The following is a 56,926-nucleotide window of genomic DNA, read 5'->3' as shown; positions in this document are numbered from 1 at the left end:
ACACCACGAAAGGTTCGGCCAGCAGGTCGCGCGCCGCCACCCCGGCCGGCACCGGGTTGGCGTGGATGAAGCCCAGGTCCTGCTCGCCGCGCCGCACCGCCTCGATCTGGTCGTGCGAATTCAATTCGGTCAGCACGTGTTCCACGTCCGGCAGTTCGGCCCGCATCGACGCCAGCAGCGCCGGCAGGCCGCGGTACAGCATCGAGCCCACGAAGCCGATGCGCAGCCGGCCGCGCAGGCCGGCGTCGACTCGCTGCACCAGCATGCGCACGTCCTCGGCCTGGCGCAGCAGCGTCAGGGCCTCGCGGTACAGCACCTGGCCGGCGGCGGTCAGTTCGACGTGGCGGCTGGTGCGCGCCAGCAGGCGCGCGCCGACGTTGTCCTCGAGCTGGCGGATGGCGTAGCTCAAGGGCGGTTGGGAGATGTGCAGGCGCGCGGCGGCGCGGCTGAAATGGCGTTCTTCGGCCACGGCGATGAAATAGCGCAACAAGCGCGGATCCAGGTCCATCGGTCTCCTCCCGGGGCGCGCCTGCCGACGGCGCCCGAGATCCATATTTTTATTGGATAGGTCTACACCAAAACGGTATTTGTATAGATTAATCCATCATCGCACCATGCCGGAAACTCCCCTTTTGCGCAGGATGCCGCCATGGATACCCCCGCCCAGCCCCCCGTCGCCCCCGCCCACGCCGCCACGCCCGTCCCGGACGCGCGCGGCCTGAACCTGTTCCGCGCCGATCCGTACGCCGCGCCGCTGGCCCGGCGCTACCTGCCGGCCGCGCTGCACGCGCACCTGCTGCCGCACCTGGACCGCCTGGGCGGACTGGCCGGCGGCCTGATGGACGAGCTGGCGGCCACCGCCGACAAGCATCCCCCCACCCTGTCGGTGCGCAGCCGCGCCGGCGCCGACGAGTCGCGCATCGACAAGCATCCGGCCTATATCGAGCTGGAACGCCTGGCCTACAGCGAATTCGGCCTGGCGGCGCTGTCGCATCGCGGCGGCGTGCTGGGTTGGCCCGAACCGATGCCGGCCGCCGCCAAGTACGCGCTCAGCCATCTGTTCGTGCAGGCCGAGTTCGGCCTGTGCTGCCCGGTCAGCATGACCGACTCGCTGGCGCGCACGCTGCGCAAGTTCGGCGACCCGGCGCTGGTCGAGCGGGTGCTGCCGCAGGTCACCAGCCAGGACTTCGACGCCCTGCGCCAGGGCGCCATGTTCATGACCGAACAGGGCGCCGGCTCGGACGTCAGCGCCACCGAGGTCACGGCCACGCGCCAGGATGACGGAAGTTGGCGCATCCACGGCGACAAGTGGTTCTGCTCCAATCCCGACGCCGGCTTCGCCATGGTGCTGGCGCGCAGCGAAAGCGAGCCCGGCCTGAAGGGCGTGTCGCTGTTCCTGCTGCCGCGCGACCTGGCCGACGGCACGCACAACCACTACCGCATCCTGCGGCTCAAGGACAAGCTGGGCACCCGCTCCATGGCCAGCGGCGAAATCCGGCTGGAAGGCGCGGTGGCGTGGCTGGTGGGCGAGCGCGGCAAGGGCTTCAAGCACATGGCCGACATGATCAACAACTCGCGCCTGTCCAACGGCATGCGCGCGGCCGGCCTGATGCGCCGCGCCGTCACCGAGGCCACCTACGTCTCGCAGCACCGCCGCGCGTTCGGCAAGCGCCTGATCGACATGCCGCTGATGCAACGCCAGCTCGTGAAAATGACGGTATGGGCCGAACAGGCCCGCAGCGTCATGTTCCAGACCGCCCGCGCGCTGGCCGACGCCGACCAGGGCCGGGGCGATGCGGCGCTGGCGCGCATCCTGACTCCCCTGATCAAGTTCCGCGCCTGCCGCGATGCGCGCAAGGTCACCGGCGACGCCATGGAAGTGCGCGGCGGCTGCGGCTATATCGAGGAATGGACCGAGCCGCGCCTGGTGCGCGACGCGCACCTGGGCTCGATCTGGGAAGGCACCAGCAACATCGTGGCGCTGGACGTGCTGCGCGCCATCAAGAAGGAAGGCTCGCTGCCCGCGCTGCGCCGCCATCTCGACCAGTTGCTGGCCGACGGCCTGCCCTGCCCGTCCGCGCTCGCCGCCACCCAGGCCGATGCGCTGGAGCGGACCTATGCGCTGGCCGAACACGCCGCGCAGGGCGACCACGCCGAACTGGCGCGCCAGGCCGCCTCGCTGCTGTACCACGCGGTGTCGATGGCGGCGCTGCGCTGGGAAGCCGCCGGCGAGGGCCTGGCCAGCCGCGCGCTGCTGGCCGACCAGGTGCTGCAGCACCGCCTGGCGCCGCGCGATCCCTACGCCATTCCCCCCGACGAAAGCGCCGCCTGCCGCGGCATCCTGCAACACGCGCTGTAGCCTGGCGCCCCCGACGCCGGCGGCACAGCCGGCGCGCCCACCACTGGAGACAACCATGAAACGCCTGTTCACCCCCTTGCTGCTGGCGGCCGCCGCCATCGCCGCCGTCCCTCCCGCGCTGGCGGCCGACGCCTATCCGTCGCGCCCCGTCACGCTGGTGGTGCCGTTCCCGCCCGGCGGCCCGACCGACGCGCTGGCGCGCCGCCTGGCCGAAAAGCTCAAGCAGCCGCTGGGCCAGACCGTCATCGTCGAGAACCGCGCCGGCGCCGGCGGCAACATCGGTTCCGAATACGTAGCCGCCGCCAAGCCGGACGGCTACACCATCCTGTTCGGCACCTCGGGACCGCTGGCCATCAACGTCAGCCTGTACAAGAACCAGGGCTACAACCCCGAGACCAGCTTCGCGCCCATCATCCGCATCGGCCACCTGCCCAACATCCTGGTGGTGAACCCGTCGGTGCCCGCCAACAACGCGCAGGAACTGATCGCCTACGCCAGAAAGAACCCGGACAAGCTCAGCTATGCCTCGTCCGGCAACGGCGCGTCCTCGCACCTGGCCGGCATCCTGTTCAACCAGATGGCCGGCACGCGCATCATGCACATCCCGTACAAGGGCACCGGGCCGGCGCTCAACGACCTGCTGGGCGGCCAGGTGTCGATGTCGTTCACCGACATCCTGACGGCGCTGCCGTACATCAAGGCCGGCAAGCTGCGCGCCATCGGCCTGGCCAGCGCGCAACGCTCGGACGCGCTGCCGGACCTGCCGACGCTGTCCGAACAGGGCCTGTCGGGCTATGACGTCAGCGTGTTCTTCGGCATCGTCGCGCCCAAGGCCACCCCGCCCGAGACCGTGGCCAAACTGAACCAGGCATTCCAGGCCGCGCTGTCGGACCCCGCGATCGAACAGACGCTGCGCAGCCAGGGCATCGTGCGCGCCCAGGACCAGACGCCGCAGGGACTGTCCCGCTTCATCACGGCCGAAGTGCCCAAGTGGCGCACGCTCATCAAGAGCGCCAACGTTTCCATCGACTGACCGCAGAGGCTCCATGGCTCCCAAGCTTCCCGATGCCGGCGCCCTCGCCGGCTGCAAAGTGATCGACCTGTCGCGCGTGCTGGGCGGTCCTTATTGCACCCAGATCCTGGCCGACCACGGCGCCGACGTGCTCAAAATCGAGCCGCCCGGCGGCGACGAGACGCGCGGCTGGGGCCCGCCGTTCCTGGGCGATACCGCGTCGTACTTCGTCGGCGTCAACCGCAACAAGCGCGGCATGACGCTGGACCTGTCGCAGGCGGCCGGACAGGAACTGCTGCGCCACCTGCTGGCCGACGCCGACGTGCTGGTCGAGAACTTCAAGCCAGGCACGCTGGAGAAATGGGGGCTGGGCTACGACACCTTGAAAGAACGCTTCCCGAAACTGATCCACTGCCGCGTCAGCGGCTTCGGCGCCGATGGCCCGCTGGGCGGCCTGCCGGGCTACGACGCCTGCGCGCAGGCCATGTGCGGACTGATGAGCGTGAACGGCGAGGCCGATGGCGACGCCACCCGCGTCGGCCTGCCGGTGGTGGACATGGTGACGGGCCTGAACGCGGCAGTGGCGATCCTGCTGGCGCTGAACGAACGCGTGCGCAGCGGCCTGGGCCAGTTCCTCGACATCACGCTGTACGACTGCGCGCTGTCGCTGCTGCATCCGCACGCGCCCAATTACTTCTACAGCGGCAAGACGCCGGGCCGCAGCGGCAACGCGCATCCGAACATCGCGCCCTACGAAACCCTGCCCACGGCCAGCGGCCCGATCTTCCTGGCGGTCGGCAACAACCGCCAGTTCGCGCAGTTGGCGCAGGTGCTGGAGGCGCCGGCGCTGGCGACGGACCCGCGCTATGCCGCCAACGCCGACCGGCTGGCGCACCGCCAGGCCCTGCGCGACGACCTGTCCGCGCTGCTCGCGCAGCACGACGCCGCGGCGCTGGCGGACCGCCTGCTGCGCGCCGGCGTGCCGGCCGCGGCGGTGCAGACCGTGGACCAGGCGCTGGCCCATCCGCACACGAAGCATCGCGGCATGGTGCTGGAACAGGGCGACTACCGCGGCGTCGGTTCGCCGATCAAGCTGTCGCGCACGCCCGCCACGCTGCGCCGCCTGCCGCCCGACCTGGCGCCGTCCCAGCCATAGCGGCCAGGGCTGCGCCCCCCGCTCCGAGCGCCTTCCCGCCCGCCTCGCGCGGGCATTTTCATGCCCGACCAAGCGGCAATCGCACCCGGGATTGCCGCCTTTCCCTACACGCGCTTGCATGTCTTGCATGCACAGACAATTCGTTGCATGACTGTTGCACTGCCGCGCGCGCGGCCGATTTAGACTTTTCCCCATCACACCGGCCCGCCCCTCCCGGCGGGCTCCGGGGGAGCGACGCGCGGCGACATCCGCGCAGCAGGCCCGCTCCCTCGACGTTGCCCTGGCGCGACTCCCCCATCGAACGAGAACAAGGAGAAAGACTATGGCCACGAACGCCTCCAGCGGCGAGCCGCAACAGAACGCCCCGCTCAAGCGGGTGATGGGCCCCAAGCTGCTGCTGCTTTTCATCGTCGGCGACATCCTGGGCACCGGCGTCTACGCCCTGACCGGACAGGTCGCCAAGGAAGTCGGCGGCGCGGCCTGGCTGCCGTTCCTGGTGGCCTTCGGCGTGGCGCTGCTGACCGCGCTGTCGTACCTGGAACTGGTCACCAAGTACCCGAAAGCGGCGGGCGCCGCGCTTTACGTGCACAAGGCGTTCGGCGTGCATTTCCTGACCTTCATCGTCTGCTTCACCGTGATGTGCTCGGGCCTGACCTCGGCCGCGACGGCGTCGCAGGCTTTCGCGGCCAACCTGTTCGCGGCCTTCGGCGTCGAGGCCAGCAAGACCTGGATCACCGTGGGCGCGCTGGGATTCATGGCGCTGGTGATGCTGGTGAACCTGCGCGGCGCGTCCGAAAGCGTGCGGGCCAATGTGGTCCTGACCCTGATCGAGCTGTCGGGCCTGCTGATGGTCATTCTGCTTGGCTTCTATGCCATGTCGGAAGGCCAGGCCGATTTCTCGCGCGTCATCGCTTTCGACACACCGGAAGACAAGAGCGTATTCCTGGCCGTCACCTCGGCCACGGCGCTGGCATTCTTCGCCATGGTCGGCTTCGAGGACTCCGTCAACATGGCCGAGGAAACGCACAATCCCAGCCGCATCTTCCCCAAGGTGATGCTGACCGGATTGGGCCTGACGGCAGTGATCTACGTACTGGTGTCGATCTGCGCGGTGGCGCTGGTGCCGGTGGGCGAACTGGCCAGCAGCAGCACGCCGCTGGTGCTGGTGGTCAAGCGCGCCGCGCCCGGCCTGCCGGTGGAATACATCATGCCGGTGATCTCGATGTTCGCCGTGGCCAACTCGGCCCTGATCAACATGATGATGGCCAGCCGCCTGCTGTACGGCATGTCACGCCAGGGCGTGCTGCCGGCCTTCCTGGCGCACGTGCATCGCCGCAACCAGACCCCGTGGACGGCCATCCTGTTCACCACCGCGCTGGCCTTCGGCCTGATCATCCTGGTGGCGCTGGCCGATTCCGAGGCCATCCGCGCCCTGGGCGGCACCACGGCGCTGCTGCTATTGGGCGTGTTCGCCTTCGTCAACGTGGCGGTGCTGGTGCTGCGCCGCGACCAGGTCAAGCACGAGCATTTCCGCATCAACCGCATCGTGCCGTGGCTGGGCGCGGCCGCCTGCCTGTTCCTGGTCACGCCGCTGACCGGGCGCGACCTGATCCAGTACCAGGTGGCGGGCTGGCTGCTGTTGCTGGGCGTGGCGATGTGGGGCGTGACCTACCTGGCGCGCAGCCGCGAGGACAAGATGCGGCTGGATCCTTCGGCGCTGGAATGAGCCGTTGCGCCCGGCCCCGCCCTTGCGGGGCCGGGCGCCTCGAACGCCGAGCGGCCTGTCACGACTGAAAACCCTCAACCGCCCTTGGCCAACCCCTCACGGCGCGGATCGACCCCGCCCTGCAAGCCATCGGCATCGATCACGATGCCGTGGATGCCGCTGGGGAACTCGGTGATCTTCACCGGATGCCCCATGCGCTCGAGGGCCGGCGCCAGCGCTTCCAGCGCGGTGCCCTTCTCCAGCTCGGTCTCCTTGTTGCGGCTGCCCAGGTTCGGCAGGGCCGCCGCGGCCTGGATGTCGAGCTTCCAGTCGAGCACCGCCAAGATGGTCTTGGCGACGTAGTTGATGATAGCGCTGCCGCCTGGCGATCCCACCAGCAGGTAAGGCTTGCCGTCGCGCAGCACGATCATCGGCGCCATGGCGCTGCGCGGGCGCTTGCCGGGTTCGACGCGGTTGGCCACCAGCCGCCCTTCGGGATCCTTGAACGACGACGAAAAATCCGTCATCTCGTTGTTCAGCAGGAAGCCGCGCACGAAGATCTTGCTGCCGAATTCGTTCTCGATGGTGGTGGTCATCGACAACGCATTGCCGTCCGCGTCCACCGCCACCAGATGACTGGTGGAGGGTTGCTCCAGGGCGTTGTCCCGGCCCAGCGACAGCAGCTTGCCTTCGGGGTCGCCGGGCAGCGCAACCTTCATGCTGCGGTCGGGCCGGATCAGCGCGCCGCGCGCGCGCAGGTACGCCGGCTCCAGCATCGCGCGCACCGGCACACGGACGAAATCCGGGTCGGCCACGTAGAAGTCGCGGTCGGCAAACGCCAGCCGGCCGGCCTCGGCGAAATAATGCACCGCCTCGACGCTGCCAGGCGCGAAATCGCCGATCGGATATTGCTCCAGTTCGCCCAGCATCTGCAGCACCGCGATCGGGCCGCTGCTGGGCGGCCCCATGCCGCACAGCTCGTAGCCGCGATAGGCGCCGCAGACCGGCTCGCGCTGCCGCGCCTGATAGCCCGCCAGGTCGGCCAGCGCCAGGTCGCCCGGCTTGGGATGCGCATGCACCGCGGCCACGATGTCGCGGGCGATATCGCCCTGGTAGAAGGCGTCCGCGCCGCCCTGCGCCACGGCCCGCAGCGTGGCGGCGAAGGCGGGATTCTTCAGCACGTGGCCAACCGGCCAGGCGCTGCCGTCCGGCGCATAGAAATAGGCCGCGGCGGCCGGTTGACGCGGCAATTCCTTGTTGCCCGCCAGCAGTTTGTGCAGGCGCGGAGACACCGCGAAGCCCTGCTCGGCCAGCCGGATGGCGGGCTGGAACAGGTCGGCCCACGGCAGCTTGCCCTGGCGCTTGTGCGCCATCTCCAGGCCGCGCAGCAGGCCCGGCACGCCCACGGCCATGCCGTTGTTGACCGCCTGCGCGAACGGCAGCGGCTTGCCCTCGGCATCCAGGAAGCGATCGGGCCGCGCCGCCGCCGGCGCGGTCTCGCGGCTGTCGTAAGTGACGATGGCGCGGTCCTTGGCCGAATACACCACCATGAAGGCGCCGCCGCCGATGCCGGAGGATTGCGGCTCGACCAGGTTCAGCACCAACTGCGTGGCGATGGCGGCATCCACCACGCTGCCGCCGCGCTTGAGCATTTCATCGCCGGCCGCGGTCGCCAGCGGATTGGCCGACACCATCATGAAGTGCGCTGCGCGCACCAGCGTGCGCGCCTGGCTGCCGCTGGCGGCTTCCGGATTCAGGTCCTCGGCCGCGGTCGGCGTACGCGCCCAGGCCGAGGGCGCCACGGCCAGGACGGCGGCGATCAGGAAAGCGGCGGGGGAACGGCACACACGCATGGGACGGGCTCCAGGATGACGCCGGACGCCCGGCTTGGATGTCCATGATAGACAAGACCCGCGCCGCTGTCGCACGCGCGCCGCCGCGCCGTAGAATGCGGGATTGCGCCGATATCCCCCGTTGCTCCATGCGCCTGCGCCACATCGAGATCTTCGAAGCCATCCGCCGCACCGGCTCCCTGACCCAGGCCGCCGCGGCGCTGCACATCACCCAGCCCGCCGCCAGCAAGCTGCTGGCGAGCGCCGAGTCGCAGTTGGGCTTCAAGCTGTTCGAACGCGTCAAGGGCCGCCTGGTGGCCACGCGCGAGGCCGACATCCTGACGCCCGAAGTGGCGCGCCTGAACCAGGACCTGGACAGCGTGCGCCGGCTGGCCGCCAGCCTGCGCGACCGGCCCCATGCGCACCTGCGGCTGGGCTGCGCCCCGGCGCTGGGCCTGGGCCTGCTGCCCGGCGTGGTGCGCGACAGCCGCGATGCGCAACCCGGCCTGACCTTCGATATCCACACCTATCACAGCAGCGAGCTGGTGCGCGGCATGCTGACACGCGAGCTGGACCTGGCGGTGACCTTCGACACCGGCGAGACGCCGGGCCTGACGCGCACCGAACTGGGCCAGACCGAACTGGTCCACCTGGGCCGCGGCCCCGGCGGCGGCCCGCTGGCGCTGGCCGACATCGCCGGCGACAGCCTGATCCTGCTGGACGCCAGCGACGCCGCCGGCGCGTTGCTGCGGATGGCCCTGGACGCGCAGGGCGTGGACCCGCCCGCCGCGATCCGCGTGCAGACTCACTACGTCGCCTGCGCGCTGGCGCAGGCCGGCGCCGGTGATGCCATCGTCGACGCCATCACCGCCCAGGCGATGCTGCGGCCCGACATGCGCCTGCGGCGCCTGTCACCCACGCTGGGCGTGCCGATCAGTGTACTGACGCGCAGCCAGGACCCGCTGACGGCGGTGCATCGCGACCTGATCGATCGATTGCGCGCGGCCTGCGAAGCAAGCCAGGCGGCGCTGGAACGCTGACCGCGCCGGCGCGGGTCCCTCGCGCCACAAAGCAAGAGGCGCCCCGCGGGGCGCCTCTTGCTCAGGCCGGTGGCGGACGGCGGGCAAAAAAGCCGCGCCGTTGCCCCATCAATCCAGCTTGATGTTCTGCTTCTTCACGACGTCCTTCGCCCAGTCGTACTGTTCCTTGATTTCCTTGGCGAACTCTTCCGGCGTGTTGCCCGACGGGGCCGAGCCCTGGTCGTCCAGCGCCTTGATGACCTTGGGGTCCTTCAGGGCCACGACGGCGGCGTCACGCAGCTTGTTGACGACGTCCATCGGGGTGCCCTTGGGCGCCAGCAGGCCGTACCAGACCGGCTGATTCAGCACCGGGAAGCCGGCTTCCTTGAAGTTGGGCACGCCCTTGAGCGAGGCGATGTTGTCGGGCCAGGCGATGGCCATGGCGTTCAGCTTGCCCGCCTGGATCTGCGGCATCGAGGACGGCAGGTTGTCGAAGATGATTTCGATCTGGCCGCCGACGGCGTCAGCCACAGCCGGGCCCGACCCCTTGTAGGGCACGTGCACGATGTCGGTGCCGGTGGCCATCTTGAACGATTCGCCCATCAGGTGCAGCACGCCGCAGGTGCCCGAGCTGCCGTACGAGTACTTGCCGGGGTTCTTCTTCAGTTCTTCGACGAAGCCCTTGAAGTCCTTGGCCGGGAACTTCGGGTTCACGGCGACCACGTTGGCGGTGTTGGCGAAGTTGGTGACGGCCTGGAAGTCCTTGATCGGATCGTAGGGCAGGTCATTGGGGCGGCACGCCGGGTTGACGGCCATCGTCGAGACGGTGGCGATCGACAGCGTGTAGCCGTCCGGCGCGGCGCGCGCGGCTTCGGCCGCGCCGATGGCGCCGCCGGCGCCGCCCTTGTTCTCGACGACCATCGGCTGGCCCAGTTCCTGGCTCATGCGCTGCGTCACGAGGCGCGCGATGATGTCGGTGGAGCCGCCGGGCGCGAACGGGACGATGACGCGAATCGGCTTGTTGGGGTAGTTGTCGGCGGCATGCGCGGCCGAAGCGCCGATCGTGCCGGCGGCCAACGCGACAGCGATAGCCAGGGAGCGAACTTTATTCATGTGTGTGTTTCCTCCTAATGTGCGAGCCCGCATGTGAACGGACCGTTTTGTGGCGCGCCCGTCTGTAGACGAGTCAGCAGTTAACGGTGGGGGCGCATCGCTTGGTATGCAGGGCAGAAAGCCGTGCTGTTTTGAGTTGCTTGTGGCACACGCGCCCGCCAGAATGACGGAGAATAGCAGCAAATGCTTACGATCGCATAGCGAGCCGATCCCCGGCCGACGCGCTCGAAAAACACATTATCGACATGTCGGTCGCACTGCTGGTTTTCCCTGATTTCATGCTGGTCGCGCTGGGTTGGGCGTTGCGGCACAAACTCAATTTCTCGCGCGAATTCTTCGGTGGCGCCGAGCGCCTCGTGTACTTCGTGCTGTTCCCCGCCCTGCTGTTCCAATCCATCCTGCGCACGCCGATCAGCGCGGGCAATGCCGCAATACTGTTGCAGGCGACGGCGGCGGTGCTCCTCTCTGGCGTGGCGCTGTCGTGGCTGGCGGGCCTCGTCCTCAAGCCCTCCTCGCTCGGCCTGGCATCTTCGGCGCAATGCGGCTTCCGCTTCAACACGTATATCGGACTGGCCCTATCGGCCAGCCTGGGCGGCACGCCCGGACAGACCGTGATGGCGCTGATCATCGGCTTCGCGGTGCCGATGGCCAACGTGGCGGCGGTGTACGGGTTGGCGCGCCACAACGGCGGCAACCTGCTGCGCGAGCTGGCGCGCAATCCGCTGGTGGTGTCGACCCTGGCGGGGCTGGCGTGCAATCTCGCGGGGCTGCATCTGCCGGGGCCGGTGGACACGGTGCTGGCGCGGCTGGGCGCGGCGGCGATCGCGCTGGGGATCCTGTGCGTGGGCGCCAGCCTGGCGTGGGAAGGGGGCAAGGGCTATGGCGGGTTGATCGCGTGGATGCTGGCGGTGAAGCTGGTGGCGTTGCCGCTGGTGGCGCTGGGCGTGGCCAGGTTGCTGGGGCTGGCGCCGCTGGAGGCGCGGATGCTGTTGTTGTTCGCGGCGTTGCCGACGGCTTCGGCGGCTTATGTGCTGGCGATGCGGATGGGGGGAGATGGGAGGATGGTGGCTGTGCTCATTTCCCTGGGGACGTTGTTTTCTGCTGTGACGATTCCTGCTTGGGTGTTGTTGGTGGGGAGCGCTTAGGGGATTCCTTGGTTGCGCGGCTCGGGGTTTTTTGCGGCGGGTGCTTTCTTCGTGGGTCGCCCCTCGCGGCGGCGTTGGGCCGAGTGAGCGCCCACGATTGCGGTCCGGAGCGTTCGCTCCGGACTGCCCCGTTGTCATCCTCGTCTTCGCCTTCGGCGACTCCTTCGGATTCCCTCGGGCGCATCGAGGTTGCTCACTCGGCCCAACGCCGCCGCGAGGGGCTACGGGGTTTGAGAAATGTCGCGCTGGGCCGAGGGACAGGGAAGGGGGTGCGTTGCCCGCCAGGGCCGGCCGCGCGGGCGGCCGGACCTGGCATACGTGGTTGTGGGTGTCGGGGCGGTGTGCGCTGCGCGTTTGCGCGGACGGCGCGCAATGGCAGCAATGACAGCGCGCGCAGTGCGGCGCGATGAGAGATTGGGGCGACGCAGAGGGGCCACATCCTCCTGTAGGTGGCGAGGTAGTCGGTCAGTGGCGGGGTGCGGCCGCGCCATCAAGCGCGGCGCGCAAAAAAAAGCCGCCCCAGTTGGGGCGGCTTTTTTTTGCGGCGGGATTACTTGCCGGCGTTGGTCATGCTGCCGGGGACGACCCATTCGGCGAATTGGGCTTCGGTGACGTAGCCCAGGGCCAGGGCCGATTCCTTCAGCGACAGGCCTTCCTTGTGCGCCTTCTTGGCGATCTGGGCGGCCTTGTCGTAGCCGATGTGGGGGTTCAGGGCGGTGACCAGCATCAGCGAGCGGTCGACCAGTTCGGCGATGCGTTCGCGGTTGGGTTGGATACCGGCGGCGCAGTGCTTGTCGAAGCTGGCCATGCCGTCGGTCAGGAGGCGCACGGACTGCAGGAAGTTGTGGATCACCAGGGGCTTGTAGACGTTCAGCTCGAAGTTGCCGCTGGCGCCGCCGATGTTGATGGCGACGTCGTTGCCCATGACCTGGGCGGCCAGCATGGTGATGGCTTCGCACTGGGTCGGGTTGACCTTGCCCGGCATGATGGAGCTGCCGGGTTCGTTTTCGGGGATGCTGATTTCGCCCAGGCCGGAGCGCGGGCCGCTGGACAGCCAGCGCACGTCGTTGGCGATCTTCATGAGGCCGGCGGCGAGCGACTTGAGGGCGCCGTGGGCGAACAGCAGGGCTTCGTGCGAGGCCAGGGCCTGGAACTTGTTGGGCGCGGAGACGAAGGCGGTTTCGGTGGCGTGGGCCAGTTCGGCCGAGACCTTGGCGGAAAACTGCGGGTGCGCGTTCAGGCCGGTGCCGACGGCGGTGCCGCCGATGGCCAACTGGTGCAGGCCCGGCAGCGTGGCGCGGATCTGCTGTTCGGCCAGGTCGAGCTGGGCGACATAGCCGGACAGTTCCTGGCCCAGCGTCAGCGGGGTGGCGTCCTGCAGGTGGGTGCGGCCGATCTTTACGATGTCGTAGAACTCGGCGCTCTTGGCGGCGAAGGTGGCGCGCAGGGTCTTCAGCGCCGGCAGCAGGTGGTGCTCGACCTGGACGGCGGCGGCCACGTGCATGGCGGTGGGGAAGGTATCGTTGGACGACTGGCCGCGGTTGACGTGGTCGTTGGGGTGCACCTTGCGTTCTTCGCCGCGCACGCCACCCAGCAGTTCCGAGGCGCGGTTGGCCAGCACCTCGTTCATGTTCATGTTGCTTTGCGTGCCCGAGCCGGTCTGCCACACGGACAGCGGGAATTCGTTGGGCCACTTGCCCGCGATGACTTCATCGGCGGCGCGGATGATGCCGTCGGCGATCTTGGGATCGAGTTCGCCCAGGTCGGCGTTGACCTTGGCGGCCGCGCGCTTCAGGCGCGCCATCGCAATGACCAGCGGCTCGGGCATCTTTTCGGTGGAGATCGCGAAAAAATGCAGCGAACGCTGCGTCTGCGCGCCCCAGAGGTGATCCTCGGGGACTTCGATGGGGCCAAAAGTGTCTTTTTCGATGCGGGTCTTCATGGCGCTTACTGCTCCGTGGCGGCGTCCGTCACGGCCGGCGGAACCCGCCTGGCCGGACGTATTTGAGAATAGCAATCACTTATAAGATTAGCAGAAACCCGAATTCCTATAATTGCGTTCGAACCGTGTTCCCATCCTGACCTTTTACCACTCGCCCCGCGACCCGCGCCATGTCCGCTCCCCTTCGCAGCCTGACCCTGCACCTGCCCGACGAAGCCGCCACAGAGGCGCTGGCGCGACAGCTCGCCCCGCTTGTCTCCGGCCGCGAAACCGGGCTGGCAGGCGCATGTATCCATCTTCAGGGAGACCTGGGGACAGGAAAAACGGCCTTCTCCAGGGCATTGTTGCGGGAATGCGGCATCACAGGCCGAATCAAGAGTCCCAGCTACGCGCTGCTTGAATCCTATAAAGTTTCTAACTTATACTTCTATCACCTTGATTTTTATAGATTTAGTGATTCGCGCGAATGGCTGGACGCCGGATTCCGGGATTTGCTGCGTGAGGATGCGGTCGTTTTGATTGAATGGCCGGAACGGGCCGAGGGCCTTTTGCCCCCTCCCGACCTGCAGATTTCCCTGTCGTACGCCGGCCAAGGACGCGATGTCACGCTGACCGCGCACACCGCTCGAGGACAAACATGGTTGAACGCGATTGTCCCCCCGCCCGACACGGCGCCCTCCCTGCGGCAGGCGCCACCCGACGTCGCCTGATCAGCGTCGCCGCCACCCTGCTCGTCCTGCCGGTGGTGCCGCGGCTGGCGCAGGCCGCCACCATCCTGGCCGTGCGCACCTGGCCGGCCGACGAATACACCCGCGTCACGCTGGAGCTGGACAGCGAGCTCAAGGCTGAACAGTTCACTCTGGAAAATCCCCACCGCCTGGTGGTCGATATCGAGGGACTGACCCTGAGCGCAGCGCTCAACGACCTGGTGTCCAAGGTCCGCCCCGACGATCCCTATATCCAGAGCCTGCGCGTGGCGCAGAACCGGCCCAACGTGGTGCGGCTGGTGTTCGACCTGAAGCAGGCCGTGGCGCCCCAGGTTTTCACGCTCAAGCCGGTGGCGGACTACCAGTACCGCCTGGTGCTCGACCTGTATCCCAAGATCGCGCAGGACCCGCTGGTCGCCATCCTGAACAAGAGCGGTCCCGACGCCGACGATCCACTGGCGCGCATCCTCGAGGACATCCAGCGCAATCCGGCCACCCGCGCCGACCCGCCCGAACCGCCCCGCGTGCGCGGCCAGCAGCCGGCCGCGCCGCTGCCGGTGCCGAAGTCGCCGCCCGCCTCTGCCGGCCGTGGCAAGCAACGCATGCTGACCATCGCGCTGGATCCCGGCCACGGCGGCGAGGACCCGGGCGCCATCGGCGGCAGCGGCCTGCGCGAGAAAGACGTGGTGCTGCGCATCGCCCGGCGCCTGAAGGCGCTGATCGACGCCCAGCCCTACATGCGCGCCTACCTCACGCGCGACGACGACTTCTTCGTGCCGCTGCACGTGCGCGTACAGAAGGCGCGCCGGGTGCACGCCGACTTGTTCGTGTCGATCCACGCCGACGCCTGGATCAAGCCCTCGGCCAACGGTTCCTCGGTGTTCGCGCTGTCGCAGCGCGGCGCCAGCAGCGCCCAGGCGCGCTGGATGGCCGACAAGGAAAACGCGGCCGACCTGATCGGCGGCGTCAACCTGGGCAGCCATGACCGCCAGGTGGCCAAGGTGCTGCTGGACCTGTCCACCACCGCACAGATCAATGACTCGCTCAAGGTCGGCAACGCCTTCCTGGACGAGATCAAGAAGATCAACCGGTTGCACAAGAACAGCGTCGAGCAGGCCGGCTTCGCCGTGTTGAAGGCGCCGGACATCCCGTCGGTGCTGGTCGAAACCGCCTTCATCAGCAACCCGCAGGAAGAGGCGCTGCTCAAGACCACGGCGCACCAGGAGAAACTGGCGCAGGCCATGTTGACGGGCATCCAGCGCTACTTCACCGCCAACCCGCCGCTGGCGCGGCTCGGCGACGTCAGCTAAGACCATGCCGGATACGAATTGGGCCATGCCTGCGCATGGCCCTTTTCTTTTGCGGCGCGCCATCATTGCCTTCGGATGATCTGGCTGCGGCTTGAATACGGTGCGGCTATCAACAGCGTCGGGTTACACCATCCTATATGCCGGCAAGTACGAGACTTGTCGCCGGAGTTTCAGACGGATCCATACAGATACCGGAAAGCGACCCCGGTAGATTAGCGGCCATCTTTTGGAAAGATCCATGGCCGTCCGCCTGCTATCCGCTCCGCCTTGCGTTCCAGCGCAATCCTGTATTCATCATGCAGGGATTCTGGAACATGAAACGCACGAAAATATCGCTGGCGGCAGCCCTCCTGTTGTCCACAAGCTCTTATGGCCAGACCGTCCCGAACGAGGCCACGCCCGGCGAGGCCAGGCACGACGCTCGTGATGGGCTGAAGATTTTTTCGCCGATCACTGTTAGCGCAACCATCAGGCCGGAAGATGTCACCACGCAATCCATTTCCGCCGATGAGCTGAAAAGGACGGGTGGCAACAACTTTGGCACCATCATGCGCTACCAACCGCTGATCAGCGCATCGGGCGTGAACAGCGGGTCCCGCAACGGCAAATCGGGTTTTGACCGTGGCGGTTACAGCAGCTACAACATTCGCGGCCTGGACGGCAACCGGGTGGCGCTGGATGTCAATGGCATCCCCTTGCCGGACGCCACCGGGCGCAGTTACGCGGTCTCCAGCGGTGAAGACACTTTTGGCATTGGCCGCGATTACATCGATCCCTATCTGTACGGCCAGGTGAACATCGCTTCCGGATCGCGCCAGAACACGGTCAAGAACGTGGTCGGCGGCTCTGTGTCATTCGTCAGCAAATCACCGGACGCCTATCTCACGGACGGTAAACGCAGCTACCTGGAATACACCGGCGAGTTCGACACCTCCGATCATGGCTGGCACAACGGCGTGACCACCGCGTTCGGCAATGACAGCGCCAGGGCATTGTTCGCCTACAGCCGACGTGATGGCAGGCAGACGCGGAACAACAGCGGCTATCTGGATAGTTATCCGATGCGCTGGCATTCCGATGCCGCGCTGATCAACGGCGTGATCGACACCGGCGGCGGCGGCCGGATCATAGGCACCCTGGATTTCTATCGCAAGTCCAGCCGCGAAAGCGCGCCCATGTATAAAAAGCTGAACAGCCGCGCCCCCCAGGAAAGCGTTGTCGGCGCAAGCAGGCAACGGAATTCCACGCAACGCGACTCGATCAGCCTGGCGCACGTTTTCACGCCGCGAAACAACTCGCTCATGGATACGATGGAAAGCAAGGTCTTCTATCAGCAAACGCGCGTTGGCGATGACACCGTTTCAGCGCAGGACACCGTCACTTCATCCAGGTCGTGGTCGACCGGAATGGAGACGGAGAACCCCTTGGAGAATGTTTCGACTTTCTCCAACATGAACACCAAGACTTATGGCCTGCAAAGCGAAATCACCAAGGACTATGGCGCCCAGGCATTGAATTACGGCGTGAATTTCTCGATAACGGATTTTTCCCGGCCGTTTGACCAAGTCGGCGCGGACTATCCCACCTTGCAGCCGCAGGGCAACAACAGAACCTATGACACGAATGTATGGCTGAGCGACACCATCACCATCGGCGCGTTTTCGGTGATGCCGGGACTGAAATACTCGCGGCACAAAATCAACCCGCAGGGCTTTGAGGCCCCGTCCGACGACAACGCGCTGGGCGCATTGACGCTGGCGGAAATCAACCAGATACATGGCAAGACGTTTACGGACGGGAAGCTATTGCCTTCGTTGACCGTCATGTATGCGTCCAAGCAGGGGTTCAATACCTACCTGCAGTACAAACGCGGAGTCTCCTACCCCACCAGCAGCCAGATAGCGGGAATCTGGCTGCACCCCAGGATTGGGCGCGCCTCGCCCGCCATGGTGGGCAATTCCGACCTCAAGTCCGAAACCAGCAACCAGTTTGAATTAGGGGTGGTTGGCAAGGCAGCCCGTGGCCTTACGGTGCGCGGCAATGTCTTCTACAACAGCTACGACAATTTCATCTATAACCGGAAATACGCCTTGAGGGACTACCAGACAGGCGCGCCGAAACCGGGCGTGCAAAGCCTGCTGGCCAGGCTTCCGGCGTCGATCTCCAGCCTCACCATCGCGGAGAACCGCGACAAGGCATACATCTATGGCGCAGAGGTCGTCACCCGGATCGATTATGGCGCGCTGTTCGGCGCCGCTCATGGACTGAGCAGCACTTTTGCCGTGGGATACAACCAGGGCAAATCGAAATCATCGTATTCGGGTGATGGCTGGGTGGAGCTGGACAGCGTGTTGCCTGTCAAGGCCATTGCATCATTGGCCTGGGATGACCCCCAAAACCGCTACGGCGCGAGCCTTACCGCCACCTTCGTCAAGGGCAAGCAAGCCGTCGACCCTGTCCGCCAGAATTTCCCGAACAATGGCAGCCTCTCATTCGAGGAATATTCCGAAAAATACGAAAAGAACTACCTGCGCGTACCCGGATACAGCATTTTCGATCTGACGGCCTACTACAACGTGAAGAAACACCTGACAGTGGCGATGGGAGTCTACAACCTCACCAACCGCAGATACTGGGAATACGCCAGCAATAGAAAAATGACGACGACCTCGGAGCAGGATCTGCGTGATATCGCCTTGGGCACCGCGCCTGGCAGGACCTACCAGCTAAGCGTCACCGCGATGTTCTGATTCCGTCGCTTTTCCATTTCCGGGGTGGCCAGGCTCGGTTTGCCGCGGTCAGCCGCCCCGGCGCGCGCGCAGCAGCTTGAACAGGGCCGCGCCGACCACCGGCACGATGGCCGCGGCCAGGCCGATCAGGACGATGGTGTTCAGGTGCTCTTTCACCAGCGGGATATTGCCGAAGAAATAGCCCGCCGCCACCAGGCTGACCACCCACAGCAGTGCGCCCAGCACATTGAAAAGCTGGAAGCGCGACAACGGCATGTCGGCCACGCCGGCCACGAACGGCGCGAACGTGCGCACCACCGGAATGAAGCGCGACATGACGATGGTCTTGCCGCCGTGCTTCTCATAGAAAGCGTGCGTGCGCATCAGCGCCCCACGATCCAGGAAGCGCAGGTTCATCGAGAACACGCGCGGCCCGATGTAGCGGCCGATGGCGTAGTTCACGCTGTTGCCGGTGATGGCGGCCACGATCAGCAGCGCCCCTAGCAACACCGGATCGAGGCTGCCGGTGGCGCCGAAGGCGCCAGCGATGAACAGCAGCGAATCGCCCGGCAGGAACGGCAGCACCACCAATCCGGTCTCCGCGAAAACGATCAGGAACAGCACCAGATAGACCCACACGCCATACTGCTGGACCCAGACCCCGAGAGTCTGGTCGATGTGGAGCACCATTTGGAAAAATTCAAGCATCAATACGTCCCTGAAGGCGGAAGGGGAATCAGGCCACGACTATAGCCCACCGTATCCAGAGGCTAAAATCCTCCCTATGGCTACACCGGACCCCCCCATGACAGAACGCCGCTCCATTCTTGCGCTGCCCGATCTGCTGATCAGCCAGATCGCCGCGGGCGAAGTGATCGAGAGACCCGCCTCGGTGCTCAAGGAAATCCTCGAGAACGCCATCGACGCCGGCGCCCGCGCGATCGAGGTGCGCCTGGAGGGCGGCGGCATCCGCCGCATTGCCGTGACCGACGATGGCGGCGGCATTCCACCGGATGAGCTGCCGCTGGCGCTGGCGCGCCACGCCACCAGCAAGATCCGCAACCTCCACGAGCTGGAATCGGTCGCGTCCATGGGGTTCCGCGGCGAGGCGCTGGCCTCGATTGCCTCGGTGGCGCAGGTCTCCATTATTTCGCGCACGCGCGATGGCGAGCATGCCTGGCAGATCCAGGCCGGCAGCATGCAGGTCACCCCCGCCTCGGGCCCGCCGGGCACCACCGTGGACGTGCGCCAGTTATTCGACGCGGTGCCGGCGCGGCGCAAGTTCCTGCGCTCGGAAGCCACCGAATTCGGCCACTGCGTCGACGCCATGGAGCGCATCGCGCTGGCCCATCCGCAGATCGCCTTCCGCCTGTTCCACCACGACCGCGCGCAGCGCCAGTGGCTGCCGGCCGAACCGCCGCAGCGCATCCGCGACGTGCTGGGCGCGGAATTCGCCGAACACGGCCTGCTGCTGTCGCACAGCGTCGGCACGGTCAGCCTGGCAGGCATGATCACCCGCCCCACCGCGGCCCGCGCCCGCGCCGACCGCCAGTACCTGTACGTCAACGGCCGCTACGTGCGCGACCGCACCGTCAGCCACGCGCTGCGCGCCGCCTACGCCGACGTGCTGCATGGCGACCGCCAGCCGGCCTACGTGCTGTTCCTGGACATCGACCCGGCCGCGGTCGACGTCAACGTGCATCCGGCCAAGCACGAGGTGCGCTTTCGCGACAGTGGCGCGGTGCACCGCTTCGTCAACCACGCGGTCAGCCAGACGCTGGCGCAGACGGGCGGATCGTCGGCGGTGGCGCCGGCCGCGGCGCCGCGCGATGACGATGACGGATTCGAGACCGTGGCGCCATCAGCGCCCACGGCGCCCGGCGGCTTGCCCGCCTCCGCGCCGGCCGACACGCCTCGCCCCGGCTATACCGCCGCCAGCCCGGGCGCCGCGCCCGCCTACGGCCTGCGGCCCTCGCCGACGCCGCAGCGCCCGCATACGCAGGTGCCGTTCCGCCTGCACGCCGAGCCGGCCGGGATTCCCGCCGCCGACTGGCAATCGCTGTATCGCCCCCTGACCGAAGACACCGCCGCGCGCGTCGAGCCGCTGCGCGACGTGACGGCGCTGGCGCCGCAGGCCGCCCCCGCGCCGACGCTGCCGGCCGACGAGGAACACCCGCTCGGCATGGCGCTGGGCCAGTTGCACGGTATCTACATCCTGGCGCAGAACCGCCGCGGCATGGTGCTGGTGGACATGCACGCGGCCCATGAGCGCGTGGTCTACGAACAACTCAAGCAGGCGCTGGACGCGCGCAGCCTGCCGCGCCAGGACCTGCTGGTGCCGGTGGTGTTCCACGCCCAGGAAAAGGATGTGGCGGTGGTCGAGGAATTCGAGGAACAGCTCGAAGACCTCGGCTTCCAGATGCGGCCGTCCGGCCCCACGTCGATCGCGGTGCGCTCGGTGCCCGCCATCCTGGCGCGCGGCGACATCGAGACGCTGGCCCGCGCCGTGCTGCGCGACCTGGCCGGCGTGGGGGTGTCGCGCCTGTTGACCGAACAGCGCAACGAACTGCTCTCGACCATGGCCTGCCATGGCTCGGTGCGCGCCAACCGCAAGCTCACGATCGAAGAGATGAACGGCCTGCTGCGGCAGATGGAGGCCACCGAGCGCGCCGACCAGTGCAACCACGGCCGGCCGACCTGGGTGCAGTGGTCGGTGTCCGACCTGGACAAGCTGTTCCTGCGCGGGCAATAGGCCTTGTCCGTGTCCGCCCCTCCCCTCGTCATCTGCCTGGCCGGCCCCACCGCGGCCGGCAAGAGCGCCTCCACCCTGGCGCTGGCCGAACGCTGGCCGCTGGAAATCGTCAACGTCGATTCCGCCACCATCTACCGCGGCATGGACATCGGCACCGCCAAGCCGTCGCCGGCCGAACAGGCGCAGGTGCCCCAGCACCTGCTGGATATCCGGGACCCGGCACAGTCGTATTCGGCGGCCGAATTCCGCGCCGACGCGCTGCGCCTGATCGACGCGATCCGCGCGCGCGGCCGCATTCCGCTTCTGGCCGGCGGCACCATGATGTACTACAAGGCGCTGCGCGACGGCCTGGACGACCTGCCGCAGGCCGATCCGGCCTTGCGCGCCGAGCTGGAAGCGCGCGCCGCCCGCGACGGCTGGCCGGCGCTGCACGCCGAGCTGGCGCGGCTGGATCCCGTCACCGCCGCGCGCCTGGCGCCCAACGACAGCCAGCGGATCCAGCGCGCGCTGGAAATCTGCCGGTTGTCGGGCCAGCCCATGTCGGCGCTGCTCGGCCGCCAGCGCGCCGCCGCCGGCGACGACGACCACCGCTACCTGACCATCAGCCTGGAACCCTCGGCGCGCGCCGCGCTGCACGCGCGCATCGAACAACGCTTCGACGCGATGCTGGCCAGCGGCCTGTTGGAAGAAGTGCGCGGCCTGCATGCACGCGCCGACCTGCACCCGGGCCTGCCGTCGGTGCGCTGCGTCGGCTACCGCCAGATGTGGGCCCATCTCGACGGCGAGATCAGCCTGGAGGAAGCCCGCGAACAGGGCATCGCCGCCACCCGCCAGTTGGCCAAGCGCCAGATCACCTGGCTGCGCGCCCAGCCCGAGCGCGTCATCGTCGACTGCCTGGCGGCCGATGCGGTGGCGCGGACCATCGACGCGGTGGCCACGGCGCTGGACGATGCATCCTGACGCAAGAGGCTGCCCGCCTTCGCGCCTGACCTTTTCGCCGCAGCCGGCCCTTGCGGCAGCGCCTGACCACGGGATATCGAACGGATGGAAATCAACGAAGCGAACCAGTCTTTTGCCGCCGGGCTGCGCAGGCAGAACGAGGCCTTGATCGGCGAAATCCAGCGGTTGCTCCGCGAACGCCCGTTCACGCTGGACCAGGGCGTTTCCAGGGAAACCGTGGACGCCATCCACTTCGAGTACGACTGGGAGTCGTTCACTCCCGTCGCGATTCCCTTGAACACGCGTTCCGGCTACTGTGGACGGGGCCTGCGGTTGGCATTGCAGTACCCGTTGATTCCGCCCGATGTCGACGCCGCGTTGACCGAAGCCATGGACAACGAGGACGACGATTTCGGCGATGAACTGCGCGAAATGATGACGGAGACCTACCTCGCCTGGTTCCAGACGGCCTGGCGCGAGGCGCGGGACGCCAACCGGGAGGTGCGTGGCTTTCTGTCCGTTCACGACACCATCTGGCGCACGGACCTGGATACGGGAGAAGCATTCCGCGAGGACGCGGGCCGGGTCAAGTTCTTCTAGCCGGACTGCGAAAGAAAAACCCGCCACCAGTGCGGGTTTTTCATTGCAAGGCCAGCCGGCTCAGACCACCACGGTCTGCGGCATGCCTTCGGTCTGGGCGACGATCTCGCCCAGCTTGCTGACGGTTTCGCCCTGCTCGCGCAGCGTGGCGGCGATCGCGTCGGCCTGGGCCGGATCCACCACCAGCACCATGCCGATGCCGCAGTTGAAGACGCGGTACATCTCGGTGTCCTCGACGCCGCCCTGCTCCTGCAGCCACTGGAACAGCTTGGGCATTTCCCAACTGTCGCGCCGCAGGCGGGCCGACAGGCCGTCCTGCAGGATGCGCGGCACGTTGTCGAGCAGGCCGCCGCCGGTGATGTGGGCCAGGCCCTTGATGGCGGCGCCGTGCTTGGCCAGCGCGGCCAGCACCTGCTTGACGTAGATGCGGGTCGGGGCCATGACCACGTCGACCAGCGGCTGGCCGTGGAAGTCGTCGTCGGGCTTGGCGCCGGCGCGCTCCAGGATCTTGCGCAGCAGCGAGTAGCCGTTCGAGTGCGCGCCGCTGGACGCCAGGCCCAGCACCACGTCGCCGACCTTGATCGACTTGCCGTCGATGATGGCCGACTTCTCGACCGCGCCCACCGCGAACCCAGCCAGGTCGTATTCGCCGTCGGGGTACATGCCCGGCATTTCGGCGGTTTCGCCGCCGATCAGGGCGCAGCCCGACAGTTCGCAGCCCTTGGCGATGCCGCCCACCACCGACGCCGCCGTGTCCACCGAAAGCTTGCCGCAACCGAAGTAATCCAGGAAGAACAGCGGCTCGGCGCCCTGCACCAGGATGTCGTTGACGCTCATCGCCACCAGGTCGATGCCGACGGTGTCGTGGCGGTTCCAGTCGAACGCCAGGCGCAGCTTGGTGCCGACGCCGTCGGTGCCGGAAACGAGCACAGGCTCCTTGTAGTGCTTGGGCACTTCGAACAGGCCGCCAAAGCCGCCGATACCGGCCAGCACCCCGGGACGCATGGTGCGCGCCGCAAGCGGTTTGATACGGTCGACCAGGGCGTCGCCCGCGTCGATGTCGACACCGGCGTCACGGTAGGTCAGGGGAGCTTTGGGTTGATTCGTCATGAGAAATGCCGTGGGATATGTAACAATTGCTGGGAATTGGGGTGGAACGCCCTGCATTTTACGATGTTGCGGCCCGGTCCTGGCCAGCGCCCGGCGAAAGCCGCCGGCGGCGGGCGGGACGGCTCCGGCCCGGCGCGGCGCCATTTTGGCGCAAACCCAAGCCAGGCAAAGGGCTTGGACGCGACACCGGCGCCCCGGGTGGTTTAAAGTGTAGGGTTGGCCGATAGCGATTTTGCCAGTTTCTGGCGGGCAACGCCGCCGCCGGCCATGGGCTCACCCCGGAGCCTGGCTCTACCCGCCTGATCGATAACCTCTCATGAACCGCCAGCTGCTGCTCGACGTTCTTCCCGCGCCAGCGCCCTCGCTGAACAATTTCATCGCCGGTCCCAACGGAGAGGCGCTGGCGGCCGTGCGCACGCTCGCTCCCGGCCGCGCGCTGTACATCTGGGGCTCGGCCGGCTGCGGCCGCAGCCACCTGCTGCGCGCGCTGACCGCGCGCCCCGACGCCGTCTACATCGAAGCGGCCAACAGCGCCAACATCCTGCGCGTGCTGGCCGAGGCCGATTCCAAGTCGCCCATGCCCAAGTTCGTGGCGGTGGACGACGTGCACCTCATGGACGAGCACCGCCAGGCGGGCCTCTTTGCCCTGTACAACCGCTGGCGCGAATCGGCCGCCACCGGCCGCGCCTTCGCGCTGGCCGTGGCGGGCGACCGCTCGACGCTGTCGATGCCGCTGCGCGAAGACCTGCGCACCCGGCTGGGCTGGGACCTGGTGTTCCGCCTCGACCCGCTGTCAGACGCCGACAAGCTGGCGGCGCTGGCGGCCCAGGCGGCCGAACGCGGCCTGCACCTGGCGCCCGAAATCATCAACTGGATGTTGACGCACCACGAGCGCGACATCCGCAAGCTGGCGGCCTTGCTGGACGCGCTGGACCGATACTCGCTGGCCACCGGCCGTCCCATCACCCTGCCCCTGCTGCGCGCCATGCTCGCAGACCCGGATTCACAACGCACATGACCTCCCGACGTCTCGCCCTGTTCGACCTGGATCACACCCTGCTGCCGCTGGACAGCGACTACCAATGGGCCGACTACCTGGCGCGCACCGGCCGCGCCGGCGATCCGGACGAGGCCCGCCGCCAGAACGACGACCTGATGGACCGCTACAACCGCGGCGAACTCACCGCCGAACAGGCCGCCGAGTTCATGCTGGGCCTGCTGGCGGCGCACGCGCCGTTCGACCTGGCCGCCTGGCACGAGGCCTTCATGGCCGAGGTCATCCGCCCGTCGATCACCCCCGCCGCGCGCGCGCTGGTCGAATCGCACCTGGAAGCCGGCGACCTGTGCGCCGTGGTCACCGCCACCAACAGTTTCGTCACCGCCCCCATCGCCCGCGCCTTCGGCATCCCCCACCTGGTGGCCACCGACGCCGAAGTCCAGCGCGGCCGCTACACCGGCCGCATCCTCGGCACCCCCAGCTTCAAGGAAGGCAAGGTGGTGCGCGTGAACGACTGGCTGGCCGCCATGGGCCTGGGGCTTGCGGATTTCCCCGAATCGTTTTTCTATAGCGATTCGGTCAATGATGTCCCGCTGCTCGAAAAGGTGACCCGCCCGATCGCCGCCAACCCCAGCCCCACCCTGCGCGCCATCGCCCAGGAACGCGGCTGGCAAGTGATCGATCTGTTCGACCACGTCATAGATGCCAAGTCCTAAATGATCACCGAAACCATAAAAAAATTCGTCGGCCGACTGTTCGCGCCGGCAGCCCGGGGGCCTTTGCGCATCGGACGCGACAAGCACGGCATCGACCGCCGCAATGTCTCGCGCCACGCCATCAAGGTATGCGAGGTGTTGCGCCAGCATGGCTATGAAGCCTATATCGTCGGCGGCGCGGTGCGCGACCTGATCGTCGGCCTGGAACCCAAGGACTTCGACGTCGCCACCAACGCCACGCCCGAACAGATCCGCCCGCTGTTCCGCCGCGCCCGCATCATCGGCCGCCGCTTCCAACTGGTGCACGTGGTGTTCGGCCAGGAAATCATCGAGACCTCCACCTTCCGCGCCCCCGCCTCGGAAGACCAGGAAACCGACGCGCACGGCCGCATCCTGCGCGACAACGTCTTCGGCACGCACGAGGAAGACGCGGCGCGCCGCGACTTCACCATGAACGCGCTGTACTACGACCCGCACAACGAGGAAGTGATCGACTTCCACAACGGCGTGGCCGACCTGAAAAAGCGCCAGATCCGCATGATCGGCGACCCGGCCAAGCGCTACCGCGAAGATCCGGTGCGCATGCTGCGCGCGGTGCGCTTCGCCGCCAAGCTGAACGGCACGATCGACCCGGCCACGCGCCAGCCGATCCGCACCATGGCCGACCTGATCGAGAACGTGCCGGCCTCGCGCCTGTTCGACGAGATGCTCAAGCTGCTGACCTGCGGCCACGCCATGGACTGCCTGCGCCAGTTGCGCGCCGACGGCCTGCACAACGGCCTGCTGCCGCTGCTGGACGTGGTGCTGGAACAGCCGGGCGGCGAACACTTCGTGGAACTGGCGCTGGAACGCACCGACGCCCGCGTGCGCGCCGGCAAGACCATCAGCCCCAGCTTCCTGTTCGCCGCGCTGCTGTGGCAGCAGGTGGAAGTGCGCTGGAAGCAGTTGCGCGCCCAGGGCGAACACACCATCCCGGCGCTGTCGCAGGCCGCCGACTCGGTGCTCGACGAGCAGACCGAGAAGCTCGCGATCCAGCGCCGCTTCTCGTCGGACATGCGCGAGATCTGGTTCATGCAGCCGCGCTTCGAGCGCCGCATGGGCAAGACCATCTTCCGCATGATCGAACAACCGCGCTTTCGCGCCGCCTGCGACTTCCTGCAACTGCGCGCCGCCGCCGGCGAGTTCGACAGCGTGCTGGCGCAGTGGTGGATGGACCTGGCCAACGCCGATGACGCCACCCGCGCCGACATGATCGAGGAAGTCTCGCGCCTGCCGCGCGACGCCAGCGACGGCCCGGCGCCGGCCGCGCACAAGCGCCGGCCGCGCCGTCGCCCCTCCTCGCGCGGCCCCGCCGCCGGCAATGCCAGCAGCGCCGAATAAGGCCATGGCCGCCCCCGTGCGCGCCTACATCGGGCTGGGCGCCAACCTGGGCGACAGCGCGGCAACGCTGCGCAGCGTGCTGGCCGAGCTGGCCGCCACCGACGGCATCATCGCGGTGACGGCCTCGCCCTTCTATCGCACGGCGCCGGTGGACGCCACTGGCCCGGACTTCGTCAACGCGGTCGCGGCCCTGGACACCACGCTGGCGCCGCTGGACCTGCTGGACCTGTTGCAGGCGCTGGAATTGCGCCATGGCCGTGAACGGCCCTACCGCAACGCGCCGCGTACCCTCGACCTGGACCTGCTGCTGCATGGCGACGCCGCCATGGCGCACGAGCGCCTGATCCTGCCGCACCCCCGCATGCAGTTGCGCGCCTTCGTGCTGCGTCCGCTGCGCGACCTGGCGCCGACACTGACGCTGGCCGGCCGCGGCCTCGACGCCTGGCTCGGCGACATCACCGACCAGCCGATCGAACGACTGGACTGAACCGCGCCGGGCGGCGCGGTTGCCGCCCTCTTCCTGATTACCGTGAAGATCGGCCCTGCGGCCGCGTCACGCCTTGGGCGCGAACGCCAGCATGGCGCGTTCGACGTCGTCCACCCCGGGCAGTCCGGCCTCGTTGCCCAGGTGCTGGATCTTGTGCGCCGAAGCGGCGCGGGCGAAGGTGAAGTGTTCCTTCCAGGCCAGCTCGGGCCGGTTGACGTACGACCAGACATAGGCGCCGTGGAACACGTCGCCCGCGCCGGAGGTATCGATGATGCGATCGGCCGGCACGTCCAGCGACGGCAGCGTGTCGACCGCGCCGGTTTCGTCGTACCAGAGCATGCCGCGCTCGCCCAGCGTCACCGCCCCGATGCGGCAACCTCGCTGTTTCAGCAGGTCCAGCAAGCCATGCGGCGACAGGTCCAACTGCTCGCACATGCGTTCGGCGCAGACGGCCACGTCGATGTGGCGCAGCAGTTCGTCGGTGTTCTCGCGCACGCCGCCGCCATCGAGGGAGGTCAGGATGCCGGCCTGGCGGCAGGCGCGCGCATAGTGCAGCGCGGCGTCGGGCTGGTGGCCGTCCAGATGCAGCGCGCGGTAGCCGCTGACGTCCAGGCGCGGAAAATCGTTCAGGTAGTCGGCATCGCGCGCCCGCACAATGGCGCGCTTGCCATGGTTGGGCATGATGAACGACAGCGACGAGCGCCGCACCTGGCGCCCGTGCAGCGTGACGCCGTGCGCGGCCGCCATGTCCGTATACATGTGGCCGAGCCAGTCCGGCGCCAGCGAGCAGATCAGGTCGGGCTTCGTGCCCAGCTTGCCGCAGGCGAACGCCGCGGTGACGGCATTGCCGCCGAACGACACGGCGTAGTCGCGCGCCACGCTTTTCTCGTCGCCGGTGGGCCATTCGTCGGCCAGCACGGTGACGTCGATGTAGGTATGCCCGATGAAAAGCGCTGCACTCATGAGACCGTCCGCGGAAAGATTTGCCGGATTGTAGGCCGGACACCGCCGGACGGGATCAAGCGGCGCTGGCTTCGCCGGCCTGCGCCAGCACGCGGCGGGCGCGGGTGATGACGGGCGCGTCCACCATCTTGCCGTCCAGCATGAAGGTGCCGGCGGCCTTGTCGCGATGCGCGTCAACCACGCGGCGGGCCCAGGCCAGCTCGGCCGGATCGGGCGCGAAGGCGGCGTGGATCACCGGCACCTGCGCGGGATGGATGCACAGCATGCCGCCGAACCCCATCTGCTGGGCGCGCGCGGCGGCGGCGGACAGCCCGGCGTGGTCCTCGACCCCCGGGAACACACCGTCCAGCGCCGGCGCCAGCCCGGCGGCGCGGGTCTGCAGCAGCACCTGCACGCGGGCGTGGTCCAGCACGGCTTCGGCGCCGGCGGTGTCCGGCGCCAGGCCCAGGTCCAGGCCGTAGTCGAGGCTGCCGAACGCCAGCCGCGCCACGCCGGGCGTGCCGGCGACCTCGGCGGCGTTGAGGATGCCACGCGCGGTTTCCAGGATCGGAATGACCGGCAGCCCCGCCTGCGCCACGTGGCGCACCTGCGCCAGGCTTTCGGCCTTGGGCAGCAGGATCCCGGCCACCGCGGGCTTGCCGCGGCAGGCCTTCAGGTCGTCGTCGTGCCACGAGGTGGAGGCGTCGTTGATCCGCACCCACACCCGCGCCTGCGGCTGGGTGCCGAGGAAGTCGCAGAGCGCTTCGCGGGCCGAGGCCTTGGCCAGGTGCTCGACCGCGTCTTCCAGGTCGACGATGACGGCATCGGCGCCGCTGGCCAGGGCCTTGGGGATGCGTTCGGCACGGGAGGCCGGCACGAACAGCGCGGTACGAACGACGGAATGCATCACACCACCTCCGAAGCATGGAATCGCGCCACCTGTTCGGGCGCGTATCCCAGTGATGCTAGCACCGCATCCGTGTTCTGGCCCACGGCGGGCACCGCCGCCATGCGCGGCGCGAAGGCGTTGCTGCTGGCCGGCGGCAGCAGCGCCGGCAGCGCGCCGGCCGGGCTGTCGACCTGGCTCCAGCGGTCGCGCGCCCGCAATTGCGGGTGGGCCCAGACCCCGGCCATGTCGTTGACCCGGGCGTTGGCGATCTGCGCGTCTTCCAGCCGGTCGGTGACCTGCTGCACGCTGAGGTCGGCGAAGGCCGCGACGATCAGCGCGCGCAGGGCCTCGCGGTTGGCGGTGCGCAGCGAGTTGGTGGCGAAACGCGGGTCCTCGGCCAGCTCGGCCTGGCGCAGCACCTGGGCGCAGAACACGCGCCATTCGCGCTCGTTCTGCAGGCCCAGCATGATGGTATTGCCGTCGCCGGTGGGGAACGGACCGTAGGGATAGATCGAGGCGTGGGCCGCGCCGGCGCGCACCGGCGGCGCCGCGCCCTCGAACGCGTAGTACATCGGGAAGCCCATCCACTCGACCATGCTCTCGAGCATGGAGACGTCCAGGCGGCTGCCCAGGCCGGTCTTCTGGCGCAGCAGCAGCGCGTTGAGAATGGCGGAATAGGCGTACATGCCGGCCGAGATGTCGGCGATGGAGCAGCCGGCCTTGACCGGGTCGTCGGCGGTGCCGGTGACCGACAGGAAGCCGCTTTCGCTCTGGATCAGCAGGTCGTAGGCCTTCTTGTCCTGGTAGGGGCCGCCTTCGCCATAGCCGGAGATGTCGCAGACGATCAGGCGCGGGTGCCTGGCGTGCAGCGCCTCGAACGACAGCCCCAGGCGCGCGGCGGCGCCAGGCGCCAGGTTCTGCACCAGCACGTCGGCCTGTTGCAGCAGGCGTTCCATGATGTCGCCGGCTTCGTCGCGCTTGAGGTCCAGCGTCAGGCTTTCCTTGGAACGGTTCGTCCAGACGAAGTGCGACGACAGGCCGCGCACGCGCTCGTCATAGCCGCGGGCGAAGTCGCCCGCGCCGGGGCGTTCGATCTTGATGACGCGTGCGCCCATGTCCGCGAGCTGGCGGGTGCAGAACGGGGCGGCGATGGCGTGCTCGAGGCTGACGACGGTGATGCCGTCCAGCGGGCGGGGGGCTGGCGTGCTCATGCGGTGAACCTCAGTTCGGCCTGGTGGGCCAGCGTGCCGTCCTGCTCGGCCCAGAGCCGGGCCAGACCCGGCTCGTCGATGCGGCCGGCGACCTGGAAGGGCGTGGGCGCGATCAGCGGCCGCAGGCCGCGGTACGACAGGTGCGTGGGGCGCGCGCCGGGGTGGGCGCGCAGGAAGGCGGCGACCATCTCGGTGGCGATCAGCGGGCCGTGCACCACCAGGCCCGGATAGCCTTCGGTGGCGGTGACGTAGGGATGGTCGTAATGGATGCGGTGGCCGTTGAAGGTCACGGCCGAATAGCGGAACAGCAGCACCGAGGTCGGCTCGATGGTGTCGCGCCACTGGGCCTGCGGCGCCGGCTCGGTGCCGGCGAGCTTGGGCGGCGTGGGCTGGCGATAGACGATGTCCTGCTCTTCCAGGATGGCCACCTCGCCGTCCTGGCGGTACTCGTGGCGCACCGTCACGAACAGCAGCGCGCCGGTGCGGCCGGCCTTTTCCTTGACGTCGGCCACCACCGAGACCCGTTCGGCCGGCACGCCCACCCTAAGCGGCTGGCGGAATTCGACGCGGCCGCCGGCCCACATGCGGTTGCGGTCCTGCGCCGGCGGCAGGAAGCCGCCACGGGCCGGGTGCCCATCCGTCCCCAAGCCATCGGCCGCGACCGTGCTGATGAAGAACGCCCATTGCCACAAGGGGGGCAAGGGGTCGCCCACGGCGGGCGCGGGGCCGCCCAGCGTGGCGGCGATGCGCGCCGCATGGCCGGGGTCCAGCGCGTCCGCCTGGCGCTCGCCGCTGCCGATCCAGCCGGCCGGGTCTGTCGATGTCATGCCGATATTCCTCTGATGATTGATCTGGTGGCTAGCATCCCGCATGGCGGGGACACTGTGAATTCATTTTTCCTCAAGGCCGGCTTTGGGGCGCCTGAATCGTGCGCCCGGCGCCCGCCGCCGTAATATAGGCGCCATGCACTTCGATCTCGCCGACCTCCGCCTGTTCATCCACATCGCCGAATCCCCCAGCCTGACGCAGGCCGCCAAGCGCGCCCACCTGTCGCTGGCCGCGGTCAGCGTGCGCATCAAGGCGCTGGAGAACCAGCTCAACACCCGTCTGTTGTACCGCGACAGCCGCGGCGTGGAAATCACCCCGGCCGGCCAGCGGCTGTTGCAGCACGCGCGGGTCATCATGCGCCAGGTCGATCACCTGAAGCACGACTTCCAGGAGCAGGCCGACGGCGATGCCGGCCACATCCGCATCTTCGCCAACACCACGGCGGTCACCGAATTCATGCCCGACATCCTGGCGCGCTTCCTGGCGGGCCATCCCGGCGTCACCGTCGACCTGCAGGAACGCCTGACGCGCGACATCGTGCGCGGCGTGCTGGACGGCACCACCGACCTGGGCATCGTCGCCGGGCCGGTCGACGCGCCCGAACTGCAGACCATCCACTTCAGCACCGACCGGCTGGTGCTGGTGGTGCCCAATGGCCATCCGCTGCAGGAGCAGGACAAGGTCAAGCTGGCCGACGCGGTGCGCTATCCGTTCATCACCATGCATGAGGGCTCGACCCTGGTGGCGTTCCTGCGCGACCAGCTCGAGCGCATCGGCCAGCGCCTGCCGCAACGCATCCAGCTTTACAGCTTCGATTCCATCTGCCGGATGGTGCAGGCGGGCGTCGGCGTCGGCGTGATCCCGGATTCGGCCGCGCGCCGCTACGGCGCGGAGATGAAGCTGCGCGTAGTGGAGCTGGACGAGCCCTGGGTGGTGCGCGAACGCAAGCTGCTGGTGCGCGACATCGACGCCCTGCCCGGCTGCGCGCGTGAACTGATCGAGCAGATCCGGCAGCCGGCGGCGGCCTGACGCAGGCCCTAGCGCCCCGTGAACGCCGGCGCGCGCTTCTGCGCGAAGGCGCGCATGCCCTCCAGGTAGTCGTCGGTGTAGCCCAGCTCGCGCTGCAAGGCGCATTCCAGGTCGAACTGCTGCGCCAGCGTGTTGCCGCTGGACGCATGCAGCGCCTGCTTGGTGGCGGCGTAGGCGCGCGTCGGCCCGTCCGCCAGGGTGGCGCGGACCTCGGCCAGCGTCGCGGCCAGGTCCGCATCCGGCACCACGCGCCAGATCAGCCCCCAGGCCTCGGCCTGGCGCGCGCTGACGGCCTCGCCGAACAAGGCCGCGCCCATGGCGCGCGCCGAGCCCACCAGGCGCGGCAGGAACCAGGTGCCGCCGGCGTCCGGCAGCAGGCCGATCTTGCTGAAGGCCTGGATGAAGCGCGCCGACTCCACCGCGAACACCACGTCGCAGGCCAGCACCAGGCTGGCGCCAGCGCCGGCCGCCACGCCGTTCATGACGCACACCACCGGCGCCGGCAGCGCGCGCAGCCGCAGGATGAGCGGCTTGTACAGTTTTTCCAGGTTCTCGCTCAGGTCGCGGCGCGAACCGTCCTCGGCCGGCTTGCGCTCGCCCAGGTCCTGGCCGGCGCAGAAGCCGCGGCCGGCGCCGGTCAGGATCACGCCGCGCAAGCCGGCGTGCGCCTCCAGCGCGTCCAGCGCCCGCGCCAGTTCGGCGTGCATGACGGCAGTGAAACTGTTCAGGCGCTCCGGGCGATTGAGGGTGATGACGCCGACGCCCTGCTCCAGCGTGAACGTGATCTCGGTGTAGCGGTCATGGCTCATGCCAGTTCCTCCAGCACCGCCAGTTGCTCGGCGCTGTCGCCCAGCAACAGGTCCGCCACCGTCAGGCGCTTGAAGTAGTCGCCCACCTCCAGCTCGTCCGTCATGCCCATGCCGCCATGCAATTGCACCGCCATCTGCGCCACCAGCCGGCCCGCGCGCGCGATTTCGAGCTTGGCCGAGGCCAGCATGCGGCGGCGCTGCGCCGGGTCGGGTTCGGTCAGCGCGGCCACCGCCACGTAGGCCATCGATAGCGCCAGTTCCTTGGCCACCAGCATTTCCGCCAGGCGGTGCTGCAAGGCCTGGAACGCGGCCAGCGGCTGGCCGAACTGCTTGCGCGTCTTGAGATAGTCGACGGTGATCTCCAGCAACCGCTCCATCGCGCCCGCAGCGTGGGCGCATAGCGCCGCCGTCCCCCATTGCAGCGCCTGCGCCAGGGCCGCGTCGGCCGCCGCGCCCCGCGTCAGCAGCGCGTCCGCGCCAAGCGATGCCGCGTCGAAATCCAGGCGGGCGCAACGCGCGCCGTCCAGCGTCGGCGTGTCGGTGACGCGTACCCCAGTGACATCCGCCGGCACCGCCAGCAGCAGCGTGGCGCCGTCGTCGGCCCGCGCGCTCACTAACCAGGCATGGGCCGCGGCGCCATGCCACACCAGGTGCTTGGCGCCGTCCAAACGCCAGCCGTTGCCGTCGCGCGTTGCGCGGCAGTCATTCGGATCGGCCTGGTAGCGGCGTCCGGGTTCCTGGTACGCCACGCTGACCACCTGCTCGCCCGAGGCGATGGCGGGCAACCAGCGCTCACGTGCGGCGGCGTCGCAGGCACCGATCAGGGCCGCGCCCATCACGGCGCTCGGGATCACCGGCTCGGCCACCAGCCCGCGCCCCAGTTCCAGGTGCACCGGCAGCAGGCTGGCCGGCACTTCGCCGAAGCCGCCCGCTTCCTGCGGAATGTTCAGCCCCAGCACGCCCAGCTCGGCCAGCGCGCTCCAGGCCGCCGGATCGAGCCGGCCGGCGGCCTCGCGGGCGCGGCGCCGAGGCCGGGTCCATGCCTGGTCCACCAGGCGGCGCAGGCTGTCGGCCAGCATGCGCTGTTCTTCGGTATAGAGGAAATCCATGTGTCGTGCTCCTTGCGGCGCGCGCCTGTCTTGCAATCCAGGCGGGCGTCCGGATTGGCGGATTACAGGCCCAGCACCAGGCGGGCGATGATGCCCTTCTGCACTTCGGTGGTGCCGCCGTAGATCGAGGTCTTGCGCATGTCGGCATAGCCCGCGCCCGATGCCGCGGCCATCTCCGGCCCGGGGCCGTGATACGCGGCCTCGGCCAGCATCCATTCGGGGTCGTACGGCCAGGCGTCGGGGCCGGCCACTTCCATCTGCAGCATGGCCAGGTCCTGCTGGATCTCGGAGCCGCGGATCTTCAGCACCGAGGCCTCCGGGCCGGGCGTGCCGCCATTGCTCGCCGCCACGCGCAGCAACAGCATTTCCAGCGCCATGATGTCGACCTCGATACGCGAGATGCGGTCCCGCATGCGGCTGTCGGCCAGCAGCGGCCGGCCGCGCGACGTGGCGCGGGCCGCCATGTCCTTGAGGATGCCGAGTTCGCGATGGCAATGGCCCAGGCCGGCGATACCGGTGCGTTCGTGGCCCAGCAGGTACTTGGCATACGTCCAGCCCTGGTTCTCCTCGCCCACCAGGTTGGCGACCGGCACCCGCACGTTCTCCAGCCACACTTCGTTAACATCGTGCCCGCCGTCGAGCGTGCGGATCGGACGCACGCTCACGCCCGGCGCGCGCATGTCCAGCAGCAGCATCGAGATGCCGCGCTGGGCGCGCGCCTCGGGGTCGGTGCGCGCCAGGCAGAACATCCAGTCGGCGTACTGCGCCAGCGTGGTCCAGGTCTTCTGGCCGTTGACCACGTATTCATCCCCATCGCGCACCGCGCGGGTCTTGAGCGAGGCCAGGTCCGACCCCGAACCCGGTTCGGAATAGCCCTGGCACCACCAGTCCTGCACCCGTGGAATGCGCGGCAGGAAGCGCGCCTGCTGCTCGGCGCTGGCGTACTTCATCAGCACCGGCCCGATCATGGACAGGCCGAACGGCAACAGGCGCGGCGCGCCGGCCTTGAAGCATTCCACTTCGAAGATCAGCCGTTCCAGCGCGTTCCAGCCGGTGCCGCCGTGCTCGACGGGCCAGTTCGGCGCGCCCCAGCCCTGGTCGGCCAGAATGTTGTGCCAGCGCACGTAGTCATCGCGCTCCAGCCGCTGGTGCCGGCGCACCTTGTCGCGGATGTCACGCGGCAGCCGGTCGGCGGCGAACGCGCGCACCATTTCGCGGAACCGGATCTCTTCCGGCGTCCAGGTCAGATTCATGGCCTACCTCCTTTGGCGGCTATCTAGCCATGCCGACCCGGCGCCGGACAATCTGCGGTTGCCGAAGGCGGGCTTTTGCCTCGGTGTAGGGCCATCGCGAACGGGCACTACGGGCCGGCAAAAGGCCTGCTTCAGCAATGAAGAATGGCACCGGCCGGCGCCAGCCCCGACACTGGCGGCTCGTCCATCCGGAACCCATGCAATGACAGCAACCGACCCACCCGCCACCGAAGGCGTCGAGGCGCAATACCGCCAGGCGCTCGATCAGGGACGCTTCCAGATCCAGCATTGCGACGCCTGCGACCGCGCCGTGTTCTATCCCCGCATGCTCTGCCCGCATTGCGGCGCGGACCAGTTGTCCTGGCGCACGCCGGACGGGCGCGGCACCGTCTATTCCACCACCACCGTGCGGCGCAAGCCCGAGGCGGGCGGCGACTACAACGTGGCGCTGGTCGACCTGCTCGAAGGCGTGCGCCTGATGAGCCGGGTCGAGGGCGTGGCGCCCGACGCCGTGCGCATCGGCATGGCGGTGCGGGCCCAGGTGGCCGTGACGGAAGGCCGCGGCCTGCTGGTCTTTGTTCCCAACAAGGAGGCGCAATGACGCTGAACGATCTGCGCGGCGCCGTCGCGGTGGCGGGCGTCGGCCATGCCGGCCTGGGCCAGGCCCACGGCTACACCGAAATGGAAATCCTGGTGCAGGCGGCGCAGCGCGCGGTGGCCGACACCGGCCTGTCGATGCGCGACATCGACGGCCTCTGCACCGCCAGCGTGGCGGCGCCGATGTGGGCGATGCCGGTCATCGAGCACCTGGGCATCCGCCCCAGCTTCATCGACAGCACCATGCTGGGCGGTTCCAGCTTCGTGGCGCACCTGCTGCCGGCGCTGCACGCGCTGGCCTCGGGCCAATGCAACGCGGTGCTGGTCTGCTATGGCAACACGCAACGCACCTCGACGCTGAGCCGCGCCGAGATCGGCCGCGTGCGCAAGCAGTTCGATCCGCAACCCTACGAGACGCCGTACGACCCGTTGAGCCCGCTGTCGTCGTATGCGCTGGCCGCGGCGCGCCACATGCACCAGTACGGCACCCGCCGCGAACACCTGGCGCAGGTCGCGCTGGCCGCCAATCAATGGGCCCAGCTCAATCCCGAGGCGCAGTTGCGCGAGCCGGCCACGCTGGAACAGATCCTGGCCGCGCGCATGGTGTCCGACCCGTTGAGCGTGCGCGATTGCTGCCTGGTCACCGACGGCGCCGGCGCCTATGTGCTGGTGCGCGCCGACCGCGCCCGCGACCTGCCGCGCCCGCCGGTCTACGTGCTGGGCAACGCCACCGCCGTGTGGAACCGGCAGATCTCGTCGATGGAGGACCTGACCGTCACCGCCGCCAGCGAATCGGGCCGCCGCGCCTATGCCATGGCGGGCGTCTCGGCCCAGGACATCGACGTGGTCGAGCTGTACGACGCCTTCACCATCAACACCCTGCTGTTCCTGGAGGACCTGGGCTTCTGCGCCAAGGGCGAGAGCAAGGACTTCATCGCCGACGGCGCCATCGCGCCCGGCGGCCGGCTGCCGGTCAACACCAACGGCGGCGGCCTGTGCTGCGTGCATCCGGGCATGTACGGCGTCTTCATCATGATCGAGGCCGTGCGGCAACTGCGCGGCGAGGCCGGCGCGCGCCAGGTGGCCAACGCCGAACTGGCGCTGGTGCACGGCAACGGCGGCACGCTGTCCAGCCAGGCCACCGCCATCCTCGGCACCGCCGCCACGCTTTGACTCCGACCGCAGCAACCATGTCGCACTCAGAACCGCTCACCCGCATCCACCAGTTGCTGGCCCGCCAGGCCGGCAGCCAGCCCGACGCCATCTGCCTGTACGAGGAAGGCGGCGGCATCCTGACCTATGCGCAACTGTGGCAACGCGCCGAGGACGCGGCGCGCTGGCTGGCGGCGGCGGGCGTGAACCCGGGCCACCGGGTGCTGATGGTCGGCGAGAACTGCGCCGCCATGATCGCCGCGTTGTTCGGCTGCGGCATCATCGGAGCCTGGCCGGTTGGCGTGAACGCGCGCTTGTCGGCGCGGGAAATCGCCGCCATCAGCGCCCACGCCCAACCCGAGATCACGCTCTACACCAGCGGGGTTTCCGGCGCCGCCGCCGCCCATGCCGACGCGGCCGGTGCGCAACCCGCCGATGCCGCCGCCTGGGGGTCAGGCGTGCGGGCACGGCGCGCGGATTCTCCTACCCAACCCGAAACCGGCGCCCAGGCCGCCGAGGTCGCCACCGTGATCTACACGTCCGGCACCACGGGCGCGCCCAAGGGCGTCATGGTGCCGCATCGCGGCCTGCTGCATTTCGCCGGCGTCTCGGCCGCGTCGCGCCGCCTGACGCCACGCGACATCGGCTACGCCGCCCTGCCGCTGTCGCACATCTTCGGCATCGCCACCGTGCTGATGGCGACGCTGCACGGCGGCGCCAGCCTGGTGCTGCGCAGCCGCTTCGATCCCGAGGACGCCTTCAAGGCGCTGGCCCACCCCGGCGTCAGCATCCTGCAGGGCGTGCCGACCATGTTCAACCGCATGCTGGCGGCCGCGCCGCCGCGCGCCGAATTGCGCGCCCCGGCGCTGCGCTATCTCTACACCGGCGGCGCGGCGCTCGACCCGACGCTCAAGCGCGACGCCGAACGCTACTTCGGCGTCGCCATGCATCACGGCTATGGCATCACCGAATACGCCGGCTCCATGTTCATCACCGACATCGACGCCCCGCCGACCGATTGCAGCGCCGGCTTCGCGGTGGACGGCGTGCAATTGCGCATCGGCTGTCCCGACGACGACGCGCCGCGCCCGGGCGAACGCGGCGACATCCTGATCCGCGGCCCCGGCGTGATGCTGGGCTACTACCGCGACCCGGCGCAGACCGCGCAGGCGCTGCTGCCCGGCGGCTGGCTCAACACCGGCGACATCGGCTACCTGGACGACCGCGGCGCGCTCTACATCGCAGGCCGCTCCAAGGACCTGATCATCCGGTCCGGCTTCAACGTCTACCCGATCGAGGTGGAGGCGGTCATCAACGCCTTTCCCGGCGTGCGCCTGTCGGCGGTGGTGGGCCGCCCCACCGAGGACCACAACGAGGAGGTCATCGCCTTCGTCGAACCCCTGGCCGACGCGCGCCTGGACACCCATCTGCTGATGCTGCACCTGCGCGCCCAACTGGCGCCGTACAAGCGGCCGGCGCAGATCCACTGCATCGACACGATTCCCACCACCGTCAGCGGCAAGATCCTCAAGCAGCCGCTGAAAGAAAGGCTGGCGTAGGCGCGGCCCCGCTGTTCCGCTCCGCGACCGGCTCATTCCACAAGGAGACATGAGCGTGAACATCAAGACCCTGCTCGCCGCGGCCGCCGCCGTGGCGGCCATGGCGACCGGCGCCAGCGCCGCCGCCGACAGCGCCTACCCCGACCGCCCCATCCGCCTGCTGGTGGGCTACGCCCCCGGCGGCCCCGTGGACACCACCGCGCGCGTCTTCGCCAAGTACCTGGGCGACAAACTGGGCCAGGCGGTCGTGGTCGAGAACCGCGCCGGCGCCAGCGGCATGATCGCCTCCGACGCCACCGCCAAGGCGCCGCCCGACGGCTACCTGCTGGGCTTTGCCGCCAGCCCCACGCTGACCATGTCGCCGCTGGTCCAGCGCAGTACCCTGTTCGATCCGCGCAAGGACTTCTCGCTGATCGGCCTGGTCGTCGACTACGCCAACGTGCTGCTGATCGGCCCGCAGGCCCCGGCCAAGAGCGTGGGCGAGCTGGTCGACTACGCCCGCGCCCATCCCGATGCCGTGTCGTTCGGCTCGGCCGGCATCGGGGCGTCGAACCACCTGTCGGCCGAACTGCTGAAGAAGCAGGCCGGCGTGCCGATGCTGCACGTGCCGTATCGCGGCAACTCGCCGGCGATGATGGACGTGGTCAGCGGCAAGATCACTTTCATGTTCGACATCACCAGCACCGCGATTCCGTTCATCAAGAGCGGCAAGGCGCGCGCGCTGGCCGTCACCTCGCGCACCCGCAACCCCGAGCTGCCGGACGTGCCCACCATGATCGAGGCCGGCATGAAGGACTACGAGGTGGTCGGCTGGTACGCGCTGGTCGGCCCGCGCAAGCTGCCCGATGCGGTGCAGGCGCGCCTGACCCGCGCCCTGTCCGAGGTGTCGAAGGACCCCGCCTTCCGCCGCGCCATGACCGACGGCGGCTACACCATCAACACCGGCGACGGCGCCGCGCTGCAACAGCGCATCGACCGTGAATATGCGCTGTGGGCCGATGTGATCCAGAGCGCCAACATTCAGGCCAACTGACTTTCAGGGAACACCGCCTATGACGCCAACCGCATTGCGCATGCAGACCCGATTGCCCATCATCGGCGCCCCCATGTTCCTGGTCTCCGGCCCGGACCTGGTGGCGGCGCAATGCGGCGCCGGCATCATCGGCACCTTCCCTGCGCTCAACGCCAGGCCGCAGGAGCAGCTTCACGAGTGGATCACGCGCATCGAGGACAGGCTGGCGCGCGCGCGCCGGGCGGCGCCGCACGCTGTGATCGCGCCCTATGGCGTCAATCTCATCGTCCATCCCAGCAACGCCCGCTGGCAGGGCGACCTGGCCATCTGCGCCGAGCGCCGCGTGCCGCTCGTCATCACCTCGCTGCATCCACCCGAAGCGGTGGTGCGCGCCGTCCACGCCTACGGCGGCCAGGTCTACCACGACGTCACCACGGTGCGCCACGCCCGCCGCGCCCTGGAGGCGGGCGTCGACGGCCTGATCCTGGTCTCCGCCGGCGCCGGCGGCCATGCCGGCCGGCTCAACCCGATCGCCCTCGTCAACGAAATCCGTGCCTTTTACGCTGGTCCCCTGGCCCTGTCCGGCTGCATCAGCCACGGCAAGGACATCCTCGCCGCCCAGGCCCTGGGCTGCGACTTCGCCTACATGGGCACCCGCTTCATCGCCACCCGCGAATCCCTGGCCAACGACGCCTACCGCGAAATGATCCTGCGCGCCCAGGCCGCCGACGTCACCTACACCCCGTACTTCTCGGGGGTGCCCGCCAACTATCTGAGCGAGAGCATCCGCGCCGTGGGACTGGACCCCGCCCGGCTTCCCGACTACGACGCCCCGCCCCCGAACCTGGACAAGAACACTCGCCCCAAAGCCTGGAAAGACGTCTGGAGCGCCGGCCAGGGCGTGGGCGCCGCGCAGGAAGTGCTGGCGGTACACGAGCTGGTGAATCTGCTCGAAGCGGAATACCAGGCAGCCAGGCAAGCGCTGCTGCGCTGACAGTCAGAAGCGATAGCTCATCCTGACGCTGCCCGCCTGCGACGACGCGCGGGACGTGTTGACGAGCGCATCATAGGCAAGAGACACGTCCAGTTGCCGCGTCAGCGGCAAGCCGACGCTCGCGCCGAACGTCAGGAATCCGCGCGACAGATCGGCGCCCGGCGCGGCGAAGCGCGTGCCGTCCTGCGACACGACCGTCATCGCGCGGCCGGTATCAAGGAGTTCGTGGGCGTAGGCCACACGGAACTGGAGATTCAACGGCCGCTGCGCGCTTTCGAACGCCGTGTCGAAGGTCATGCCGACGTAGGGCTGCAGGCTGCGGGCGGTGTCCGAGCCGACATGCAGGTTCTGGCCCCTCGCGCCGCCTTCGTCAAAGCTGTTGGCGTGGAAATAGGCATAACGCAATCCCAGCCGGGGCGTCATGACCAGTCCGCCAAGCGCCAGGGGCTTGCTGACTTGCGCCGCCGCCGTGAATTCCTGCCCGACATGATCGCCCTTGGCCGTGCCGACATTCTCGAAGGGCCGCTTCTGCGACAGGAAATGCAGGCCGTAGCCGAGCATGCCCGTCACATCGACCGGCCCCAGGTCGCGGCTGGCATAGGTGGCCAGGCGCACCGTGTCGCGCGTGCCGGCGCTTTCCGTGCTCTCTTCCGACAGCTCGGCATGCGAATAGCCCATCGCCAGGCCGAAGGTGTTGCGATCCACCCGCTTGTCGGCGCCGGCGAGAAAGCCGTACTGGTTTTCCTGGAAGCCGGGCAGCCCCCCCGAGCCGGACAGCCGGCCATGCCGTCCCGTGGCGTTCGCCCAGACCGAAACGGCATCCGTCGCGTCGGCTGGCCCGGACGCGACGGCGCGCCGCGTCGCGCGTTCGAGCACCGCCGCCGTGGCCGACTGCGCGCTCATCAACGCGGCACTGCCAAGCGCCGTATAGATGCTGGTGCGGGTCGGCGCGATGATCACCGGCGTGTCGCCCGGCATGCCCGCGGCCGGATTGCTCAGCAGCAACGCGACCTCGTTGGCGCCATAGGCCACCGACGAGCGCAGGCCGTTCAGGTCCGCGCCGGAGGCCAGCGAACCCGTTACCGACGAGAAGCGCCCGCTGATGCCGTTGGCCGCGCTCACCACGTTGTAGCGCGTGGCCGAATAGGTGCCCGGCGCGTATGTGATCGCCAGCGTCCCGTTCAATGTGGCGCTGCCACCGACCTTCAGCAACGATGCCTCGGTCGGACTGACTTCGATGGCCAAGGTCGCATTCGACGCCTGGGTGTAATTGCCGCCCACGTTCAGCGTGCCGATGGATCCACCGGGCGACACCATGCCGCCGTTCGTCACATCGCCGAGAATCGTGCCGTGCCCGCCGAGCGTGCCTTGCGCCCCGACCGCCACGTCGCCGCCCAGCACCGCGCCGCCATGGCCGGCATCGCCCACCTGGAGCCTGCCCTGAGCGACAGTCGTCGCGCCCGTGAATCCGGCATTCGAACCATTGAGCACGAGCATGCCGGTCCCTTGTTTGACCAACGCGCCGCTGCCCGTGAGCTCGCCTTCATAGACGCTGTCGGTGGCCGCGCCGAGCGTCAGCGTGCTGGCGCCGGCCAGCAGGCGCGAACCGGCCACCCCGTACACGCCGGCCAGCGTCTGGCCCGATGCCGCCGACAGGTCGAGCGTCGCGCCGCTGCCCATGAGCGAGACGGCCGAGGCCGCGGACAGCCGTCCCGCGCCGGTGAGCACCAGCGTGCCGCCGTTGATCGTGGTCGCGCCGGTGTAGGTGTTTACCCCCGAAAGCGTCTGCGTGCCACTGCTGAGCACCAGTCCGCCGGCGCCGTCGATGACGCCCGAAAACACGCCCGACGCGTTCGTCAGGGTCAGGGTGCGGCCGCCGAGCGCGACTCTCCCGCCGCCCGCAAGGCTGGCCACGGACGCGCCGCTCGTCGTCGCCGAAATGTCCAGCGTTCCGTTGCTCGTCACCCCGCTGGATGCCGCCACGCTGCCGCCGCCAGTAAGCGCGAGCGTCGCGCCGCTGTCGACGGTGGTGGTTCCCGTGTAGGTGTTGACGCCCGTCATCGTCAGGACCCTGCTGCCCTGGACGCTTACCGAGCCCGCGCCGGAGATGACGCCCGCAAACGTCAGGCCGCTTGTGGCCGAAGAGAACGCGACGCCGGACGCGGCATCGGTCAGGATCACGTCGTTGCCCAGCGTCAGCCCGGCGTGGCTCGCGGAAATGGTGGCGGTCGCCCCCGCATCGAACAACAGGCCGCCTACGATGTTGGAGCCCGTCAGCAGCGTCAACGTGTTGCCCGTGCCGCCGAACTGGATGGCCGCCGCGCGGGTGCCCGCGGGGCCATTGAGCGCGCCGGTGATGGTGCCCGCATTGACGATCGTGTCCATGCCGCGCGTCACGATACCGACCCCGCCGCCATTGCCGGCGCCGCCGGCGATGGTGCCGACATTGAGGATCACATTGCGCGAGCCGGCAAGATTGATGCCGGCCCCGCCTGCCCCGTCCGCCCCCGCGCCGGAATTACCCGCTCCCCCGCTGCCGCCCGCGCCTCCAGTGATGCTGCCGGTATTGGTGATGGTGGCGTTGCCGCCAACCGCGAGCAGGCCGTCGCCGCCGGCGCCTCCCCCGCCGCCAAAGCCGCCGCTGCCGCCGTTGCCGCCAGCGCCACCGGTGATCGTTCCGTTATTGTTGACCGAAGCCACCACCCCGGCCGACGTCAAGCCGCTGCCGCCCCCGCCGCCGCCGCCGCCGTTGCCGCTGCCCGTGTTGAAGACATTGCCGCCATTGCCGCCCGCGCCGCCCACGGCCGCCGCCGAATTGTTGATGGTGATATCGTTGCCCAGGTACTGAAGCGCGGTATTGCCGCCATTGCCACCGCCGCCGAAATTGGTGCCGTCGCGGCCGGCATTGCCGGCGTCGCCCGCGATCGGCGCGTTGATGGCCAATCCAGACCCCGGGAACATTTGTGCCGGTGCGTTGGCGGTCGCGTTGCCTGCGTCGCCGGCAGCCCCCGCGCCACCCGTTCCCGAGCCGCCCCAGCTTCCCGGCACCTGCACGGTCACGTTGCCCGGGCCGAGCTCGCTGGCGCCGCCCCCCTGGCCATTGCCATTGCCGCCAGCGCCGCCGCGACCGGGATAACCCGCTCCGCCGGGCGCGCCGCAACCCGTCGTGTCGCTGGCGGAACAGGCGGCCAAGGCGGGCGCCGCCGCGGTCGAAAGGGCCAGCGCCAGGGCGGCGCTGCCGGCCGCGAGCATGACGCTTGCGGCCGACCGCAAGCTGGCCACCGCAGGCGCGAAATCGTAGCGGTCTGACGTCGGAACGGTCGAAGACGCCGGCGCGTCACAGTGGGCCACAAGCCCGGATTTGCCTTGGAGCACGAATTTCCCCTTGCTTCCGCCCTGCCCAGTACCAGGATGACCCGGAGGGGACAACCGCCAGAATCCCGCGGCACGGCAATCATATGGAAGCCAGCGCCCGGGGAAGACCAAGCGTGTTCAACTGCCGAACGCTGGAGCGTTGCGCCGTCTGAGCGCGCATCGGCAGCAAATGTAATGCAAAGTTTCGTGGTTCGCCATGCTGGCGTTCCCGGCGGGGGGACGCGCCACCGGACCGCGCGGGGACGGGAACCCCTGCGCAGCGTGCTACGGCGCCTATTCCAGCTTGATGCCCGCCTTGTTGATCACTTCCCGCCATTTCAGGACTTCGCCGCGCACGAACGCGCCAAACGCCTCCGGGCTGCCGGGCTTGGGTTCCGCCCCCGCCGCCACCATCGCCTTGGCCGTCGCGGGATCCGACAACACCTTCACCATGTCCGCATTGACCCGCGCCACGATGTCGGCGGGCGTCCCCTTCGGCGCCAGCACCCCGCTCCACGAATACGCCTCGTACCCCGGCACGCCGGACTCGGCAATCGTAGGCACGTCCGGCAGCATGCTCGACCGCGTCGGATTCCCCACCCCCAACGCGCGCACCTTGCCCGTCTTCAGATGCGGCACCGCCGACGGCCCGTCCGCGAACATCACCTGCACCTGGCCGCCCAGCAGATCCTGCATCGCCGGCGCGCTGCCCCGGTAAGGAATGTGCTGGATCTTCACGCCCGCCATCGCATTGAACAGCTCGCCCGCCAGATGCGTGCCGCCGCCCGTTCCGGAGGAGCTGAACGACAGCTTGCCCGGATTCGCCTTGGCATAGGCAATGAGTTCGCTCACCGTATTCACCGGCAGCGACGGATTCACCACCAGCACGATGGGGAACACCGCCGCCATGCCCACCGGCACGAAATCGCGCGTGATGTCGTAGGTCAGGTCGCCGCGCAGGCTCGGCAGCACCGCATGATGGATGGAAGCGAAAAAGAAGTTGTAGCCGTCCGGCTCGGCCTTGGCGGCGAACTGCGCGCCAACGATGCCGCCGGCGCCCGAGCGGTTGTCCACCACCGTCGGCACCGACCACAGGTGGCCCAGCGGCTGCGCCGTGAAGCGCGCGGTGGTGTCCACCGGACCGCCGGCCGGAAACGGCACGATGAAGGTCACGGCGTGCCCGGGCCAGGCGGCGGCGCGGGCGAAGGTGGGCAGCAACGTCGTGGCGCACGCAGCGCCCAGCCCCGCGATCACGCGGCGGCGTTGAGGATCTAGCAAGGCAGTCTCCTGAGTCTCGTTCTTGTCGGTGGCGCGGCCGCAAACCACACCGGAACAACGCGGTGCCTTGCCGCCTGCCGGCCCCATTTTTCTACTGCCTGCGCGTCAGGCGCGGCCGGGGCTTTTTTTATTATTTGCCGCGCGGCCGCTTTTGCCGCTACACATTTTCAAAAGCCCCTCTTTCGCCGCGAAGCCGTGTTCGCTGAACGGACACTATCGCGCATCCGATGTGGCGCCACGGCGACGGCCATGCGGCCCGTCAAGCCGTCAACCCGGGCGGAGCGCCACGCTCGCCGCGGCACGACACCGCCCCCGCCGCGGCTACTGTCCTCGCGCCGCGCGCTGCACGTGTTCGATGAAGCACTCGGCGAAGCTGGGCAGGTCGCGGCCGCGCTGGCGGCACAGCAGGCGGTCGCGCAGGGCCCAGGGATCTTCCAGTTTCAACACGTGCAAGGCATCGGGCCGGCTGTAGCGCGCCGCGCAGGCGCGCGGCACCACGGCGATGCCGGCGCCGGCTTCGACCATGCGGCACACGGCCTCGAAACTGCCCACGTGCACACGCTGGCAGATGCGCTTGCCCAGGCCGCTGGCGATGTCCTCCAGGAAGGTCTGGATGGCGCTGTCGGGATGGATGCCGACGAACTGATAGGCATCGATCAGGTCGGCAAAATGGGCGGACTTCGACACCGCCAGCGGATGGTTCAGCGCCGTGACCACGGTGAGCTCATCGCGGAACAGCGGCGTCACATCCAGGCCCTCGACGTCGATGTTGCCGGCCACCAGCCCCAGGTCGCCGGCGCCCGCGCGGATCGCGATGACGATGTCGCCGGAGATCTTCTCTTCCAGCTCGACGTCCACGTCGGGGTTCTCGGCCAGGAAGGTCGACAGCGCATCCGCCAGGAAGGAATTGGTGGCGGTGGTGTTGGCCAGCAGCCGCAGCCGCCCTTTCAGGCCGCTGGCGTAGGGCTGCAGGTCGGCGTTCAGGCATTCGAGCTGGCGAAACACCGCGTTGGCGTGCTTGAGCAGCACCTCGCCAGCGGGCGTCAGCGCCACGCCCGTCGCCATGCGCACCAGCAGCCGCGCCTTGAAGGCCTCTTCCATGTGCTTGACGCGCGCGCTGGCGGCGGGCAGCGACAGGAAGGTGCGTTCGGCCGCGCGGGTCAGATTGAGCGTTTCCCCCACGTTCACGAAGAGCCGCAGGTCAGTCAGATCATGTCTCATGTTCCACCACACAGAAGGGGGGCATTTCTAATTTTGAATTCTTCGAATGCCGTGACGACCATACCATGGGGCAACCCCGTAAACCATACGGTTTGACGCGGAACTGTTTCCCACGCGGCGCGCGCCGCGGCATCTGGAGTAAGCCCCAATGAGCGGTATTGTTTCCGGCAAGGTAGTGGTCGTTACAGGCGCGGGCGGCGGCATCGGCCGCGGCATCGCGCTGGCCATGGCGCAGGCGGGCGCCAAGGTCGTGGTCAACGACATCGGCGTCTCGCTCACCGGCGAGGGCGGCGGCGAAGGCCCCGCGCAGGCCGTGGCAAGCGAGATCGTCGCGGCGGGCGGACAGGCCGTCGCCAACACCGACAGCGTGGCCGCGTACGACAGCGCCAGCCGCGTCATCCAGACCGCCATCGACGCCTTCGGGCGCATCGATGCGGTGGTCAACAACGCCGGCAACCTGCGCGACCGCGTATTCCACAAGATGAGCGAGGAGGAGTGGCGCCAGGTCATCGACGTGCACCTGAACGGTTCGTTCTTCATGAGCCGCGCCGCCGCGCCGTATTTCCGCGAGCAGGAATCCGGCGCCTTCGTGCACATGACATCCACGTCCGGCCTGATCGGCAATTTCGGCCAGGCCAACTATGCCGCCGCCAAGCTCGGCATCGTCGCGCTGTCGAAGTCGATCGCGCTGGACATGGCGCGCTACAACGTGCGCTCGAACTGCATCGCGCCGTTCGCCTGGAGCCGCATGACCAGCTCCATTCCCGCCGAGACCGACGAGGAGAAGGCGCGCGTCGAAAAGCTGAAGAAGATGGAGGCCAACAAGGTCGCGCCCATGGCGGTGTACCTGGCCAGCGACGCGGCCAGCGCCATCACCGCGCAGGTGTTCGCGGTGCGCGCCAACGAGATCATGCTGATGAGCCAGCCGCGGCCGCTGCGCAGCGTGCACCATGGCGAAGGCTGGACGCCCGAGCTGATCGGCGAGATCGCCGTGCCCGCCATGCGCAAGCATTTCTACGCGTTGGAGCGCTCGCCCGACGTGATCGACTGGGATCCCATCTGAGGCCGCCATGCCACTCGATTACGCAACCGTGAAGCACTGGCGCTTCGACGACGTGCGCCAGCACTACGACGACAAGGACACGATGCTGTACGCCCTGGGCATCGGCCTGGGGCAGGATCCGGAAGACGAGCGGCAACTGCGCTACGTGTACGAGAAAGACCTGCGCGCCTTTCCCACCATGAGCGTGGTGCTGGGCTATCCGGGCTTCTGGATGAGCGACCCGCGCGCCGGCATCGACTGGGTCCGGCTGGTGCATGGCGAGCAGCGGCTGGCGGTGCACGCGCCCCTGCCCACGTCCGGCACCGTGATCGGCAGGAGCCGCGTCACCCACGTGATCGACAAGGGCGCGGACAAGGGCGCGATCGTGGTCACCGAACGCACGCTGCACGACAGCGCCGGCACGCACCTGGCCACCTTGCGGCAAAGCACCTTCTGCCGTGGCGACGGCGGCTTCGGCCAGGGCGACGCCAGCCCCGAGCCGCTGCCCGCCGCACCGCAAGGCGAACCGGAACGCCGTTGCGCACTGCGCATTCCGCCGCAGGCGGCGCTGCTGTACCGCCTGAATGCCGATCGCAATCCGCTGCACGCCGACCCCGAGGTCGCGCATCAGGCGGGTTATCCCAAGCCGATCCTGCATGGCCTGTGCTCCTACGGCATCGCCGCGCACGCGCTGGTCAAGACCTGGTGCGACTACGATGCCGCCCGCCTGACCCGGTTGGATGCGCGCTTCTCGGCGCCGGTCTATCCGGGCGAGACCTTGCAATGCGATATGTGGCGCATGCCGGACGGCCAGATCCGCTTCATCGCCCGCGCCGTCGAACGCGACATCATCGTCATGAGCCATGGCGCCGCCGAGGTGCAATCATGACGCGCCCGCCCGCATTGGACGGCATCCGCGTGCTGGACCTGTCGCGCATCCTGGCAGGCCCGTGGTGCACGCAGAACCTGGCCGACCTGGGCGCCGACGTCATCAAGATCGAGCGCCCCGGCGTCGGCGACGACACCCGCGCCTGGGGCCCGCCCTTCCTGAAGGACGGCAATGGCGTCGACACCAACGAATCCGCCTATTACCTCAGCGCCAACCGCAACAAGCGCTCGGTCGAGGCCGACATGGCCACGCCGCATGGCGCGGCGCTGATCCGAGAACTGGCAGCGGTCAGCGATATCCTGGTCGAGAACTTCAAGGTCGGCGGGCTGGCCAAGTACGGCCTGGACTATGCCAGCCTGAAGGCCATCAATCCGCGCCTGATCTACTGCTCGGTCACCGGCTTCGGCCAGGACGGGCCGTTCGCGCGCCGCCCCGGCTACGACTTCATGATCCAGGGCATGGGCGGCCTGATGAGCATCACCGGCGAACGCGACGACCTGCCCGGCGGCGGACCGCAGAAGGCCGGCGTGGCGGTGACCGACATCGTCACCGGCATGTACGCCACCGTGGCGATCCTGGCGGCCTTGCAGGAACGCCACCGCAGCGGCCTCGGCCAGCACCTGGACATCGCGCTGCTCGACAGCCACGTGGCGCTGCTGGCCAACCAGAATTCCAACTACTTCAATTCCGGCGTGGCGCCGACGCGCGCCGGCAACGCGCACCAGAACGTGGTGCCCTACCAGGTCTTCGCCGCCAGCGACGGCCATCTGATCGTGGCCACCGGCAACGAATCGCAGTACCGCGCCTATTGCAAGGCCATCGGCGCGCCGGAGCTGGGGGACGATCCGCGCTTTGCCACCAACCGGCTGCGCGTGGCCAATCGCGAGCTGCTGGTGGAGCTGCTGGCCGACATCATGCGCCAGGGCCGGCGCGATGACTGGATCGCCAAACTGGAGGCCGTGGGCGTGCCCTGCGGCCCGATCAACAATATCGCCCAGGCCTTCGCCCACCCGCAGACGCAGGCGCGGCAATTGCGCCGCGACCTGCCGCACCCGGGGGGTGGCGCGGCGCCGGTGACGGCCAGCCCGCTGCGGTTCTCGGACTCCCCCGTGGTGTACCGACGCGCGCCGCCGCTGCTGGGCCAGCACACCGAGGAGGTGCTGCGCGAGGTGTTGGGAAAATCGCCACGGGCCATCGCGGAATTCGTGTCGACGCGGATCCGCTAACGTGATTGAGGATCTCACTTATCAGACGATATAACGAATGAAGGCTCACATTCGGCCAGGGTTTTGACCTTATGATTTCGGCCACCGTCCGATCCACTCCCTATTGCGCCGAGCGAGCCACCATGCCAGTGACCAGACCCTTGAGGCGCGTGTTCCGGCGCCTGTTTCGGCGCACGCGCGACACACGGAATGCGGATCTTCTCGGGCAGATCGCGGCCATCCACAAGGCGCAGGCGGTCATCGAGTTCGACCTGGACGGCCATGTGCTCATGGCCAACCAGAATTTCCTCGATGCCATGGGTTACACGCTCGACGAACTGCTGGGGCAGCACCATCGCATCTTCGTCGCAGCCGATCGACGCGACTGCCCGCAATACCAGGCCTTCTGGGCCAAGCTCAAGCGCGGCGAGTACGACGCGGGCCGCTACCGCCGCATCCACAAGGACGGCAGCGACGTCTGGCTGCAGGCTAGCTACAACCCGATCCTCGACGCCTCCGGCCGGCCCTTCAAGGTGGTCAAGTACGCCACCGACGTGACCGAGCAGCAGCGCCGCCAGGCCGACACCGAGGGCCAGCTTGCCGCCATCTCCAAGGTGCAGGGCATCATCGAGTTCGAGCTGGATGGCACCATCATCCGCGCCAACGACCTGTTCCTGGACGCCATGGGCTACCGCGAAGACGAACTGCGCGGCCGCCACCACAGCATGCTGGTGCTGCCCGAGGAAGTCCGCGGCCCCGCCTACAAGGAATTCTGGCGCAAGCTGCGCGGCGGCGAATACGACACCGGCCAATACCTGCGCATCGGCAAGGGCGGCCGCCGCGTCTGGATCGAGGCCAGCTACAACCCGATCTTCGATGCCGAGGGCCGGCCCTTCAAGGTGGTGAAATTCGCCACCGACATCACCAAGCGTTTCACCGCCGCGCAGACGCTGCGCGTGGCGGTGCAGGGCCTGACCGAGAACGCCGAGCGCGCCAGCCAGGCCAACACGCTGGCCCGCGACGCCTGCCAGGTCGCCGAGGAAGGCGGCAAGACCGTGGCCGGCGTGGTGGCCACCATGGGCGCCATCACCGACAGTTCCAAGCGCATTTCGGAGATCATCGGCGTGATGGACGGCATCGCGTTCCAGACCAATATCCTGGCGCTCAATGCCGCGGTCGAGGCGGCGCGCGCCGGCCCGCACGGCAAGGGCTTCGCGGTGGTGGCGGCGGAAGTGCGCAGCCTGGCCCAGAACAGCGCATCCGCGGCCAAGGAGATCAAGGACCTGATCACCACCTCGGTCCAGCAGATCGGCAACGGCGCCGAACAGGTGCAGTCCGCCGGCGCCACCATGGAGAACATCGTGACATCGTCGCGGCGGGTCACCGAGATCATGGGCGAAGTGGTGGAAGTCTCGCTGGCGCAATCGGCCAAGCTGGGCGAAGTCACCGAGGACATCACCCAGATGACGGCCGAGGCGGCGCACGAACTGCAGAGCGCCTATGAAACCCAGGACCGACCCGAGGCGGCGCGCGAAGCGGCGTCGGCGCGGGCCGCGGCGCCCCGCGCGCCGGCGTCCTCGCAATCGGCGCTGGAGTACGTGCGCTACTGACCGGCCCTGATCGGGCGGCCACGGGCGCCCGCGCCGACGGCAGGCCGCGAATCGTCCCGGGGATAAAAAAGGGCGCCGTCACCGGCGCCCTTTTCGCGTTCCTGTCGCCCGTTTACGCGGCGGCGACCGGGATCTTGCCGATCCGGGCCTGCCATTCCTTCGGCCCGGTGGTGTGGACCGAGGTGCCCTGGGCGTCAACCGCCACGGTCACCGGCATGTCCTTCACGTCGAACTCATAGATGGCTTCCATGCCCAGGTCGGCGAAACCCAGCACCTTGGCGCCGCGGATCGCCTTGGACACCAGGTAGGCCGCGCCGCCCACGGCCATCAGGTAGGCCGAGCCGTGCTTCTTGATCGACTCGATCGCGACGGGGCCGCGCTCGGACTTGCCGATCATGGCGATCAGGCCGGTCTGCTCCAGCATCATGTCGGTGAACTTGTCCATGCGGGTGGCGGTGGTCGGACCAGCCGGGCCCACCACTTCGTCGCGCACCGGATCGACCGGGCCGACGTAGTAGATGACGCGGTTGGTGAAGTCCACGGGCAGCGGCTCGCCCTTGGCCAGCATGTCCTGGATGCGCTTGTGCGCGGCGTCGCGGCCGGTCAGCATCTTGCCCGACAGCAGCAGGGTCTGGCCCGGCTTCCAGCTGGCGACCTCTTCCTTGGTCAGCGTGTTCAGGTCGACCTGCTTGGACTTGTTGTAGTCCGGCGCCCAGTGCACTTCCGGCCATTCCGACAGCGACGGCGGGTCCAGGCGCGCCGGGCCCGAGCCGTCCAGCTCGAAGTGGGCATGGCGGGTGGCCGCGCAGTTCGGGATCATGGCGACGGGCTTGGAGGCCGCGTGCGTCGGGAAGGTGTTGATCTTGACGTCCAGCACGGTGGTCAGGCCGCCCAGGCCCTGGGCGCCGATGCCCAGCGCGTTGACCTTTTCGTACAGCTCGATGCGCAGCTCTTCGAGCTTGTTCTGCGGGCCGCGGGCCAGCAGTTCGTACATGTCGATGTCTTCCATCAGCGACTGCTTGGCCATCAGCATGGCCTTTTCGGCGGTGCCGCCGACGCCGATGCCCAGCATGCCCGGCGGGCACCAGCCGGCGCCCATGGTCGGGACCGTCTTGAGCACCCAGTCCACCAGCGAATCGCTGGGGTTGAGCATGGCGAACTTGGACTTGTTTTCCGAGCCGCCGCCCTTCGAAGCCAGTTGCACGTCGACCTTGTCACCCGGGACAAGCTCGACGTGCAGGATACAGGGCGTGTTGTCGCGAGTGTTCTTGCGGGCGAACAGCGGATCGTCCAGCACCGAGGCGCGCAGGGGATTGTCCGGGTTCAGGTAGCCGCGGCGCACGCCTTCGTCGCACAGTTCCTGCAGGGTGCGCTTGGTGTCGAAGCGCACGCCCATGCCGACCTTCAGGAACACGTTGACGATGCCGGTGTCCTGGCACAGCGGGCGCTTGCCCTCGGCGCACATGCGCGAGTTGGTCAGGATCTGCGCCATCGCGTCGCGCGCGGCCGGGCTTTCCTCGCGCTCGTAGGCGCGGGCCAGGTGGCGGATGTAGTCGACGGGGTGGTAATAGCTGATGAACTGAATGCCATCGGCTATCGACTGGATGAAGTCTTCTTCTTTGATGAGGACGGACATGGCGATATGCGGGTTACGGAGGGAAACGTGAAAACGCGGCCGGCGAACCGGCCGCGCGCGATGGGGTGCAGCTTATTTTATTTTCCTTGCCAGACGGGCTTGCGCTTCTCGGCGAAAGCCGTGGCGCCTTCCTTGGCGTCGGCCGACGAGAAGATGTGGGCGATCAACGGACGCTGGCGGCTGAACATCTCTTCCTGGGTCCAGTCGCCGGACTGCGCCACGATGCTCTTGGCGGTCTGCACCGACAGCGGGCCGTTCTCGACAATGGCGCGGGCCAGTTCCAGCGCGCCGGCCAGGGCGCCGCCCGGCTCGGTCAGGCGGTTGACCAGGCCGAAGCCGTAGGCGCGCTCGGCGCCCAGCATGTCGCCGGTCAGGATCACTTCCATGGCGATGTGGTACGGCAGGCGGCGCGGCAGGCGCAGCATGCCGCCGGCGCCGGCCACCAGGCCGCGCTTGACTTCGGGCAGGCCGAACTTGGCGTTGCTGGCGGCCACGATCAGGTCGGACGCCAGCGCCATCTCGCAGCCCCCGGCCAGCGCATAGCCTTCGACCGCGGCGATCAGCGGCTTTTTCGGCGGCGCTTCGTTCAGGCCGGCGAAACCGCGGCCCTCCACGTACGGACGCTGGCCCGACTTGGCGAAGGCCTTCAGATCCATGCCCGACGAGAACGTGCCGCCCGCGCCCGTCAGGATGCCGATGCGCACGTCGTCGCGGCTGTCCAGTTGATCCAGCGCGGCGGCCATGGCCTGGGCGGTTTCCAGGTTGATGGCGTTCTTGGCCTCGGGGCGATTGATGGTGATGATCTGGATGCCGTCGGCGACTTCCACCTTGATCAGGTCAGACATGCGGATGCTCCTTCCGGGGTTTTGGGGATGTTGGTTTTATATAAGACTGGTCAACCTGGAATGATACGACCAATGCCGGACAGCCGCAGGGCGCCGCGCCGCCGGTGTCCGCCTGGAGCACGCCTCGTCCGAGATGTAACGGCCAGGATGTAACCGCAATCCCGGGGTCCGCCCCCGGGGCCGCCCCGGGCCAGTTAAAATGCCCGGTTTCCCACGCCCACGGCAGACGTCGCCCGGCGATCGAATTCCAAGAATCCTATGCTCACCTTTCAGCAAATCATCCTTACGCTCCAGGAATACTGGGACAAGCAGGGTTGCGCCCTGCTGCAGCCCTACGACATGGAAGTCGGCGCCGGCACCTCGCACACCGCCACGTTCCTGCGGGCGATCGGCCCGGAGCCCTGGCGCGCGGCCTACGTGCAGCCCTCGCGCCGCCCCAAGGATGGCCGCTACGGCGAGAACCCCAACCGCCTGCAGCACTACTACCAGTACCAGGTGGTGCTGAAACCCGCGCCCCCGGAAATCCTGGACCTGTACATCGGCTCGCTCAAGGCGCTGGGCATCGACCCGACCCAGCACGACATCCGTTTTGTCGAGGACGACTGGGAAAACCCGACGCTGGGCGCCTGGGGCCTGGGATGGGAAGTGTGGCTCAACGGCATGGAAGTGACCCAGTTCACCTACTTCCAGCAGGTCGGCGGCCTGGATTGCACCCCGACCACGGGCGAGATCACCTACGGCCTGGAACGCCTGGCCATGTACCTGCAGGACGTGCAGAGCGTGTACGACCTGGTCTGGACCGAAGGCGCCAACGGCCGCCGCGTGCTGTACCGCGACGTGTTCCACCAGAACGAAGTGGAACAATCCACCTACAACTTCGAATACTCGTCGGCCGAGATGCTGTTCGCGCACTTCAACGACTACGAAGCCGAGGCCAAGCGCCTGATGGACGTGCCGCTGGCCCTGCCGGCCTATGAAGCCACGCTCAAGGCCGCGCACACCTTCAACATGCTGGACGCGCGCGGCGCGATCAGCGTGACCGAGCGCGCCGCCTATATCGGCCGCATCCGCAACCTGTCGCGCGCCGTCGCGCAGGCCTACTACGATTCCCGCGAACGACTGGGCTTTCCCATGCTGGGCCGCGACAAGGCCGCCGGGGAGGCTGCATAAATGACGACGAACATCCGCCCCCTGCTGGTCGAGCTGCTGACCGAAGAACTCCCGCCCAAGGCCCTGCAGAAGCTGGGCCAGGCTTTCGCCGAGGGCGTGCGCGCCACGCTGGCGCGCCACGGCCTGCTGGCCGACGGCTGCGCCGTCGAGCCCTACGCCACGCCGCGCCGCCTGGCGGTGCGCCTGTCGGCCGTGCTGGCCCAGGCGCCCGACCAGGCCTACGCCGAAAAGCTGATGCCGGTGAAGATCGGCCTGACCGAAGACGGCAAGGCCACCCCGGCGCTGCAGAAGAAGCTGGCCGCCAAGGGCCTGGAAAACATCGACCTGGCCACCCTGGAACGGGAATCCGACGGCAAGCAGGATTACCTGGTCGCCCGCGGCACCGCCCCCGGCGCCGCGCTGGCCGCCGGCCTGCAGGAAGGCATCGACGCGGCCATCGACGGCCTGCCGATCCCCAAGGTCATGCGCTACCAACTGGCCGACGGCGAGACCACGGTCAAGTTCGTGCGCCCGGCGCACGGCCTGATCGCGCTGTTCGGCGCCGACGTGGTCCCCGTGACCGCCCTCGGCCTGACCGCCGGCCGCGAGACGCTGGGCCACCGCTACATGAGCAGCGGCGCCATCGCCATCGCCGATGCCGACGCCTACGCCGCCACCCTGGCCGAAAAGGGCCGCGTGGTGGCCTCGTTCGAAGGCCGCCGCGACGAGATCCAGCGCCAGTTGCTGGACCACGCCGGCCGCCTGTCGGCCACGCTGGGCGACGACCCCGAAGTGGCCGCCCTGCTCGATGAAGTCACCGCCCTGGTCGAACACCCCACCGTCTACGTCGGCGAGTTCGAGGAACAGTTCCTGCAAGTGCCGCAGGAATGCCTGATCCTGACCATGCGCCTGAACCAGAAGTACTTCCCGCTGTTCGACCCGGCCAGCGGCCGCCTGACGCACCGCTTCCTGATCGTGAGCAACATGCGCACGGACAACCCGGTGAACATCGTCGAAGGCAACCAGCGCGTGGTGCGCCCGCGCCTGGCCGACGCCCAGTTCTTCTTCGAGACCGACCGCAAGACGCCGCTGGCCGCGCGCGTCGAGCAACTGGGCTCGATCGTCTACCACAACAAGCTGGGCACCCAGCTCGAACGCGTCGAGCGCGTGCGCGCCATCGCCCGCGACGTGGCCGGCAAGCTGGGCGGCGACGTCGCCGCCGCCGACCGCGCCGCGCTGCTGGCCAAGGCCGACCTGGGCTCGAACATGGTGGGCGAGTTCCCCGAGCTGCAAGGCATCATGGGCGCCTACTATGCCGCCGGCGACGGCGAGCCGGACAGCGTCGTGCAGGCGCTGCGCACCCAGTACCGCAACCGTTACGACACGCCGGTCTCGCAGGACGACCTGACCGCCGCCACGCTGTTCATCGCCGAACGCGCCGAGACCCTGGTCGGCATCTGGGCCATTGGCCTGGCGCCCACCGGCGAACGCGACCCCTTCGGCCTGCGCCGCGCCGCGCTGGGCCTGATCAGCGCCTTCGAGCAACTGGCCGCCGGCGGCTGGCTCAAGCTCAACCAGGACGGCCCGCTGTCGCTGGACGGCCTGCTGGCCGCCACCGCCGCCACCTTCCCGGCCGGCAAGATCCCCGCCGACACGCTGGCGGAAGTGCGCGCCTTCATCTACGAACGCTACCGCAACCAGTTGATCAACGAGCACGACCGCAACGCGGTCGAGGCCGTCATCGCCCTGACGCCGCCGCTGCACCAGGTGGGCGAGCGCGTGCGCGCCGCCGCCGCCTTCGCGCAGATGCCCGAAGCCGCCAGCCTGGCCGCCGCCAACAAGCGCATCGGCAACCTGCTCAAGAAGGCCGAGGGCGAGATCGGCGCGGTCAATGACGCCGCGCTGGTCGAGCCCGCCGAAAAGGCGCTGGCCGCCGCCATCGCCGCGCTGCGTCCGCAGGCCGAGGCGCAACTGGCCGCCGGCGACTTCGCCGCCAACCTGCGCACGCTGGCGCAGGCGCGCGAGCCGGTGGACGCTTTCTTCGCCGACATCATGGTCATGGCCGAAGACCCCGCGGTGCGCGCCAACCGGCTGGCGCTGCTGGGCCAGTTGCACACCCTGATGAACCAGGTCGCTGACATTTCCAGGCTGGCACAGTGAAGCTCATCATCCTCGACCGCGACGGCGTCATCAACCAGGACAGCGACGCCTTCGTCAAAAGTCCCGACGAATGGATCGCCCTGCCCGGCAGCCTGCAGGCCATCGCCCGCCTGACGCAGGCGGACTGGACGGTGGTGGTCGCC

The 56,926-nt window shown here is 68.5% G+C and carries 47 protein-coding genes (2 of these 47 cut by a window edge); 29 read left to right on the top strand and 18 right to left on the bottom strand.

The features are described 5' to 3' along the window. Positions 1 to 508: the 5' portion of a LysR family transcriptional regulator gene (locus AAID08_RS04680; protein WP_054501822.1), read on the bottom strand. Its footprint begins 425 nt before the window's first position; 508 of the gene's 933 nt are visible here — the first part of the coding sequence; it begins with the start codon at positions 506 to 508; its stop codon lies off the left edge, out of view. A gap of 141 nt (positions 509 to 649) precedes the next feature. Between AAID08_RS04680 and AAID08_RS04675 the strand changes: the two genes are divergently transcribed. From AAID08_RS04675 to AAID08_RS04660, 4 genes are all read left to right on the top strand, one after another. Continuing rightward, positions 650 to 2,359 (top strand): acyl-CoA dehydrogenase family protein, encoded by a 1,710-nt coding sequence (locus AAID08_RS04675; RefSeq protein ID WP_395757402.1) that lies wholly within the window; start codon positions 650 to 652, stop codon positions 2,357 to 2,359. Positions 2,360 to 2,414: 55 nt separating this feature from the next. Further along, positions 2,415 to 3,392: a tripartite tricarboxylate transporter substrate binding protein gene (locus tag AAID08_RS04670; protein WP_064523046.1), complete on the top strand. Its 978-nt coding sequence runs from the start codon at positions 2,415 to 2,417 to the stop codon at positions 3,390 to 3,392. A 13-nt stretch (positions 3,393 to 3,405) separates the two neighbouring features. Then, complete coding sequence (locus AAID08_RS04665; protein ID WP_054501825.1) at positions 3,406 to 4,527, top strand: CaiB/BaiF CoA-transferase family protein; 1,122 nt, start codon at positions 3,406 to 3,408, stop codon at positions 4,525 to 4,527. 322 nt (positions 4,528 to 4,849) lie between these two features. Then, positions 4,850 to 6,253 (top strand): APC family permease, encoded by a 1,404-nt coding sequence (locus AAID08_RS04660; protein ID WP_395757401.1) that lies wholly within the window; start codon positions 4,850 to 4,852, stop codon positions 6,251 to 6,253. A 74-nt stretch (positions 6,254 to 6,327) separates the two neighbouring features. Here AAID08_RS04660 and ggt read toward each other — a convergent pair whose 3' ends face one another. Beyond that, entirely contained in the window at positions 6,328 to 8,085 is a 1,758-nt protein-coding gene (ggt, locus tag AAID08_RS04655; RefSeq protein WP_395757400.1) for a gamma-glutamyltransferase, read from the bottom strand. Positions 8,086 to 8,213: 128 nt separating this feature from the next. On the opposite strand from ggt, the gene AAID08_RS04650 reads away from it, so the two are divergent. Continuing rightward, positions 8,214 to 9,104, top strand: coding sequence for a LysR family transcriptional regulator (locus AAID08_RS04650; protein ID WP_116792988.1), 891 nt, complete (start codon positions 8,214 to 8,216; stop codon positions 9,102 to 9,104). A gap of 108 nt (positions 9,105 to 9,212) precedes the next feature. On the opposite strand, the gene AAID08_RS04645 is transcribed toward AAID08_RS04650, so the two are convergent. Further along, a complete protein-coding gene (locus AAID08_RS04645; RefSeq protein WP_054501829.1) occupies positions 9,213 to 10,196 on the bottom strand; it encodes a tripartite tricarboxylate transporter substrate binding protein BugE in 984 nt (327 codons plus the stop codon). Between the two features lie 245 nt (positions 10,197 to 10,441). Between AAID08_RS04645 and AAID08_RS04640 the strand changes: the two genes are divergently transcribed. After that, the gene (locus AAID08_RS04640) at positions 10,442 to 11,341 is read left to right on the top strand and encodes an AEC family transporter (protein WP_116792989.1); all 900 of its coding nucleotides are present in this window, start codon (positions 10,442 to 10,444) and stop codon (positions 11,339 to 11,341) included. A 550-nt stretch (positions 11,342 to 11,891) separates the two neighbouring features. Here AAID08_RS04640 and fumC read toward each other — a convergent pair. Beyond that, positions 11,892 to 13,283 (bottom strand): class II fumarate hydratase, encoded by a 1,392-nt coding sequence (gene fumC, locus AAID08_RS04635; RefSeq protein WP_054501831.1) that lies wholly within the window; start codon positions 13,281 to 13,283, stop codon positions 11,892 to 11,894. Between the two features lie 170 nt (positions 13,284 to 13,453). Between fumC and tsaE the strand changes: the two genes are divergently transcribed. From tsaE to AAID08_RS04620, 3 genes are all read left to right on the top strand, one after another. After that, a complete protein-coding gene (gene tsaE, locus AAID08_RS04630; protein ID WP_395757399.1) occupies positions 13,454 to 13,993 on the top strand; it encodes a tRNA (adenosine(37)-N6)-threonylcarbamoyltransferase complex ATPase subunit type 1 TsaE in 540 nt (179 codons plus the stop codon). After that, the gene (locus tag AAID08_RS04625; RefSeq protein WP_054501832.1) at positions 13,921 to 15,300 is read left to right on the top strand and encodes an N-acetylmuramoyl-L-alanine amidase; all 1,380 of its coding nucleotides are present in this window, start codon (positions 13,921 to 13,923) and stop codon (positions 15,298 to 15,300) included. Before tsaE ends, AAID08_RS04625 begins: the two co-directional genes overlap by 73 nt. A 314-nt stretch (positions 15,301 to 15,614) precedes the next feature. Beyond that, complete coding sequence (locus tag AAID08_RS04620; protein ID WP_395757398.1) at positions 15,615 to 18,050, top strand: TonB-dependent receptor domain-containing protein; 2,436 nt, start codon at positions 15,615 to 15,617, stop codon at positions 18,048 to 18,050. 48 nt (positions 18,051 to 18,098) lie between these two features. Here the strand turns inward: AAID08_RS04620 and AAID08_RS04615 are convergent, their stop codons facing one another. After that, entirely contained in the window at positions 18,099 to 18,737 is a 639-nt protein-coding gene (locus tag AAID08_RS04615; protein ID WP_006388894.1) for a VTT domain-containing protein, read from the bottom strand. A gap of 97 nt (positions 18,738 to 18,834) precedes the next feature. Between AAID08_RS04615 and mutL the strand changes: the two genes are divergently transcribed. The 3 genes from mutL to AAID08_RS04600 all read left to right on the top strand — a co-directional run bounded on the left by mutL (position 18,835) and on the right by AAID08_RS04600 (position 22,320). Next, positions 18,835 to 20,781 (top strand): DNA mismatch repair endonuclease MutL, encoded by a 1,947-nt coding sequence (gene mutL / locus AAID08_RS04610; RefSeq protein WP_395757397.1) that lies wholly within the window; start codon positions 18,835 to 18,837, stop codon positions 20,779 to 20,781. A gap of 3 nt (positions 20,782 to 20,784) precedes the next feature. Continuing rightward, entirely contained in the window at positions 20,785 to 21,741 is a 957-nt protein-coding gene (miaA, locus tag AAID08_RS04605) for a tRNA (adenosine(37)-N6)-dimethylallyltransferase MiaA (RefSeq protein WP_175168179.1), read from the top strand. A gap of 84 nt (positions 21,742 to 21,825) precedes the next feature. Continuing rightward, complete coding sequence (locus tag AAID08_RS04600) at positions 21,826 to 22,320, top strand: hypothetical protein (RefSeq protein WP_395757396.1); 495 nt, start codon at positions 21,826 to 21,828, stop codon at positions 22,318 to 22,320. 60 nt (positions 22,321 to 22,380) lie between these two features. Here the strand turns inward: AAID08_RS04600 and purM are convergent, their stop codons facing one another. Next, positions 22,381 to 23,430 carry a phosphoribosylformylglycinamidine cyclo-ligase gene (gene purM, locus AAID08_RS04595; protein ID WP_054501837.1) on the bottom strand — a complete coding sequence of 350 codons (1,050 nt, stop codon included), beginning with the start codon at positions 23,428 to 23,430 and terminating at the stop codon, positions 22,381 to 22,383. Between the two features lie 316 nt (positions 23,431 to 23,746). Here purM and hda point away from each other — a divergent pair, with 316 nt between their 5' ends. Genes hda through AAID08_RS04575 form a run of 4 tightly spaced genes read left to right on the top strand, consistent with a single transcriptional unit; the run spans position 23,747 to position 27,010 of the window. Continuing rightward, positions 23,747 to 24,448 (top strand): DnaA regulatory inactivator Hda, encoded by a 702-nt coding sequence (hda, locus tag AAID08_RS04590; RefSeq protein WP_006388889.1) that lies wholly within the window; start codon positions 23,747 to 23,749, stop codon positions 24,446 to 24,448. Then, positions 24,445 to 25,143: an HAD family phosphatase gene (locus tag AAID08_RS04585; protein ID WP_049071542.1), complete on the top strand. Its 699-nt coding sequence runs from the start codon at positions 24,445 to 24,447 to the stop codon at positions 25,141 to 25,143. The genes hda and AAID08_RS04585 overlap by 4 nt, the downstream gene beginning before the upstream one ends. Further along, positions 25,144 to 26,523 (top strand): polynucleotide adenylyltransferase PcnB, encoded by a 1,380-nt coding sequence (pcnB, locus tag AAID08_RS04580; protein WP_395757395.1) that lies wholly within the window; start codon positions 25,144 to 25,146, stop codon positions 26,521 to 26,523. A gap of 4 nt (positions 26,524 to 26,527) precedes the next feature. Continuing rightward, positions 26,528 to 27,010, top strand: a complete 483-nt coding sequence (locus AAID08_RS04575) for a 2-amino-4-hydroxy-6-hydroxymethyldihydropteridine diphosphokinase (protein WP_049055673.1) — start codon at positions 26,528 to 26,530, stop codon at positions 27,008 to 27,010. Between the two features lie 66 nt (positions 27,011 to 27,076). Here the strand turns inward: AAID08_RS04575 and AAID08_RS04570 are convergent, their stop codons facing one another. Genes AAID08_RS04570 through AAID08_RS04555 form a run of 4 tightly spaced genes read right to left on the bottom strand, consistent with a single transcriptional unit; the run spans position 27,077 to position 30,879 of the window. Then, the gene (locus tag AAID08_RS04570; RefSeq protein WP_020925064.1) at positions 27,077 to 27,973 is read right to left on the bottom strand and encodes a sugar kinase; all 897 of its coding nucleotides are present in this window, start codon (positions 27,971 to 27,973) and stop codon (positions 27,077 to 27,079) included. A 55-nt stretch (positions 27,974 to 28,028) separates the two neighbouring features. Beyond that, positions 28,029 to 28,862, bottom strand: coding sequence for a CoA ester lyase (locus AAID08_RS04565; protein ID WP_049071535.1), 834 nt, complete (start codon positions 28,860 to 28,862; stop codon positions 28,029 to 28,031). Further along, the gene (locus AAID08_RS04560; protein WP_054501839.1) at positions 28,859 to 30,052 is read right to left on the bottom strand and encodes a CaiB/BaiF CoA-transferase family protein; all 1,194 of its coding nucleotides are present in this window, start codon (positions 30,050 to 30,052) and stop codon (positions 28,859 to 28,861) included. The genes AAID08_RS04565 and AAID08_RS04560 overlap by 4 nt, the downstream gene beginning before the upstream one ends. Continuing rightward, positions 30,049 to 30,879 carry a MaoC family dehydratase N-terminal domain-containing protein gene (locus AAID08_RS04555; RefSeq protein ID WP_064523747.1) on the bottom strand — a complete coding sequence of 277 codons (831 nt, stop codon included), beginning with the start codon at positions 30,877 to 30,879 and terminating at the stop codon, positions 30,049 to 30,051. The genes AAID08_RS04560 and AAID08_RS04555 overlap by 4 nt, the downstream gene beginning before the upstream one ends. A 136-nt stretch (positions 30,880 to 31,015) precedes the next feature. On the opposite strand from AAID08_RS04555, the gene AAID08_RS04550 reads away from it, so the two are divergent. After that, positions 31,016 to 31,909, top strand: coding sequence for a LysR substrate-binding domain-containing protein (locus AAID08_RS04550; RefSeq protein WP_049055670.1), 894 nt, complete (start codon positions 31,016 to 31,018; stop codon positions 31,907 to 31,909). An 8-nt stretch (positions 31,910 to 31,917) separates the two neighbouring features. Here the strand turns inward: AAID08_RS04550 and paaG are convergent, their stop codons facing one another. The 3 genes from paaG to AAID08_RS04535 form a co-directional block, all read right to left on the bottom strand. After that, entirely contained in the window at positions 31,918 to 32,718 is an 801-nt protein-coding gene (paaG, locus tag AAID08_RS04545) for a 2-(1,2-epoxy-1,2-dihydrophenyl)acetyl-CoA isomerase PaaG (protein WP_116792996.1), read from the bottom strand. Further along, positions 32,715 to 33,827 (bottom strand): acyl-CoA dehydrogenase family protein, encoded by a 1,113-nt coding sequence (locus AAID08_RS04540; protein WP_395757394.1) that lies wholly within the window; start codon positions 33,825 to 33,827, stop codon positions 32,715 to 32,717. The genes paaG and AAID08_RS04540 overlap by 4 nt, the downstream gene beginning before the upstream one ends. A gap of 62 nt (positions 33,828 to 33,889) precedes the next feature. Continuing rightward, positions 33,890 to 35,080, bottom strand: coding sequence for an acyl-CoA dehydrogenase family protein (locus AAID08_RS04535; protein ID WP_054501843.1), 1,191 nt, complete (start codon positions 35,078 to 35,080; stop codon positions 33,890 to 33,892). Between the two features lie 202 nt (positions 35,081 to 35,282). Between AAID08_RS04535 and AAID08_RS04530 the strand changes: the two genes are divergently transcribed. Genes AAID08_RS04530 through AAID08_RS04510 form a run of 5 tightly spaced genes read left to right on the top strand, consistent with a single transcriptional unit; the run spans position 35,283 to position 40,394 of the window. Further along, on the top strand, positions 35,283 to 35,681 hold the full coding sequence (locus AAID08_RS04530) for a Zn-ribbon domain-containing OB-fold protein (RefSeq protein ID WP_116792999.1): 399 nt from the start codon (positions 35,283 to 35,285) through the stop codon (positions 35,679 to 35,681). Further along, on the top strand, positions 35,678 to 36,850 hold the full coding sequence (locus AAID08_RS04525) for a thiolase (protein ID WP_395757393.1): 1,173 nt from the start codon (positions 35,678 to 35,680) through the stop codon (positions 36,848 to 36,850). Before AAID08_RS04530 ends, AAID08_RS04525 begins: the two co-directional genes overlap by 4 nt. A 17-nt stretch (positions 36,851 to 36,867) precedes the next feature. After that, on the top strand, positions 36,868 to 38,388 hold the full coding sequence (locus AAID08_RS04520; RefSeq protein ID WP_395757392.1) for a class I adenylate-forming enzyme family protein: 1,521 nt from the start codon (positions 36,868 to 36,870) through the stop codon (positions 38,386 to 38,388). Between the two features lie 55 nt (positions 38,389 to 38,443). Continuing rightward, positions 38,444 to 39,421, top strand: coding sequence for a tripartite tricarboxylate transporter substrate binding protein (locus AAID08_RS04515; protein WP_175142041.1), 978 nt, complete (start codon positions 38,444 to 38,446; stop codon positions 39,419 to 39,421). Between the two features lie 19 nt (positions 39,422 to 39,440). Next, the gene (locus tag AAID08_RS04510; RefSeq protein ID WP_064523761.1) at positions 39,441 to 40,394 is read left to right on the top strand and encodes a nitronate monooxygenase family protein; all 954 of its coding nucleotides are present in this window, start codon (positions 39,441 to 39,443) and stop codon (positions 40,392 to 40,394) included. A 3-nt stretch (positions 40,395 to 40,397) separates the two neighbouring features. On the opposite strand, the gene AAID08_RS04505 is transcribed toward AAID08_RS04510, so the two are convergent. From AAID08_RS04505 to AAID08_RS04495, 3 genes are all read right to left on the bottom strand, one after another. Continuing rightward, positions 40,398 to 43,769 (bottom strand): autotransporter domain-containing protein, encoded by a 3,372-nt coding sequence (locus AAID08_RS04505; protein WP_395757391.1) that lies wholly within the window; start codon positions 43,767 to 43,769, stop codon positions 40,398 to 40,400. Between the two features lie 273 nt (positions 43,770 to 44,042). Further along, a complete protein-coding gene (locus tag AAID08_RS04500) occupies positions 44,043 to 45,026 on the bottom strand; it encodes a tripartite tricarboxylate transporter substrate binding protein (RefSeq protein WP_047992609.1) in 984 nt (327 codons plus the stop codon). A gap of 321 nt (positions 45,027 to 45,347) precedes the next feature. Further along, complete coding sequence (locus AAID08_RS04495) at positions 45,348 to 46,247, bottom strand: LysR family transcriptional regulator (protein WP_064526453.1); 900 nt, start codon at positions 46,245 to 46,247, stop codon at positions 45,348 to 45,350. Between the two features lie 148 nt (positions 46,248 to 46,395). On the opposite strand from AAID08_RS04495, the gene AAID08_RS04490 reads away from it, so the two are divergent. The 4 genes from AAID08_RS04490 to AAID08_RS04475 all read left to right on the top strand — a co-directional run bounded on the left by AAID08_RS04490 (position 46,396) and on the right by AAID08_RS04475 (position 50,993). Further along, positions 46,396 to 47,310, top strand: coding sequence for an SDR family NAD(P)-dependent oxidoreductase (locus AAID08_RS04490; protein WP_144657167.1), 915 nt, complete (start codon positions 46,396 to 46,398; stop codon positions 47,308 to 47,310). 7 nt (positions 47,311 to 47,317) lie between these two features. Next, a complete protein-coding gene (locus AAID08_RS04485; RefSeq protein ID WP_395757390.1) occupies positions 47,318 to 48,178 on the top strand; it encodes a MaoC/PaaZ C-terminal domain-containing protein in 861 nt (286 codons plus the stop codon). Further along, positions 48,175 to 49,404: a CaiB/BaiF CoA transferase family protein gene (locus tag AAID08_RS04480; RefSeq protein WP_395757389.1), complete on the top strand. Its 1,230-nt coding sequence runs from the start codon at positions 48,175 to 48,177 to the stop codon at positions 49,402 to 49,404. Before AAID08_RS04485 ends, AAID08_RS04480 begins: the two co-directional genes overlap by 4 nt. A 122-nt stretch (positions 49,405 to 49,526) precedes the next feature. Beyond that, the gene (locus tag AAID08_RS04475; protein WP_144657161.1) at positions 49,527 to 50,993 is read left to right on the top strand and encodes a methyl-accepting chemotaxis protein; all 1,467 of its coding nucleotides are present in this window, start codon (positions 49,527 to 49,529) and stop codon (positions 50,991 to 50,993) included. Between the two features lie 112 nt (positions 50,994 to 51,105). Here the strand turns inward: AAID08_RS04475 and AAID08_RS04470 are convergent, their stop codons facing one another. Both AAID08_RS04470 and AAID08_RS04465 read right to left on the bottom strand, forming a co-directional pair. Then, positions 51,106 to 52,629 carry a fumarate hydratase gene (locus AAID08_RS04470; RefSeq protein WP_020925082.1) on the bottom strand — a complete coding sequence of 508 codons (1,524 nt, stop codon included), beginning with the start codon at positions 52,627 to 52,629 and terminating at the stop codon, positions 51,106 to 51,108. Between the two features lie 77 nt (positions 52,630 to 52,706). Next, positions 52,707 to 53,474, bottom strand: coding sequence for a crotonase/enoyl-CoA hydratase family protein (locus AAID08_RS04465; protein WP_054416447.1), 768 nt, complete (start codon positions 53,472 to 53,474; stop codon positions 52,707 to 52,709). Between the two features lie 258 nt (positions 53,475 to 53,732). Between AAID08_RS04465 and glyQ the strand changes: the two genes are divergently transcribed. The 3 genes in view from glyQ to gmhB are tightly spaced (each overlapping or abutting the next) and all read left to right on the top strand, a layout consistent with a single transcriptional unit that may run on beyond the window. After that, on the top strand, positions 53,733 to 54,644 hold the full coding sequence (gene glyQ, locus AAID08_RS04460) for a glycine--tRNA ligase subunit alpha (RefSeq protein WP_006388861.1): 912 nt from the start codon (positions 53,733 to 53,735) through the stop codon (positions 54,642 to 54,644). Then, positions 54,645 to 56,783, top strand: a complete 2,139-nt coding sequence (gene glyS / locus AAID08_RS04455; RefSeq protein ID WP_054501857.1) for a glycine--tRNA ligase subunit beta — start codon at positions 54,645 to 54,647, stop codon at positions 56,781 to 56,783. Further along, positions 56,780 to 56,926, top strand: the 5' end (the start) of a protein-coding gene (gene gmhB / locus AAID08_RS04450) for a D-glycero-beta-D-manno-heptose 1,7-bisphosphate 7-phosphatase (protein ID WP_116792237.1). It continues 393 nt past the right edge of the window; 147 of the gene's 540 nt are visible here — the first part of the coding sequence; its start codon is at positions 56,780 to 56,782; its stop codon lies off the right edge, out of view. The genes glyS and gmhB overlap by 4 nt, the downstream gene beginning before the upstream one ends.

This window comes from Achromobacter sp. EB05, assembly GCF_044232075.1.
GTDB classification, from domain to species: Bacteria; Pseudomonadota; Gammaproteobacteria; order Burkholderiales; family Burkholderiaceae_B; genus Achromobacter; species Achromobacter dolens.
Note: the sequence above shows the minus strand (reverse complement) of the source record. Positions and strands in the feature narration are given on the sequence as shown.

What these genes read in the sequence shown, in the direction of transcription:
- AAID08_RS04675 (WP_395757402.1), top strand. Translation starts at nt 650, where the DNA reads ATGGATACCCCCGCCCAGCCCCCCGTCGCCCCCGCCCACGCCGCCACG.
- AAID08_RS04670 (WP_064523046.1), top strand. Translation starts at nt 2,415, where the DNA reads ATGAAACGCCTGTTCACCCCCTTGCTGCTGGCGGCCGCCGCCATCGCC.
- AAID08_RS04665 (WP_054501825.1), top strand. Translation starts at nt 3,406, where the DNA reads ATGGCTCCCAAGCTTCCCGATGCCGGCGCCCTCGCCGGCTGCAAAGTG.
- AAID08_RS04660 (WP_395757401.1), top strand. Translation starts at nt 4,850, where the DNA reads ATGGCCACGAACGCCTCCAGCGGCGAGCCGCAACAGAACGCCCCGCTC.
- ggt (WP_395757400.1), bottom strand. Translation starts at nt 8,085, where the DNA reads ATGCGTGTGTGCCGTTCCCCCGCCGCTTTCCTGATCGCCGCCGTCCTG.
- AAID08_RS04650 (WP_116792988.1), top strand. Translation starts at nt 8,214, where the DNA reads ATGCGCCTGCGCCACATCGAGATCTTCGAAGCCATCCGCCGCACCGGC.
- AAID08_RS04645 (WP_054501829.1), bottom strand. Translation starts at nt 10,196, where the DNA reads ATGAATAAAGTTCGCTCCCTGGCTATCGCTGTCGCGTTGGCCGCCGGC.
- AAID08_RS04640 (WP_116792989.1), top strand. Translation starts at nt 10,442, where the DNA reads ATGTCGGTCGCACTGCTGGTTTTCCCTGATTTCATGCTGGTCGCGCTG.
- fumC (WP_054501831.1), bottom strand. Translation starts at nt 13,283, where the DNA reads ATGAAGACCCGCATCGAAAAAGACACTTTTGGCCCCATCGAAGTCCCC.
- tsaE (WP_395757399.1), top strand. Translation starts at nt 13,454, where the DNA reads ATGTCCGCTCCCCTTCGCAGCCTGACCCTGCACCTGCCCGACGAAGCC.
- AAID08_RS04625 (WP_054501832.1), top strand. Translation starts at nt 13,921, where the DNA reads ATGGTTGAACGCGATTGTCCCCCCGCCCGACACGGCGCCCTCCCTGCG.
- AAID08_RS04620 (WP_395757398.1), top strand. Translation starts at nt 15,615, where the DNA reads ATGAAACGCACGAAAATATCGCTGGCGGCAGCCCTCCTGTTGTCCACA.
- AAID08_RS04615 (WP_006388894.1), bottom strand. Translation starts at nt 18,737, where the DNA reads ATGCTTGAATTTTTCCAAATGGTGCTCCACATCGACCAGACTCTCGGG.
- mutL (WP_395757397.1), top strand. Translation starts at nt 18,835, where the DNA reads ATGACAGAACGCCGCTCCATTCTTGCGCTGCCCGATCTGCTGATCAGC.
- AAID08_RS04600 (WP_395757396.1), top strand. Translation starts at nt 21,826, where the DNA reads ATGGAAATCAACGAAGCGAACCAGTCTTTTGCCGCCGGGCTGCGCAGG.
- purM (WP_054501837.1), bottom strand. Translation starts at nt 23,430, where the DNA reads ATGACGAATCAACCCAAAGCTCCCCTGACCTACCGTGACGCCGGTGTC.
- hda (WP_006388889.1), top strand. Translation starts at nt 23,747, where the DNA reads ATGAACCGCCAGCTGCTGCTCGACGTTCTTCCCGCGCCAGCGCCCTCG.
- AAID08_RS04585 (WP_049071542.1), top strand. Translation starts at nt 24,445, where the DNA reads ATGACCTCCCGACGTCTCGCCCTGTTCGACCTGGATCACACCCTGCTG.
- pcnB (WP_395757395.1), top strand. Translation starts at nt 25,144, where the DNA reads ATGATCACCGAAACCATAAAAAAATTCGTCGGCCGACTGTTCGCGCCG.
- AAID08_RS04575 (WP_049055673.1), top strand. Translation starts at nt 26,528, where the DNA reads ATGGCCGCCCCCGTGCGCGCCTACATCGGGCTGGGCGCCAACCTGGGC.
- AAID08_RS04570 (WP_020925064.1), bottom strand. Translation starts at nt 27,973, where the DNA reads ATGAGTGCAGCGCTTTTCATCGGGCATACCTACATCGACGTCACCGTG.
- AAID08_RS04560 (WP_054501839.1), bottom strand. Translation starts at nt 30,052, where the DNA reads ATGAGCACGCCAGCCCCCCGCCCGCTGGACGGCATCACCGTCGTCAGC.
- AAID08_RS04555 (WP_064523747.1), bottom strand. Translation starts at nt 30,879, where the DNA reads ATGACATCGACAGACCCGGCCGGCTGGATCGGCAGCGGCGAGCGCCAG.
- AAID08_RS04550 (WP_049055670.1), top strand. Translation starts at nt 31,016, where the DNA reads ATGCACTTCGATCTCGCCGACCTCCGCCTGTTCATCCACATCGCCGAA.
- paaG (WP_116792996.1), bottom strand. Translation starts at nt 32,718, where the DNA reads ATGAGCCATGACCGCTACACCGAGATCACGTTCACGCTGGAGCAGGGC.
- AAID08_RS04540 (WP_395757394.1), bottom strand. Translation starts at nt 33,827, where the DNA reads ATGGATTTCCTCTATACCGAAGAACAGCGCATGCTGGCCGACAGCCTG.
- AAID08_RS04535 (WP_054501843.1), bottom strand. Translation starts at nt 35,080, where the DNA reads ATGAATCTGACCTGGACGCCGGAAGAGATCCGGTTCCGCGAAATGGTG.
- AAID08_RS04530 (WP_116792999.1), top strand. Translation starts at nt 35,283, where the DNA reads ATGACAGCAACCGACCCACCCGCCACCGAAGGCGTCGAGGCGCAATAC.
- AAID08_RS04525 (WP_395757393.1), top strand. Translation starts at nt 35,678, where the DNA reads ATGACGCTGAACGATCTGCGCGGCGCCGTCGCGGTGGCGGGCGTCGGC.
- AAID08_RS04520 (WP_395757392.1), top strand. Translation starts at nt 36,868, where the DNA reads ATGTCGCACTCAGAACCGCTCACCCGCATCCACCAGTTGCTGGCCCGC.
- AAID08_RS04510 (WP_064523761.1), top strand. Translation starts at nt 39,441, where the DNA reads ATGACGCCAACCGCATTGCGCATGCAGACCCGATTGCCCATCATCGGC.
- AAID08_RS04495 (WP_064526453.1), bottom strand. Translation starts at nt 46,247, where the DNA reads ATGAGACATGATCTGACTGACCTGCGGCTCTTCGTGAACGTGGGGGAA.
- AAID08_RS04490 (WP_144657167.1), top strand. Translation starts at nt 46,396, where the DNA reads ATGAGCGGTATTGTTTCCGGCAAGGTAGTGGTCGTTACAGGCGCGGGC.
- AAID08_RS04485 (WP_395757390.1), top strand. Translation starts at nt 47,318, where the DNA reads ATGCCACTCGATTACGCAACCGTGAAGCACTGGCGCTTCGACGACGTG.
- AAID08_RS04480 (WP_395757389.1), top strand. Translation starts at nt 48,175, where the DNA reads ATGACGCGCCCGCCCGCATTGGACGGCATCCGCGTGCTGGACCTGTCG.
- AAID08_RS04475 (WP_144657161.1), top strand. Translation starts at nt 49,527, where the DNA reads ATGCCAGTGACCAGACCCTTGAGGCGCGTGTTCCGGCGCCTGTTTCGG.
- AAID08_RS04470 (WP_020925082.1), bottom strand. Translation starts at nt 52,629, where the DNA reads ATGTCCGTCCTCATCAAAGAAGAAGACTTCATCCAGTCGATAGCCGAT.
- AAID08_RS04465 (WP_054416447.1), bottom strand. Translation starts at nt 53,474, where the DNA reads ATGTCTGACCTGATCAAGGTGGAAGTCGCCGACGGCATCCAGATCATC.
- glyQ (WP_006388861.1), top strand. Translation starts at nt 53,733, where the DNA reads ATGCTCACCTTTCAGCAAATCATCCTTACGCTCCAGGAATACTGGGAC.
- glyS (WP_054501857.1), top strand. Translation starts at nt 54,645, where the DNA reads ATGACGACGAACATCCGCCCCCTGCTGGTCGAGCTGCTGACCGAAGAA.